Here is a 55,806-nt window from a genome sequence, read left to right as displayed (position 1 = left end):
ACCTTCCTGCGCGTGACCTTGCCCCTTGCGATGCCCGGCGTTCTGGCGGCTGTGCTGATCGTGTTCATCCCAACGGTTGGTGACTACGTGACACCACGCCTTGTGGGCGGGTCGGGGGGCACGATGATTGCCAATATGATCTATGTGCAGATCTTCGACCTATCGAACCGCCCCATGGGGGCCACTTTAGCGGTCTTTGCGATGGCTTGCGTGACGATCACGCTGGCTTGGGGGATTTTGCATGTCCGGTTTTGGGTCCACCTCTCGGACAGCATCGGAGGCGGGCTACGGGGCACTTGTTTGACGTTGGCTGCCGCCGTGGCTGAAATCGCGGCCCTTTGGTGGATCTTACTAAATGGCGACGCCTTCTTGGGGCCGGCGGGAACCTTGGGGCTGATGGCCGCAATCATGGCAGGCGGCGCGGTTGCCATTGCCGTTCTCTTGCCCAAGGGGAGGTGGGGGATATGAGAGTTTCTGCCCTTGGCATCTTCGCCGTCCTTTATCTGATCTTCCTTTATGCGCCGATCATTTTGCTACCGGTGTTTGCCTTCAACGACGGCACGATCATTGCCTTTCCATTACAAGGCTTTACCTGGGGATGGTTTGCCGAGCTACGCACCATCCCGGCGCTGCACGAGGCCACGGTGAACTCACTCATCATTGCGGTGTCGGTGGCGATTTTATCGACGACCCTTGGGCTATTTGCTGCGCGCGCGGCCACGCGCCATGACTTTCCCCTCAAGGCGGGGATCATGGGGTTCATCATGCTGCCCCTTGTGTTGCCCGAAGTGATCGTCGCGATTTCGCTGTTGGTGGTGTTGATGCAATTGGGGCTGAACACCTCTGTTTATACGATCATCGGCGGGCATACGTTGCTGTGCATGCCATTTGCGATCGCGATCTTGCAGGGTAGTTTCTCGGGTCTTGATAACAGTCTGGAGGAAGCGGCGATTGATCTGGGCGAGACGCGCCTGGGGGCGTTTAGGTTGGTGATTTTGCCTTTGGTGACGCCGGGTATTGTTGCGTCGCTGCTGATTTGTTTCATTATCAGCCTCGATGAATTCATCATCGCGTTCTTCCTGTCCGGCAATGAGCCGACCTTGCCGGTTTACCTTTGGGGCCAGTTGCGTTTTCCGGCACGGCTTCCGGTGGTCATGGCGCTTGGCACCATCCTTGTGGCCTTGTCGATCGTGCTGTTGATCGTGGCCGATATCTTCCGCCGCCGGGGTCTGCGCCGGGCGGGTCAATCTGATGCGGGAGGGTTCTTGTGACCGACGCACTTATCTCTTTGCAGAACGTGAACAAATACTACGGCGATTATCATGCGCTGCGCGATATCTCGGCCCAGATTAGCAAGGGGGAGTTCTTCTCGCTTCTGGGGCCGTCGGGCTGCGGGAAGACGACGCTTCTGCGGGCAATTGCTGGGTTTGAGGAAATCTCTTCCGGCGCGATTACTCTGTCGGGCAGGGATATGGCCGGGGTGCCACCGAACTTGCGCCCCACGAATATGGTGTTTCAGAGCTACGCGATCTTCCCGCATTTGACGGTAGAGCAGAACGTAGGTTTCGGCCTGCGCCGAGCTGCGATGAGTGCCGCGGAAAAGACCCGCGCTATTGGGCAGGCGTTGGAGATGGTCGGGCTGGGGCATTTGGGCCGCCGCGCGGCCCACGCCCTGTCGGGTGGACAACGCCAGCGCGTCGCCTTGGCGCGCGCGCTGATCCTGAAACCAAAGGTTTTGTTGCTGGATGAGCCCTTGTCGGCGCTCGACCGCAAGATGCGCGAAGAAATGCAGGTGGAGTTGATGAAGCTCCAGCGCGAAGTGGGGATTACCTTTGTTCTCGTGACCCATGACCAGGAGGAAGCCTTGGTCATGTCCGACCGCATCGCCGTAATGTTTGAGGGAGAAATCGCGCAGCTGGATGATCCAGAGGTGCTGTACCGGCGCCCCGCCAGCAAACGGGTGGCGGATTTCATCGGGGTGATGAACTTCCTGCCCGCCCATGCGACGGCGGATGGTGTTGAAGTGGCAGGACTTGGCACGGTGGCGTTGGAGCCTGCGCAGATGCCGGGGGGCGCTGTGGTGGGTGAATGCTCGGTCGGGTTGCGGCCGGAGACCTTGTCGATCCTCTATGAGGGGGACGCGACACGCGCGAGGGAGACCGAGGGTCGGGTCGAGGAAGTCGTCTATTACGGGGACATGACCTATTACGACGTGACTTTGGACGGCGCGGCGGGGCCGGTGCGGATTTCGATGCGCAATGTTGTCGGGCGCGAGGTGTTGGAGGTCGGCGCACGGACCCGCGTGGCGTGGGACCCAAAGGCGATCGTGGCCTTCGGCGCGTGAAGGGACGCGGGCGGCAGGCTATTTGGCAGGCGGCGGATTGAGTTGTATTTGCCAAGATGAAGCAGGAGCGCGGCGCTTGATCTTGAACGTTTAGGCGCGTTTTTGGACGGTGTAGGCGGTGGTGTTTTCGCCGATCTCAGTTGCTGAGAGGAAGCGGTGGCCCTGCTCGGTGCAGAAGTGGGGCACGTCGATGAGAGCGGCGGGATCGGTGGCGAGCAGACGCAGTGTGGTCCCTGGGGCCGAGGCCTCCAGCGCTTTGCGCAGGCGCAGGACGGGCAGGGGGCAAAGCAGGTCGCGGGCGTCGATATCGGTCATGCTTTCGTGGATAGGGCCGCGAACGGGCGGCGTCCACGGGAATGTGACCACGCATCCCCGTGACGGCGGCGGGCAGGCGGCATAAGGGTGGGGCATGTTTGGAATTGATCTTTTTGACGCCGCGATTCTGCCGGCCATGTTGGTGGCGCTGACCGCAGGGGTGCTGAGTTTCCTGAGCCCCTGCGTGTTGCCGATAGTGCCGCCCTATCTTGCCTATATGGGCGGGATCTCCATGAGCGACATCCAGAACGAGGCACGGGCGTCACGGCGCAAAGCCTTACTGGCGGCGGTGTTTTTTGTGATGGGGCTGTCGACGGTTTTCATCTTTTTGGGCTTCACAGCATCCCTGTTGGGGCAATTCTTCTTGCAAAACCAGATCCTTCTGGCGCGTATCTCGGGCGTTGTGGTGATCATTTTCGGTCTGCATTTTCTGGGCGTTTTCCGCATCCCCTTGCTGGACCGTGAAGCGCGGCTGGACGCGGGCGACAAAGGCGGATCGACCCTGGGGGCCTATGTGTTGGGCTTGGCCTTCGCCTTTGGTTGGACGCCCTGTATCGGCCCGCAATTGGGGGCAATCCTGTCGATCGCAGCGCAAGAGAGCAGCGTTCAGCGGGGTACCATGTTGCTTGGCGTCTATGCGGTTGGGTTGGGCCTCCCGTTCCTTTTGGCGGCCGCTTTCATTGACCGGGCGCAGGGGCTGATGACGCGGCTGAAGCGCCACATGAGGCTGATCGAGCGGATCATGGGCGGGCTTTTGATCATCGTCGGCTTGGCCCTGCTGACCGGGGCGTTTTCGGCCTTCTCTTTCTGGTTGTTGGAAACCTTCCCGGCATTGGGGCAATTGGGTTAATCGGCCCTAGCCCTGCCGTAATCCGGGGCTATGCTGCGGCTATGACGCAGGTTTTTAGACGCCACGTTCTCTATATCCCCGGTTTCGACCCGGTGCCGCCACGTGCGTACCGGGAGAGGTATCGTCGCGAGGCGGCGTTGCAGGCCGACATCTCGGGTTACCGGATCGAGAATGGCACGGCGCCCAAGGGCGCTCGGTTTGGCTGGCACGTGAATGCGCAGATCGAAGGGGCAGAGGTTTCCACCGATCTGGAGGTGCTTTACTGGGCCGATATCGTGCGCAAGGGGATGAGTGCGGGCATCGCGGGAACCTACTGGCAATTGCTGCGGACGGCGTGGATCTACATCGGCTCGGGGGCGTTGTTTCGCCTGATGCGGCTGCGCAAAGGACCGGTAATCGCGGCGCTTTATCCGGTCGCGGTGCTTCTTGGGCAGGCGCTCCTCGCGGGGGTATTGTGGTTCGCCGTATTCTTGGCATTTATGTATGTCAGCGAAGAGGTCTTGGCGCTGATCGAGGGACGCGCGTGGCTATTGCAAAGCTACTTTGGCGAACGCGCGTGGTTCGCCATTTTGGTGCTTGGCCCGATTGCGGCATGGCTGTTCCTGCGGTGGTGTGCGCGAAGGGATCATTTGCTGGCATGGTATTTGATGAAAGACTACGCCTTTTCGGCGCAGGGGATGGGCGCGTATCCGACAGAGCAGGAAGAGCGGATGCAGGCCTTCACCGACCGGATTGCAGAGGCCTTGCAGAGCGACGTCGATGAAGTTCTGGTCGTTGGCCATTCATCGGGTGCCTATATCGCGGTGTCGGTTCTGTCGGATTTGATCCGGGAGGGGCGTGTGGCAAAAGACGGCCCAGAGCTGTCGTTGCTGACCCTTGGGCAAGTCGTGCCGATGGTCAGCTTCTTGCCAAAAGCGACCCGGTTGCGGGCTGATTTGGCCTTCATGGCCGCGCAGGATGTGGCTTGGGTGGATGTGACCGCGCCCGGCGATGGCTGTTCCTTCGCGCTGTGCGACCCGGTGGCCGTGTCGGGGGTGGCGCCAGTGGAAAAGAAGGGCCCTTTGGTGATCTCGGCGGCCTTTACGCAAACCTTGAGTGCTGAGCGGCAAAAGGCGTTGAAATGGCAGCTTTTCGAGCTGCATTTCCAGTATCTCAATGCCTTCGATAACTTGCCCGATAGGCCAGACGCATACGACTACTTCCGTGTCACCGCCGGGCCGCTTACGTTGGGGACGCGTTTTGCCAATCGTGCGCCCTCTGCCAGCCGAATTGAGACACCCGTGAACAAGTTTACCGACACATGAGCGATCTTCCCCCCAAGCCGCCAGCGCGTGCGGATCGCGTGTCACTTTGGCGCTACATGCGGCTGTTTCGCGAAGATATCCTGTCGGCGCAACCGGCGCGGCTTTACCACGCGTGGATGGCCGAGTTCCGCACGCCGTTTTTCCGGTCTTACATGGTGAACGAGCCCGCTTTGGTGGACGAAGTCCTGAAGGCGCGGCCGATGGACTTTCCGAAGTCGGACCGGGTGGGCGAGGGGTTGCGGCCGCTTTTGGGCAACAGTGTCTTCCTTACCAATGGGGAGACATGGAAACGCCAGCGCAGGATCATCGACCCGGCGTTTGAAGGCGGGCGACTGCGCGACACGTTCCCGGCGATGTGGGCGGCAGGCGAAGCGGCGGTGGCGCGGATGGGTGAGGGTCTGCACGAGCCCGCTACCCCCATTGAGATTGAAGAGGAAATGTCCCACGCGGCAGCCGACGTCATCTTCCGCACGTTGTTTTCGCTGCCTATAGAGGCCGATATTGCGGGCCGGGTGTTCCACGAATTTCGCGCCTATCAGCGCACCCAACCGATCCTGAACGCGGCCGCTTTTATCCGCCTCCCGCGCTGGTTCCCTCGCGGGCATCGTGCAGAGACACGAGATACCGCGAGAAGTATTCGCGCGTTGCTGACCAAGTTAATCGCGGCTCGCATGGTTGAGATTGAAGCGGGCAACGCCCCCGATGATTTGGCGACCAAGATCATGACGACCGCCGATCCTGAGACCGGAGAGAGGTTTACCACCCAAGAGATGGTCGATCAGGTCGCGATCTTCTTTCTGGCGGGCCATGAGACATCCGCCTCGGCCCTTGGGTGGGCGCTGTATCTGTTGGCACGCTACCCGGAGTGGCAGGATAGACTGGCAGAGGAGGCGTCGGGCCTGCCCGATGTCGCGGACTTTGCAGTTGTGTCAAAACTGAAACTGACCCGCGACGTGTTCCGTGAGGCGCTACGCCTTTATCCGCCGGTTCCCATGATGGTGCGCGAAACCACATGCCCCGAGACGTTTCGCAAGCGGCCTGTGAAGCGCGGCAGCCAGGTGGTGATCTCGCCTTGGCACCTGCATCGACAAGACCGTCTCTGGGATAACCCCGATGGCTTCGACCCGGGGCGCTGGCATACGGAAAACGGCAAGACCTGTATGCGCGAGGCGTTTATTCCGTTCTCTGCCGGGGCGAGGGTTTGCACCGGGGCTGGCTTTGCCATGGTGGAGGGGGTGTTGTTGCTGGCGATGCTTCTGCGCGCATTTCGATTTGAGCGGATCGAAGGGGATGATCCTGTGCCCGTCGCTTATCTGACAGTGCGGGCCAAGGATGGCATCCGGCTTCGCGTTAGCCGCCGGTAGTTGTTGCGGTGGTACCGGGGGGCGGCTTCCCACGACCGGGTCCGGAGGCCAGAATGGCTACAGGTAACGTATTGCAAAACACGACAATATTGCCGTCGTTTTCCAGCGCCCGAAACTTGCGCCGATCCAGTTCTTTTTTGAACCGATCCATCCCTGCACCCCGTCGCACCGCCTTGACCGAGATACGGAACATGCCGCCGCTATGTACGCCGGGGCAATCGAAGGTCTGTTCAATCCATGTTTCGGAAGGATCACGTGTGGGCGTACTTGCTGTCATGGAGCAAACGTTACTGGGCCGAGCTTAACAGTGACTTAAGGCAGCTCAGATTTTGCAGCCTTCAGCACATAGACACGAATGGCCGAGGCCAGACCCGCACTGACGCCGCGGGCCGCATCAATTTCAGCCACCAGCGCGTTGACCGATAGCCCCCGGTCCGTCGCAATCGCTTGCAATTCGATCCAGAAGGCATCCTCGAGCGACACCGACGTGCGATGCCCTTGCAGGGTGAGGGAACGTTTGCGGGGGCGGGCGTCAATCATCGTCGCGGACATGCCCCTCAAGCCGCTTTTCGGCCAAGGCCTTACGCGCGGCTTCCAGATCACGCTCGGCCCTTGTGCGGCCATGCTTCACGGCATTCTCGTCCGCGCTTCGCTTGGCCGCATCGCGTGCGCGATCCTTGCGCACGCGATTAAGGTTGATGGGCTTGTCCGCCATGGCTGCTTACTTCGGGCCGATCATCTGCTCGGGGCGGACGACCTTGTCGAAGGTTTCTTCATCCACGAAGCCCAAGGCGATGGCCTCTTGCTTGAGGGTGGTGCCGTTTTTGTGGGCGGTCTTGGCAACTGTGGTGGCGTTGTCGTAGCCGATGGTCGGTGCCAGCGCCGTCACCAGCATGAGCGACTCGTTCATGATCTTCTCGATCCGCACAACGTCTGCCTTGATCCCAGCGACGCAATTGTCGGTGAAGGCCACGCAGGCATCGCCCACAAGTTGCATGGATTGCAGGACGTTGTAGGCCATCATCGGCTTGTAGACGTTCAGCTCAAAATGGCCTTGCGATCCGGCGAAACCAACGGCCGCGTCGTTGCCGATGACATGGGCGCAGACCTGGGTCATGGCCTCGCACTGGGTGGGGTTCACTTTGCCGGGCATGATGGAGGAGCCGGGCTCATTTTCCGGCAACATCAATTCACCCAAGCCGCAGCGCGGGCCAGAGCCGAGCAGGCGGATGTCGTTGGCGATCTTGAAGAGCGCGGCGGCGGTGGTTTTCATCGCGCCCGACATGGCGACCATCGCGTCGTGGGCGGCGAGCGCCTCGAACTTGTTGGGGGCGGTGACAAACGGCAAACCGGTGATCCGCGCCATGTTGGCGGCAACTTCCTCACCCCATCCGACCGGAGTGTTGAGGCCGGTGCCTACGGCGGTGCCGCCTTGGGCCAGCTCGTAAATATCACCAAGGGCCGTTTCCACCCGTTCAATCGACTTGGCGACCTGATGGGCGTAGCCGCCGAATTCCTGCGCCAGCGTCAGGGGCGTGGCGTCCATCGTGTGGGTGCGCCCGATCTTGATGATGCCGTCAAACTCGGCCACTTTCTCTACCAGACAGGCATGCAGCTTGCGCAGGCCGGGCAGGGTCACGTCCCGCGCCGTCATAGCGGTCGCGATATGCATTGCGGTGGGGAAGGTGTCGTTGGAGGACTGCCCCATATTGCAGTGATCGTTGGGGTGAACGGGATCTTTCGATCCGATCACACCGCCCAGAATTTCAATCGCGCGGTTCGCGATCACTTCATTGGAGTTCATGTTGGATTGCGTGCCAGAGCCCGTCTGCCACACGACCAGCGGGAAGTTATCGTCCAGCTTGCCGTCGATCACCTCTTGCGCGGCCTCAAGCATCGCGTCGCCGATGCCGTCCAGTTTCCCACGGGCGATGTTCGCCTCAGCACAGGCGCGTTTGATCACGCCAAGGGCGCGGACAACGGCCACGGGCTGCTTTTCCCACCCAATCGGGAAGTTCATGATCGAACGCTGCGTTTGAGCGCCCCAATACTTGTCAGAGGGAACCTCTAACGGGCCAAAGCTGTCGGTCTCGGTGCGGGTGGTGGTCATGGGCATGTCTCCGGTATGCATTTGTATGCCGTTTAGCCGCGCCGCTGCGTCAGAGCAATGCGACAGCTTTACGTTTGAGAAAAACGATACACGCGCGCGGGGGGCATGTTCCACCAAATCTTGTGGCTCTTGCGCCATGTCAGGCCCAATTCATCGCGCACCGTTTTGGTGACGGGGGGCTTGGGGCCATAGGTGAACTGAACATAGTCGCCGCCCGGGGCGACCAGCGTGGTAAACCCGCTTAATATATCGCGTTGCAATTGCGTGGGCATCGACAACAGCGGCAGGCCTGACACGACCGCCTGCACACCACTCAGGGGCAGGGTGCCGCAATCGCCCGCGCTCATCTGATGGACGCTCAAGCCGGGAAACCGAGACCGGAGGCGGTCACAGAAGTCAGGGTTCATCTCAATCGAATGGCAGTCTTTGGGCGCGATCCCGGCATCCAGAATGGCCTTTGTGATATTGCCCGTGCCTGCGCCCAGTTCCACAACGGGGCCTTTGGCGGGGTCAAGCTCCCGCGCCATTTCTTCGCAGAGCCCGCGCGAGGAGGGGGCAAGGGCCACAATCTGGTGGGGCCGCCGCAGCAATTGCCCCATGAAGAGCGCGAAATCACTGGAGGCCATGGGGCGGTCATCCTTGAAAGCCGGAGGGCAAGGGGTGGTTTATTGATTGCGCCGGAAGGTATCGAGGCTGACAACCTCTGCTTCTTGCGCAGGGCTATCGGTGCCGTCGCCCGGCTCATCACCGGAATCGTCAGGGCCACCGAAGGGCGGTGTCGGATCATCGCCACCGTCTTCATCATCGGATTGCTCGAACCGCCAGCCAAATTCCACCGAGGGGTCAACGAAGGTCGCAATGGCATCGAAGGGGATCTCCAACCGCTCCGGCGCGTCACCAAAGTTGAGCGTGATGGCAAAACCGTCTTGCTCAACGACCAGATTATCGTACCAGTTCTGGATTACGATCATCATCTCTTCGGGGTATCTTTCGTGCAGCCAATCGGCCAGCTCCACATCGGGGTGGCGGGTGTCGAAGGTAATGAAAAAGTGGTGCTCTCCAGGCAGGCCATCGCTGGCAACGCGGTTCAAAACCTCTCGGATCACGCCGCAGACGGCCTCATGCATAAGGCGGCCATAGGGGATGGAAGGAGAGGTATCGGACATTACGTATTCGCCATATCGTTTGAGCAGACACTGGCATTGTAGAAGATTCGCCAGCGGATGTAAGGCGCGGTTTGGTGGACCGGTGCTACGGCCGTTTTAGGTGCCGAGCATCCCAAGCAATGGGGCAAAGGCCCGAAAACTGCCTGAGAATTACGCAAGAGCGGCTGCAAGGCCGCCCGCAAACGCAATCTTGATGCGAGATAAATTGCTTTCCCCTTTCTTAACAGATAATCAATATTTATCGTTTTAAAACAGTTACTTTTTCCATATCGGAAACAATCGCCACTGGGGGTGCGCTATGGTTTCTTCTACCGATACACAGACAGGGTCCGACTCCGGCACTATTAACGGGATCGACGTGGGCCTGACCGCGACGCTTCCTGCCTATGCCACCGACAGCTTTGAAGTGGGTGCAGACATCACGACAGGTGCTTCGACGCAAGACATCAACGTGGCTTTGGTGATTGATACGTCAGGCTCCACCGCGAACAGCTCTGGCTCTGACGTGGATGGTGACGGCGTAAACGACACCTTCCTAGAGGCCGAGAAACTGGCCGCCAAACAGGTGTTCCAATCGCTGATGGATGCGGGCTACGACCCCGAAAACGTGACCATCACGCTGATTGAATACAACAGCAACGGCAACACCCTTGGCAATTTCAACCTGAACGAGCAGGGCGCGTTTGACGCGGCCGTCGATAGCCTGACGGCGGGCGGCGGTACCAACTTTGAACAGGGGCTGGACGAGGTCGTGGACGAATGGCGGGCTACCACAACCGATGGCAACGCCGACGACAGCCCTGAAAGCGAAGTCACGGCGAACGACAACAACCTTGTGTTGTTCCTGTCTGACGGGCGCTCGAACTCGGGCAACCCCAACAGCGAAGTGAGTGAGCTGGAAAACGAGTTTGACGCCGATATCACCGCGATCGGCATCGGCTCGGGCGCGGTCCTGACGCAGTTGAATGCCCTCGACAACACGGGCGGGGCCGACAAGATCACCGACCTTACGCAGCTAGAGGCGCTGATTACCGCGCCGCCGCCGCTGCCGGAACTGGAGTATGTGGAAATCGTGGTAAATGGCGTGGTGCTGGAAACCATCCCCGCCGATGATCCGCGTATCGTCGAAACGCCCTTGGGCCTGCGCATCGACTGCGCTGAGGTGACGGGATATCCCTATAATGTGGGGGACTCGTTGGATGTTGAGGTCCGCGCGGTCTTCGAACCCACAGGCGAGGCGCTGAGCGTTAGCGGTTTTGCCGTGCCGCTGTTTGTTTGCTTCACCCGTGGCACCCAGATTCTGACCCCAGCCGGGCAACGGGCGGTTGAACAGCTGAGCGTGGGCGACCGGATCGTCACCCGTGACCACGGCGTTCAGGCGATCCGCTGGATTGGGGCGACGCATCTGCCCGCCGCCGCGCTGGCCGTGCGCCCAGATTTGCGCCCGATCCGCATCAAGGCGGGCGCTTTGGGCCCGGATACCCCGGTGCGTGACCTGTGCTTGTCGCGTCAGCATCGGGTCTTGGTCCGCGATTGGCGGGCCGATCTGTTGTTCGGCAGCCCCGAAGGCGTTCTGACGCCCGCGTTTACGTTGGTGAACGACCAAGACATCCGCGTCGATGACGGCGGGGCCGAGGGGGTGGAATATTTCCACATCGCCTTTGACACCCACGAGGTGATCTATTCCGAAGGGTTGGAGACCGAGAGCTTCCACCCGGCCTCGGATACTGTCTCGGTCCTGAGCGAGCCTCAGCGCGACGAGCTATATGCGATTTTCCCTGAACTGGAAGAAGGCATCGCGGATATGCCCGCCGCCCGTGTGGGCCTGAAAGGCCGTGACGGTCACGCGCTGAACACGCGCCGCATTCGGATGACTGCTGCTGAGTGAATGGCGCATTCCACCAGAACCACAAGCGCCCTGCCGGCAACGGTGGGGCGTTTTGTGTTTTAGGTGCGTGCAAATCAGAGCCCGCTATCAAAGCGCGAAAAGATGTCGGGGAAAGGAAGTGCAGGCTTCTGTTGCCAGGTGCCTGCGAACCCCGCCTAACACGGCTAGGTGTTAGGGCTTAAAGTCGGCGACTAAGACAGCTTACGCTGCGATAGCCATTGCCGGAGCACGGTTGTCATTTGCAACTGTACGATGTGAACCGATAACGGTGGTATCTCACCGGGACAAAGCTAACCCCTTTAGACGTTCGTCGATCCTATTTCGACCCCATAGCCAACCCGCAAATGACGGGGCCCCAAGATTGGGATTTGGTGGAGTCGCCGGGTACCGCCCCCGGGTCCGATCCGCTTATTACGAGCGCGTTTATGTCCATAGTCCCCGAAGGAACAGGTAACACATAGGCGGCTGCGCCTCTGCGATCAAGGGGCGGTTAGGGCAGTTGGGCTTCCAAAAGCGCGCGCACGGTGCCGATCCGGGTGGCGTTGGCCATCCGCTCCATCACTTCGGGCAGGCGGCTGTCTTTGCCGTCTGCCGATTGCGCCGCCTCGGCCATCCGCCAGCGGAATAAACGCCACAGGGCCGCTTTTAACGCCTCGGCCAGAATGTCACTTGTCATCTCTTGGCTAATCACCGTCAGGGACGTGGCACGGATCTTATAATTGGTTTCAAGATCAATGGCATCGGTGTTGCTGACTTGGCGCTCCAGCGCGACGATATAGGCATTGGCTTCAACCGACAGCGGCTTGTCGCCTTCAATCTCAGCACCCACACGCAGCAGTGAAAAGGCAAGCTCGATGTCGAGGTCGCGGCGCGTTTCATCCAGCGGAGACACCACCGTGCCCACGCCCGAGCGTACTTCGACCAAGCGTTCATAGGCGAGACGCTGCAACGCCTGCCGCACGGGAGTGCGAGAGACGCTGAATTCCTCGGCAAGGGCTTGCTCGTGCAACACCGGACTAGCGGTGGGCGGCTCAAGGCAAATGCGCTTGCGCAGGGCATCAGCGATGGACGCGGCGTTATGTTTTGACAATTTTGCCATCCTTCGTGCGATTGCGTTGCGGCTGCATTCGGATAGGCGTATCTGTATACAGGTTCAAGAGAAAGCACCGAAAAATGTCAGATACCCAACCGTCGTCGCGTGCAGCGTCGGCTTCGAACGCGCCCCTGCAAGGTAGAATGCGGGCTGTGATCCCGCATCCTTTCGGAGGCAAAGTCGCCATGACGGGCTTTCCTGGCCTGGAAACAGGCTTTGACGGATCGGCGCTTTTCACCCCCGAGCAGTGCCGTGAAACGCTGATGGGGCTTTATGCCCAAGGCGCGCGAGACTTGTTTGTTATGGTGGAAAAAGACGAGCTGGACGAGGTCGGATTCCATCTTCTGGAAACCATCGCGTCAGAGGTGGGCATGTCGATCATCTATAACCCCATCCCCGATTATTCCGTGCCCTCTGACGCGTTGGCCGCGGCGTGGGCGGCACGACGCCCCGAGCGCGAGGCCCTTCTGCGCAGCGGCGGCACCATGGCCTTTAGCTGCCAATATGGGGCAGGGCGCAGTGGTTTAATGGCGTGCTGGACCTTGATGGAGGCGGGCCTTTCCGCTGAGCAGGCGATCGCCTTGGTGCGTAGCCATTTCTCGGAAGCGGTGGAAAGTGAGGCGCAAGAAGCTTGGCTGAACGCCCTAGTCACCGGCTAAACGCAAGATGTCGGGCCCAATGTAAAAGTTTACACGCGTAAATTTGCTGTTGTCATACACATCTACTCATGTATACATGTTCAAGAGAGGACGCGATGTGATGGAAGCGTGCCTGGAGAGATCCAGAATTCGCATCGCGCTCCGGCCCCTACAGTTGCTGCCAACTACCCGTGTCATGGTCGTAGCTGTAGGGGACACTCAATAAGTATCGAGTTTCAGTACTAGTGATTTAGGTTCCCGTGCTTTGCAGTTTACGAGTGAAGGTCTTGGGTTTTGATGCTGTTGGGGCGAAGCGACTAGGTTGCTCTCAAAACCGGCAATGACCTCAAACTAAAGGCGCCCCGTTCATTCCGGGGCGCCTTTTTTCGTTTTCGCTTGTTAGGGGTAAGGGGGCTTTAGAAGCCCGCCTTGATCCGCTCAAATGCTTCGGCTTGACGCTCGCGCTGTTCATTGGAAATCGGCAATTGCGCCAGAACCGGCACTGTCACTTCGCCCAGGCCTGCGGCTTCCATTGCTTCGGCACCCAAGGCTTGCAGCGCGGCGTCATTGGCCGAGCCAAACCCGTTCTCCAGCAATGGACCAGCAGAGCCGTCGGAGAGAAGGGCGTTCACATAATCATATGCCAAGCTCTCATCAGCGGTGCCTTCGACCATGTTCACATATCCGCAAAGCCATACAGAGGAGCCTTCCGTCGTGTTGCGCGAAAAGCCGACGTTGAAGCCTTCCTCGGCCATTGCCACTGGCACTTCGTTCCAGACCCAGGCGGCCAGAACTTCACCGGAGCCAACCAGCTGGCTGATCTCGGCGGGGTCCGTCCAATAGGTGCGCAGGTTGCCATGAATGCCACGAAGCCAAGCGGTGGCGGCGTCAAACTCGGCGTCGGTCACGTCGGACCAATCGGTGACGCCAGTGGCCAGATAGGCCAGCGCATAGGCGTCATCCACATTGTCGGGGATCGACAGGCGGCCCGCATAGGCAGGGTTGTTGAAGATCTCTAGCGAGGTGACATCGTCCGCCGACAACTCATCTGCATTGTAAGCCACGGCGGTAGAGCCATAATCCGTTGGCAGGAAGAACAGCTCCTCCGAACCTGCCAGAACGTCTTGGCCCACAAGGTCCGCGTTCAGCGTGGCGAAGGCGGCGATCTGGTCCGTATCCCAAGCCTCGATAATGCCAGAGGCCTGCCAACGGGGCACAGAGCCCGCACAGATGTGGGTCACATCGGATTGGAACCCGGCCAGAAGCCGTTGGAACGCTTCATCTTCATCCCCAAAGAAGACAAATTCCGGCGCGCCATGGGCGTCGATGAAAGGCTGGTGGAAAGACGGGTCTTCAAAGCCTGAATAGTCGAAGACTGTCAGGTCTTGGGCCATTGCAGGCAACGCAACCGCCAACGCGATTGCAGAGGTGAGAAGGGTGGTTTTTTTCATTTGGTAGACATCCCTGTTGAGACCTTGAGTGTAAGGTTGCCGTAAAGATTAGGGCCGAGGGCAGGCAACCTCAAGCGTTTGAACGCATCGCGCCGCACGATTTCAGGGAATAATCAGCATAACGCAGGGACGCGCGGGGGGCTTACTTGGCAGCGGTCTGGGCACGGGCGGCAAAGACCGATTGCGCAAGGGTTTTGGTGTAGCTTTCCAGCTTCGCCAAGGCCTCTGATACCGCAGTGCCATCGCGTGCTTCGGCCGCGTCGGCGATGCAGGTATGCAAGCGCACGATCTCCTCGCGGTTGCGAGCGGTAAAGGTGATCATATTCATCAACGGCTGCATCGCCTCTACCGCGCCAGCCAATTGGTAGGACATCACCGGGTTGTCGGCCCCGTCCACCAGGGCCCGGTGAAACGCCACGTCAGACGCGCAAAACGCCTCATCGCTCAGGCCCGGTTGCCCTTGGCGCAGGGTCTCCACCCGCATCGTGGCCAGATGATCGGCCGTGCGCCGTTTGGCGGAAAGATCGGCACAGGCCCGCTCCAACGCGAAACGCGCCTCGCATGCGGTGTCAAAAGCCACTTCGTTCATCCCCAACAACAGGGTCGATGTGGTGATATGTTGGCCATAGGCGTCCTCATAGGACAGGCGATTCACGAAAGCTCCGCCAAAGGCACCGCGCTGCGTTCGAATCAGCGATTGCGCCGCAAGCCGCTTCAGCGCCTCGCGCACCGTCGATCGAGATACCTCAAAGGTTTCAGACAGTTCCGCTTCGGATGGCAAACGTTCGTCCACGATCAACGCGCCCGAGATGATCGCATCCCGGATCGCCGTGGCAATCTGCGCCGATAGATCGGCTTTGCTGTTTGGATCGATTTTCATTTGTCAGACATTTAATTGTCTGACATCACATTGGGCAAGTAGATTCGCCGTGCTGCACCCAAATGCGTGTAAAGCGGCAACGAAGAAGCGGGAGAGTCTTCGCATGAGCCACACGATCAAATCAGCCCTCTGGCTTGGATTTTTCACGGTCATTTTGGTGTCTTGGGTCGTTTTGTACCAGATGAGCACGGGAATGGGCCTCGACCTGATCGGTCGCCCCGCGATGGATATGCCGATGACAGAGCCCGCCGCCGAGGACATGGGCGGCATGGATATGCCGGGCATGGAGGAGGGGGCCCCGCCCGCCGCAGGCGCACAAGAGGCACCCGCCGCAGGCGATATGGCGATGCCCATGCCGATGGAAGGCATGGATATGGCCGCTATGGACATGGGCAACATGGATATGTCGGCCATGACCCGCTTCGGCCCCTTGTTTGGCATGTGGTCGATCATGATGGCCGCGATGATGTTGCCCACCCTCGTGCCGACCCTGACAAACTATGACCGCCTGATCGCCTCTGCTGATGGCACGCGGGCCGGATGGCTTGGGGTGCTTGCTGGCTATTCCATCATTTGGATCGGGGTCGCCGCGCTGTTCGCTGTCACGCAGATTCTGCTGCTGCGTGCGGGGCTGATTGATATGATGGGCATCGCCTCCAACACATGGATCGCGGGCGGCCTGCTGATCGCCGTAGGCGCGTTTCAGTTCACCCGCGCGAAAGAGGTCTGCCACGGTGTTTGCCACGCCCCTATGACCTACTTCCTCGGCCATTGGAAAACCGGCTTCCGGGGCGGCATCCGCATGGGCATGGGCCTTGGCGTGTTCTGCGCAGGCTGCTGCTGGGGCTTTATGGCCTTGGGATTTGTCGGCGGCATGATGAGCCTTCTTTGGATGGGCCTCGCCACGCTTTTCATGGTCCTCGAGAAACTGCCCCAAATCGGGCATTATGTGACCAAGCCCCTTGGAGGGGCACTGATTATCGGCGGATTGGGCGTGCTCGTCTATCCGTTCATCGCTGGATAGGGAGACCACCATGAGCCTCAAGAAACGACCCGACGCCGACCGTCTTGCCGTCAGCCAACGCATAGATCAGCGGATGGATAACCCCAAACGCCGCAAGATCACGCCGCGCGATTGGGCCATCAAGGGCGAGTTGATCCTGAACTGCTCGTGCACCGTGTTCTGCCCCTGTGTGGTGTCGTTGGGCAAACACGAACCGACTGAGGGTGACTGCAAGGCATGGATGGGCATTGCCATTGATGAGGGCCATTTTGAGGGCGAAGACCTGTCCGGCCTCAACGTCGGTCTGATGGTCTATATCCCGGGCCGCATGGCGGACGGCGGCTGGCAGGTAGCGGCCTATGTGGATGATCGCGCCTCGGGCAAGGCTTACCAAGGGCTACTGGAGATTTTCTCGGGCGCGGCGGGTGGCACCACGGGGCTGTTCACGCTTCTGGTGTCCGACATCGTGAATGCGGAACGCGAGAAGGTGGAGATCACCCGGGATGGCAACAAACGCGGGCTGTTTGTGGGCAAGAAGATCCAGGGCGAAGTCGAGATGCTGGACGGCGCAAGCCCAGATCATCCGGTGATGATTACCAACTCCAAATACTGGATGGGCCCCGATATTATCGCCGCCAAGGGCCTCAAATCTCGTGTGCGTGACTTCGGCAAGATGTGGGATTTCTCTGGCAAATCCGCCGAGATTTGCCCGATTGACTGGTCCGGCTCTGCGGGCGGCAAGCGGTGATTACCCCCGACTACGCCCGCTATATGGCCCGATACAACGCTTGGCAAAACCAGTGGATGTATCAGGCTGCCGATGGCCTGACCGATGCGCAGCGCGAGCAGGACCAAGGCGGGTTTTGGGGCGGCATCCGCACGACCCTGTCGCATCTGATGTGGGGCGACACCCTTTGGATTTCGCGCTTTGATGGCGGGCCGGGGCCCGCCATGGGGCTGAATACCTCGCGCGCCTATGATTGGCCGACGCTAATGGCGCAGCGCCCGTTGCTCGATGCCCGTATTGCGGCATGGGCCTGGTCTACGGACGATGGCGATTTTGCGGGCGATTTCAGCTGGTTCTCGGACGCCATGCAGCGCGATTTCACCATGCCCAAAGCGGTTTGCGTCATGCAGTTATTCAACCATCAAACCCATCACCGAGGCCAGGTGCATCAGATGCTTACCAGCCTCGGCGTGAAAACCACGGACACCGACCTGCCGTTCATGCCGGATGAGGTGCCGGAATGGCTTTAGCGGGTCTGTGCCATGGCCGCGTAATCGCTGCGGCCGATGTAGTTGATATCCTCGAAGCCCCAGCTTGTGTCCTCGGGGCTATCAAGGGTCAGCACGATCGCCATGTAGCGCCCGTCCACGCCCGACCCAAGCGCAGCGGGGCCGTTCGCGCCCTCGATGGCGAAGGGCACGATGGCTTGGCCGCGCGCGTTGTAGCGGACCGGCAGGATCATCCCGTCCCAACCCAAGCCTGCGGCCCCTCGGGTGCCCTCAAACAGCTCTGCCTCGCTCTCAACACCATTGGCGATGGCATTGAAGAAATCGGCGTTGGTCTCGTTCGAAAACGGCGCGATGGCCTGCACATCTTGCTGCACAAAGCCATGCAAAATGGCCGAGGCGACGCGGTCCGCCCCGATGTCCTGGGCCGTGGCAATGGTGGTCGTAGCCAGCACCGCCAGCGCCGCGAATGTAAATCGTTTCATGGAAAAATCCTTTTGGTTGCTTCAGGCAACCCTAAGGCCACTTTCCCCCACACGCCAAGGTAAGGAGACCCTCACATGGCCCTGATCTCTCCGTCACGCCGTCTGCGTCGCACCCCGTTTTCTGATGGGGTCGAGGCCAGCGGCTGTAAAGCCTACACCGTCTATAACCGTATGCTCCTGCCCACGGTGTTCCGCTCGGTGGAAGAGGATTACCACCACCTGAAATCTGCCGTGCAGCTGTGGGACGTATCGGTTGAACGTCAGGTCGAAGTCCGCGGACCCGATGCGGGCCGCCTGATGCAAATGCTAACCCCGCGCGACTTGCGCGGGATGCTACCGGGGCAGTGCTACTACATGCCCGTGGTGGACGAGACAGGGGGGATGCTGAACGATCCGGTCCTGTTGAAGCTGGCTGAAGATCGCTGGTGGATCTCCATCGCGGACAGTGACCTTCTGTATTGGGTCAAGGGCGTGGCGCAGGGCTACCGTTTGGATGTTCTGGTGGATGAACCCGATGTTTCTCCGCTTGCGGTGCAGGGCCCTCAGGCGGATGCTCTGATGGCCCGTGTCTTTGGCGATTCCGTGCGGGATATCCGATTTTTCCGCTTTGGTTGGTTCGAGTTTCAGGGCCACGACATGGTTGTCGCGCGGTCGGGCTACTCCAAGCAGGGCGGGTTCGAGATTTACGTTGAGGGCTGGGATATCGGGATGCCCCTATGGAACGCGCTGATGGAGGCGGGGCGTGATCTGGATGTTCACGCCGGATGCCCCAACGGGATTGAGCGGGTCGAAGGGGGCTTGCTTAGCTTCGGCAACGACATGACCGATGACAACACCCCCCACGAATGCGGCCTCGGCAAGTTTTGCAACACCGCTACTGCGGTGGGCTGTGTCGGCCGCGACGCGTTGTTACGTGTGGCGAAAGAGGGGCCGGTGCAGCAAATCCGCCCCATCGCCATTGATACCGATGCCCTCCCATCTTGTGACCGGGTTTGGCCGCTGATGGCTGGAAAGAAGCGCGTGGGGCAGGTGACCTCTGCCGCCTATAGCCCGGATTTTCAGGAAGGCGTGGCGATTGGCATGGTTCGGATGACCCATTGGGACGCAGGGACGCAGTTACATGTTCAGACCCCAGAGGGCTTGATGTCAGCCGAAGTGCGCGACGGTTTTTGGATTTGATTGCAAGCACCTAGCGGGTGAACTTAAAGTGATACATAAGGGAGTGACGCAATGACGTTCAACGCTTTGATCGTAGAAAAGAATGATGAGGGCAAGACGAGCGCCTCGGTCCAAGCCATCACGGAAGATCGGCTGCCCGAAGGCAATGTGACGGTTGCGGTGGAGTATTCCACCCTCAACTACAAGGACGGCCTTTGTGTGGGCCCCGGTGGCGGTCTCGTGCGCAATTACCCCCACGTGCCGGGCATCGACTTAAGCGGCACCGTGGAAGCCTCTGACGACGCGCGTTATTCTGTCGGCGACAAGGTCGTGCTGACCGGTTGGCGCGTGGGCGAGATGCACTGGGGCGGCTACGCCCAAAAGGCCCGCGTGAATGCCGATTGGCTCGTGCCCCTGCCGGATGGCCTGACGACCCGTCAGGCAATGGCGGTGGGGACCGCCGGTTTCACCGCGATGCTGGCCGTGATGGCACTTGAAGATCACGGCCTAAGCACTGGAAATGGTGAAGTTTTGGTGACGGGTGCTGCCGGTGGGGTGGGCTCTGTCGCCACAGCGATCCTTGCGGCCCGCGGACACGAGGTTGCGGCGGTCACCGGGCGGCCCGAGACGGGGGAATACCTGAAATCCCTTGGTGCCACCCGCATCGTTGCCCGAGAGGAGCTGAACGAGACCACCAAACGCCCACTGGAGGCCGAAACATGGGCCGGTTGCGTGGATGCCGTGGGGGGCGACATGCTGGCGCGGCTCCTGGGGCAGATGAAATATGGTGCCTCGGTTTCTGCCGTGGGTCTGGCGGGCGGCGCGGGGCTTCCGGCGACGGTGATCCCGTTCCTTCTGCGCGGTGTGAACCTTCTGGGCATCGACTCGGTCATGCAGCCCTATGAAAACCGTGTTCGCGCGTGGGAAGCGATCGCCAAAGACCTGCCGATGGACAAGCTGGAAGCGATGGTGGAACCCGCAACGCTGGCCGACCTGCCAGAGCTTGGCCGCGCCATCCTGAAAGGCGGCGTTCGCGGCCGTGTGGTGGTGGACGTAAATGCGTGAGCGGCAGGGTTACAGGGGGAGGGCGCTGCCCTCCTTCAACTCTTCCATCACGAAGCTGGCCGAGACATCTCCCATTTCAACGCGCGCGATAAGACGTTGATATAAATTGTCATAATCGGCCATGTCCGCAACGCGCGCGCGAATAAGATAGTCCAAATCCCCGGTCATGCGGTAGACGCCCAAGATCTCGGGCATGGCGCGTACGGCGCGGCGGAATTGATCCAGCCAATCAGCAGAATGATGCGCTGCGCGGACCTGAATAAACACCATCAGCCCAAGGCCCACAGCGGCAGGGTCCACCACGGCGACGCGGCCCGTCAGAACGCCCCGATCCTCCAGCGCCTTCACCCGCCGCCACACAGCGTTGCGCGACAGGCCGACGTGCTGGCCGAGCTCCTCTAGCGGTTCATCGCAGCGCTGTTGCAAACGGGCGAGGATCTTCGCGTCCATTGGGTCAAGATTTGTCATATCTCCAATATAGTGGGAACTATTCCACAAGTCACCGACAACTTGCCGGATATTTGGGAGCTATGCACGCGGGCCCTGAGGCATTCTGCTAAAAACACTCACCAACAGGAGCAGACCATGATCCGCCGCGTATTCCTCGACCATCCCGCAGACGTTGACGAAAGCTATCTTGAGCATATGGCTTTCGCCGGAAAGTTCAGCGTTAAACTATTTGCCGCCGCCGGTGCTGCCGCGGTCCACGCGCTGATCCCTTGCCTGTTTGAAAAGACCGCCAGCAAGTTGATTGCCGAAATGTACGCCAAAACTCACAACCGGGGCGCGTGAATGTGTCGTTGGGCCGCCTATCTGGGCGAAGCGATCTATCTTGAAGAATTGTTAAGCAGTCCCGGTCATTCTCTGATTGATCAAAGCCGCGCCGCGACGGAATGCAAAACGGCGATCAATGCCGATGGGTTTGGCGTGGCGTGGTATGGGGACCGGGCGGAGCCGGGGCTTTACCGGGATGTTTTTCCGGCCTGGTCGGACCCGAACCTTGCATCCTTGGCGCATACGGTCAAAAGCGGCGCGTTTCTGGCCCATGTGCGGGCCTCTACTGGGGCGGCGACCAGCCGCAACAACTGCCACCCCTTTACCCATGGCCGGTGGAGCTTCATGCACAACGGCCAGATCGGCGGCTTCGACCGTTTCCGCAGGCACGCGGATATGGGCGTTTCAGATCGGCTGTATGCGCAGCGGAAAGGGGCCACGGACAGCGAGTTGCTGTTCCTCTATGCGCTGGAGGGCGGGTTGGACACGGACCCTATGGGCGCGATGCTTGCCGCGCACCGCACCCTGGAGGAGATGTCGCTGGCCCAAGGCACCACACCGCACCTGCGCAGTTCTGCCGCGTGGAGCGATGGGGAAAGGCTGTTCGCCCTGCGCTTGTCGTCCGACCACATCGCGCCCTCGGTCTATTACCGCTGGAGCAAGAGCCGCAACGGGTGGGCTGTGGTGTCGGAGCCGCTGGAAGTCGGGCAGGGCGGATGGACCGAACTGCCCTCCGGACACGGCGCGGTGTTTGAGGGGGCATCGGTAGACATTCAGCCGCTGGAGATCCGTCAAGCGGCTTAGATAGAGCCCGCCTCGACCATGTAGTTATGGGCCGAACACATGGCCGCGTCGTCAGAGGCCAGGAACAAGGCCATGCGCACCACATAGACCGGGTCTATCGGGTCCGGCAGGCATTGGCGGTTGAGTTGCGATTGAAGCGCTTCTTCCGTCACCCACAGCTCTTTCTGGCGCTCGGTCATGATCCAGCCGGGAACGATGGTGTTCACCCTGATGCGGTGCCGCCCCAGATCGCGGGCCATGGTGCGGGTCAACCCATGGGCCGCGGATTTGGCCGTGGCATAGGCGGGGAAACCGCCGCCAGCCTCCCACCACGAATTGGACCCCATGTTGATGATCGAGCCTTTGCCCGCCGCGACCATCGCAGGGGCCACGGCTTGGATAGCGAAGAACTGGTGGCGCAGGTTGGTGGCTTGGCGGTCGTCCCAATACTCGGGCGTGACCTCGTCCCATTTGTGGCGGTCGTCGCGGGCAGCGTTGTTGACCAGAACTTCCGCCGGGCCGTTTACCTCTACCAGTTTGGCGAAGGCGGCCCGCAAGGCATCAATGTCGCGCAGATCGCACGCCGCAAAGGTCGCGCCTGTCTCTGCCGCAATGGCCGCGCCTGCGGCTTCGTCCAGATCCACAAACCCTACCTTCGCGCCCTGTTCCGCAAAGGCGCGGACCATGCCCGCGCCAATGCCCGACGCGCCGCCCGTGATAATGACAGAGGCGCCGTTGAGGCTGGGGTAGGTGGCGAATTGAGGTGAGGTCATGGAAGGCTCCGGATTAGGCTGAGGGTGGGCGTGCGTCGTAGCTCACTTGGATCGTCACACCGCCGCTGTTGTCGCGATAGCTGTCGTTGATGAAGAACGTCAAGATGCGCCATCGGTCCAGTTCAAAACAAACGGACGCGGGGTTTTGCACCGCTTGTTCCGGCGTCGGCCATTGGGCCGAGTGCGCTTGCAAGACGGTCGATGAGGTGTCCGAGAAACCGTCGCTCATCACCGAAATACCGGTCTGCCATGTGCCTTTGTGCCCCGGTGTCCACGCCATGTAGTCGTCTGTGCCGCCTCTGACGGCGGTCAGCTCGTATAATCCGGCGGGGGCGCGCATCGTCACGAAGGGCGGATGGGTTGCGGTCGGGCTGGGGGACAAAATGACGTCGTAGGTTTGCACGGGAAATCCTTCAAGAAAATGAGGCCCCACTTGACCCGTACTACCGTCGCCCTGTCAAATCCTTCCACACATGCGAAGACCGCCGGGTTTGGCGGTCTTCGGGGTCGTGTTCGCTTGATTAACCCGCGAGGGCCTTGTTCAGGTTTTCGTCAATCTTCTCAAGGAAGCCCATGGTTGTCAGCCAGCTTTGGTCCGGCCCCACCAGCAGCGCAAGGTCTTTGGTCATGTGCCCGGCCTCTACCGTCTCCACGATTACCCGCTCCAACGTTTCGGCGAATTCCAGCAGCTTGGCGTTGTCGTCCAGCTTGGCGCGGTGCTTCAGCCCGCCGGTCCACGCGTAAATCGAGGCGATCGAGTTCGTAGACGTGGCCTTGCCTTCCTGATGGTTGCGGAAGTGGCGCGTGACGGTGCCGTGGGCAGCCTCGGACTCCACGATCTTGCCATCGGGTGTCATCAACTGCGACGCCATCATGCCGAGCGATCCGAAGCCCTGCGCCACCACGTCGGACTGCACATCGCCGTCATAGTTCTTGCAGGCCCACACGAAACCGCCGTTCCACTTGATCGCGCAAGCAACCATATCGTCGATCAGGCGGTGTTCGTACCAGATGCCTTTTTCTTCGAACGCCTCTTTGAATTCATTATCAAAGACCTCTTGGAAGATCTCCAGGAAGCGGCCATCGTATTGTTTCAAAATGGTATTTTTGGTGGACAGATACACGGGCCAGCCAAGGTTAAGGCCGTAGTTCAGGGACGCCCGCGCGAAATCGTAAATGGATTTATCGACGTTATACATCGACATGAAGACGCCCGCGCTGTCGGCCTTATAGACCTCATGTTCAATCTCGGTGCCGTCTTCGCCGACGAATTTCATCGTCAACGTACCGGCGCCGGGGAACTTCATATCCGTGGCTTTATATTGGTCACCAAAGGCATGGCGGCCCACCACAATCGGCTTCGTCCAGCCGGGCACAAGGCGGGGGACGTTTTTGCAGATGATCGGCTGGCGGAAAATCACACCGCCCAGAATGTTGCGGATCGTCCCGTTGGGCGAGCGCCACATTTTCTTCAGACCGAATTCTTCGACCCGAGCTTCATCTGGCGTGATCGTGGCGCATTTGACCGCAACGCCGACTTCTTTGGTCTTTTCGGCGGCATCAATGGTGATTTGGTCATCGGTGGCATCGCGGTTCTCGATGCTAAGATCGTAATAGAGCAGATCAATGTCGAGGTAGGGCAGGATCAGCTTGTCCTTGATGAACTGCCAGATGATGCGGGTCATTTCATCGCCGTCCATCTCAACGATGGGATTATCAACTTTGATCTTGGTCATGGAGCCATGTCCTTCGGAGGAGGGTCTGTTGAGATGCTTAGAACAACCGAGCCGCGCGGAATCAAGGCCGCAGGCTACTGCGTCGCATCTTGGGCACAGGAGAAGGCGTGTCCGCCCTATTCAGGCGCATCTTTGGCGGCAAAGTCTTGCCAAATGCTTAAAGCGGCATCGCCGAGCATAGGCCCGGCGATGCGCGTTGGTGCGTTTAGTCGATGATCGCGTTCAGCGTCGCAGAGGGACGCATGACAGCGGCCAGTTTGACCGGGTCATTCAGGTAGTAGCCGCCGGTATCGGCCTCGGCCCCTTCGGTTGCGTCCAGTTCCGCGATGATCGCGGCTTCACCATCGGCCAATGCCTTGGCGATGGGTGCGAATTCTGCGGCCATCTCGGCGTCGGTGGTTTGGGCGGCCAGCGCCTCGGCCCAGTAGCGGGCGAACCAATAGTGGCTGTCGCGGTTGTCGGGCTGGCCGACCTTGCGACCGGGAGAGCGGTTGTCATCCAAGATACCTTGGGTCGCCGCATCAACGGCGTCGCCCAGAACCCGCGCTTTGGCGTTGCCCTTGGCGTCGGCAAGGAAGTTGAAAGACTCTCCCAGGGCGCAGAACTCACCCAAGCTGTCCCACCGCAGGTGGCCTTCGCCGTGGAGCTGCTGGACGTGCTTAGGCGCAGAGCCGCCCGCGCCGGTTTCAAACAAACCGCCGCCCTGCATCAGCTTCACGATCGACAGCATCTTGGCAGATGTCGCCAGCTCGAGGATCGGGAACAGGTCGGTCAGGTAATCGCGCAACACGTTGCCGGTGATGGCGATGGTGTTTTCACCTTTGGTGATGGTTTCCAGCGAGGCGCGCGTGGCTTCGCGTGGGGCCATGATCTCAAATTTATCAGCTACACCAGCGGCTTCCAGCAGGGGCTTCACGTATTGGATCAACTGCGCGTCATGGGCGCGGTTGGCATCCAGCCAGAAGATGGAACGGAACCCGGTGGCTTTCTGACGGGCAATCGCCAACGCAACCCAGTCTTCAATGGGAGCTTTGCGCGCCGAGGCAGAGCGCCAAATATCGCCCGCCTGAACGTCGTGGGAATGCAGCACCGTGCCGTCACCGGCGATCATCTTCACCGTGCCGGCCTCAGCAATTTCAAACGTGGTGGGGTGAGAGCCGTATTCCTCGGCTTTTTGCGCCATCAGGCCAAGGTTTTGCACTGTGCCCGCAGTCGCCGGGTTCAGCGCGCCGCTTTCTTTGAAGAAAGCGATGCTCTCGTCATAGACGGGGGCGTAGGAATTGTCGGGAATGACGCAAACGGCGTCGTCCTCTTGCCCGTCTGGGCCCCAACCCTTGCCGCCAGCGCGGATCAGCGCAGGCATGGAGGCGTCGATGATCACGTCAGAGGAGACGTGAAGGTTGGTGATACCCTTGTCGCTATCGACCATATACATCGGCGGACGGTCGGCCATGCAGGCGTCAATCGCGGCCATGATCGCGGCGTCGTCTTTTACACGCGCCAGCAGGTCACCGAGGCCTTGGTTCGGGTTCACACCCAGTTCGGTCATCTTGTCACCGTGGGCCTCAAAAACCGGTGCCAGAAATGCGCGGACCGCGTGGCCGAAGATGATCGGGTCCGAGACCTTCATCATCGTCGCCTTCATGTGCAGCGAGAACAACACACCCTCGGCCTTGGTCTTTTCGATCTCGTCGGCCAGGAAGGCATCAAGCGCGCTCGCGCTCATGTAGGTTGCGTCCAGCACGGTGCCCGCAGGGTAGGACAGGCCATCCTTCAGCACGGTTTCGCCATTGGCGGTTTCCAGAACGATCTTGGCGGTCGTGTCAGCCTTCAACGTCACTGACGTCTCGTTAGAGAAGAAGTCACCGCCCGACATGGAAGCCACGCGGGTCTTGCTGTCGGCGCTCCAGTCGCCCATGCGGTGGGGGTTGTTCTGGGCGTAGTTCTTGACAGCGGTCGCGGCGCGACGGTCCGAGTTGCCTTCGCGCAAAACCGGGTTCACGGCGGAACCTTTAATCCCGTCATAACGGGCGCGGATCTCTTTTTCTGCATCCGTTTCAGGGGCTTCTGGGTAGTCGGGGATGTTAAATCCCTTTCCCTGAAGCTCGGTCACGGCGGCCACAAGCTGCGGCACAGAGGCCGAGATGTTGGGCAGCTTCACGACGTTGGCCGAAGCGGTTTTCACCAATTCACCCAAGGCGGCCAGATCATCAGGGATGCGCTGATCGTCGGTCAGGTTTTCAGGGAAGGTCGCAAGAATGCGGCCCGCAAGGCTGATATCCTTGGTGCCAACGGTGATATCCGCCGCTTTGGCGAAACGCTGAATGATTGGAAGCAGCGAGGCCGAGGCCAGCTCCGGCGCTTCGTCAACTTTGGTGTAGATGATGTCAGGAGTTGTCATGGAACGGCCCTCTGCGCGTGTTTGTGTGTTGGGGTCCGTGTAGCGGAACAACGCGCAATGGGGAAGGGCGTATACCGTGGTATACTGGCGACGCGGTGTCGCGGGAGAGGCGTGATATCACGAAATGGAATGACGGCAACGGCGGGTGGGCGGCGCCACATTAAGGAAATCGAAAGGTGGCCGCGCGCCGCGGGTTTGCAACTTTGCAAAGCGGAGACAGGGCTTGATATTCGTAGGAAAAGGGGCGGACGCCCCAGCGGCGGGCGCTACTGGCCCGAAAGCGCGGCCTCGGCCGCCGTGATCTTCGCCTCAAGAATTTTGCGGGCCCGGGCCTCGGCTTGGATCACGCGCACGGCGGTGCGGTAGAGTTCTTCGGTGGTAGGAGACGACGCGCCAACGACCTGCGCGATGGTTTCCGGCAGCGTTTCATCATCCAAGGCAATCGCCGCCGCGCAGGCGTCGATTGCAAGTTTCTCGGCAAGGTCGTTGGCAAGGCCCATAGAATTACCGTGTGTTTTCCGTCAGGCGGCGACGCACGTAGGTTTGCACGCTTTCGATCATCGGATCCATGTAGGGATCTTCAAAGAAGTGGCCCGCGCCTTCCATTTCCTCGTGGGTAATGGTGATGCCCTTCTGTTCGTGCAGCTTGTCCACAAGGATGCGGGTATCTTGCGGTTTCGCAACGCGGTCCGCCGTGCCGTTAATCATCAGGCCCGAGGCCGGGCAGGGAGCAAGGAACGAGAAGTCGTACATGTTGGCGGGCGGAGATACCGAGATAAAGCCGGTGATCTCGGGGCGGCGCATCAGCAGTTGCATCCCGATCCATGCGCCAAAGGAAAAGCCCGCAACCCAGCAGTGCTTGGAGTTGGGGTTCATGGATTGCAGATAATCCAGCGCCGAGGCGGCATCGGACAACTCGCCAATGCCCTGATCATATTCGCCTTGGGACCGGCCAACGCCACGGAAGTTGAAGCGCAGAACCGTGAAGCCCATCTGATGATAGGCATAATGTAGGTTATACACGACACGGTTATTCATCGTGCCACCGAACTGCGGGTGCGGGTGCAGGATGATCGCAATGGGCGCGTCTTTTGCCTTTTGCGGGTGGTAGCGACCTTCTAGCCGGCCTTCTGGTCCGGGGAAAATTACCTCGGGCATCCACGTCTCCTACTCGTATCGTGTGCTCGTGGGGGGAATTGCGCGGTTTTCTTGACGGGCCGCGCGGGCCTCCCTAGAACGATTCCAATGTGAGCGCGGCGGCTTAGCCGCGCAAAGGTTGCATCGCAGTTAAGGGCGGGGCGCGAAAAGGTCAATCATTCAAGCACGTTTGCGTGCCGATTGCGGGGCCAGTGGCAGGAGCGATGGAATGAAACTGAGTACAAAGGGCCGCTACGCGATGGTGGCAATGGCCGATCTGGCGTTGCAAGAGGGCGATCAGCTCACATCGTTGTCGGAGTTGTCGAAGCGCCAAGGTGTGAGCCTGCCGTATCTGGAGCAATTGTTCGTAAAGCTGCGCCGGGCCGATCTGGTCGTATCAGTGCGCGGACCCGGCGGCGGCTATCGCTTGGCACGGGCGGCATCGGACATCCGCGTGGTCGAGATTTTTGAGGCCGTCGATGAAACGGTGAGTGCCATGCACCAAGGGGCGGGCGCATCGAGCAAGGCATCGGGGAGCCGGGCCCAGAGCCTGACGAACCGGTTGTGGGAGGGCTTTTCCGCCCATGTCTACGTATTCCTGCATCAAACACGGTTGTCGGACGTGGTGAAAAACGAATTGTCGCCCTGTCCGGCCGTGCCGAACCTGTTTGAATTGGTGGATGAGTAAGCCATTGCGCTGAAACATTGGCCGCGTTGTGTGCGGCTTGTGTTGGAGTGAGTTGTATTGGCCAAGATGAAGCCAGGCAGATTTCTGACCGGAGAGTGACATGAGAGTGCGCAGTTACCTTGATTGGAACGCCACGGCACCGCTGCGCCCGGAAGCGCGCGCGGCGATGGGGGCGGCGATGGATTTGGTCGGAAACCCTTCGTCTGTGCATAGCGAGGGGCGGGCGGCGAAGGCCATGTTGGAGCGCGCAAGGGCGCAGGTGGCGGAGGCCTTGGGGGCGCTGGCCGCGGATGTGGTGTTCGTGTCGGGCGCCACGGAGGCGGCCGCCCTGGCAATGGCCGGGCGCGGGTTGGCTTGCGCGGAGGTGGAGCATGATGCGGTACGCGCTTGGGGCGAGCGGGTGTTGGACGTTGGCGCCGACGGGCGCGTTGCGATTGCGCAACCATCACAATGCAGTGTGCAGATCGCCAATTCCGAGACCGGGATTTTGCAGGAGTTGCCCGAGGGCTTGGCCGTCAGCGACTGGACGCAGGGCTTTGGCAAGGTACCTTTGGCCTTTGATTGGGCGGGCATCGATATGGTGTTTGTTTCGTCACACAAGGTCGGCGGGCCCAAGGGGGTAGGGGCTTTGGTGATGCGGCGCGGTCTGGATGTACAGGCGCAGATCCGCGGAGGCGGGCAAGAAAGTGGGCGCCGGCATGGGACCGAGAACCTGATCGGGATCGCCGGATTTGGGGCCGCCGCAGAGGCCGCCGCGCGCGATTTGGCCGATGGGCTATGGGAGCCGGTGGACAAACTTAGAATATTTCTAGAAAAGACTCTGGAAGACGCGGCGCAATCGACTATTTTAGTCGGGAAAGCCGCGGCACGCTTGCCCAACACCTCGATGTTTATCACCGAGGGGTGGAAGGGCGAGACGCAAGTGATGGCGATGGATTTGGCGGGGTTTGCGGTTTCTGCGGGCTCTGCGTGTTCCAGCGGCAAGGTTAAGATGTCGGGCGTGTTACGCGCGATGGGATATTCCGAGGCTGAAGCGGGAAGCGCGTTGCGCGTGTCGCTGGGGCCCGAAGTGACAGAGGGGCAGGTTGCGGCATTTTGCGATGCTTGGCTGGCTGCTCGGGACAAGAAATTCGCCCGTTGAGGCAGGCGTTGGAGGTGCAGGATGAGCGCGTTGGATATGGATAAAGTTCAGGTCAAAGACGGTGTCGATCAGGAAACGGTCGATGCGGTCAAAGGTCTTGGCGGGGCGTATAAATACGGCTGGGACACTGAGATTGAGATGGACTACGCGCCCATCGGCGTGAACGAAGACATCGTGCGCCTGATTTCGGAAAAAAATGAAGAGCCTGAGTGGATGCTCGACTGGCGTCTGCAAGCGTTCAAGCGCTGGAAGCAGATGAAAGAGCCAGAGTGGGCGATGGTGGACTACCCCGCCATCGATTATCAGGGCCAGTACTATTACGCGCGCCCTAAAAGCATGGAGACCAAGCCCAAGTCCTTGGATGAGGTCGATCCTAAGCTGCTGGAAACGTACAAGAAGCTTGGCATTCCGTTGAAGGAGCAGATGATCCTTGCCGGCGTCGAAGGTGCGGAAGATGCACCAGCGGAAGGCCGTAAGGTTGCGGTGGATGCGGTCTTTGACTCGGTCTCTGTGGGGACGACGTTTCAGGCAGAGCTGAAGGCCAAAGGCGTGATCTTCTGCTCCATCTCCGAGGCGATCAAGGAACATCCAGAGCTGGTGAAAAAGTACCTCGGATCTGTCGTGCCGATCACCGACAACTTCTTTGCGACGCTCAATAGCGCGGTCTTTAGCGACGGCTCTTTCGTCTACATCCCTCCGGGCGTGCGCTGCCCGATGGAGCTGAGCACCTACTTCCGCATTAACGCCGAAAACACCGGGCAGTTTGAGCGCACGCTGATCATCGCCGACAAGGAAAGCTACGTCTCCTATCTTGAGGGCTGCACCGCGCCAATGCGCGACACGCACCAATTGCACGCCGCCGTGGTGGAGCTGGTCTTGCTGGAAGACGCCGAGATCAAATATTCGACGGTGCAGAATTGGTATCCGGGCGATGAGAACGGCAAGGGCGGCATTTACAACTTCGTCACCAAGCGCGCCGATTGCCGGGGTGATCGGTCGAAGGTGATGTGGACGCAGGTGGAAACCGGGTCTGCGGTGACGTGGAAATACCCAAGCTGCATCCTGCGTGGCGACGATAGCCAAGGGGAGTTCTACTCCATCGCCATCGCCAACAACATGCAGCAGGCCGATACCGGTACCAAGATGGTCCATCTGGGCAAACGCACGAAATCGCGCATCGTCTCCAAGGGGATCAGCGCGGGGCGGGCGCAGAACACCTATCGGGGGCTGGTCTCCATGCACCCGAAGGCGAAGGACAGCCGCAATTACACCCAGTGCGATAGCCTTCTGATCGGCGATAAATGCGGGGCGCACACGGTGCCGTATATCGAAGTGAAGAATAACAGCAGCCGGGTCGAACACGAGGCAACCACGTCAAAAGTGGACGACGACCAGATGTTCTACTGCCAGTCGCGCGGCATGGACGAGGAAGAGGCCGTGGCCCTGATCGTCAACGGATTCGCCAAGGAAGTGCTGCAAGCCCTGCCGATGGAATTCGCCATGGAAGCGCAGCAATTGGTGGCGATTTCTCTGGAAGGGTCGGTGGGCTAAGGCTTGCGCCTGGCCCGACCATCACCACGATTGAGGTAGAGTAGTGAGCGTTCCTTTTGATGCAGATCGCGCCCGCGCGATGATCGAGATCTTGTCGCCCGAACGGCGCACAAGAGTTGTCGACATCGGGGCTAATCCGCTCGACGAGACGCCCTATCAAGGTCTGCTCTCGATCGGCGCATGCGATGTCTGGGGATTTGAACCACAGCGTGCGGCCTTCGACCAGCTGATGGAGTCGAAAGGCCCGCGCGAAAACTACCTTTGCGCGGCGGTGGGTGATGGCAACCGGGCAGAGCTGAAAGTCTGTGCCGATAGTGGCTTCACCTCGCTGTTGGAGCCCAACATTGCGTTGACGCAAGCAACCGGTCAGTTCCGGGACCGCGTCGAGGTGATCGAGCGGATCGAGATGGACACGACCCGTTTGGATGATCTGAAAGAGCTACCTCAGTTCGATCTGCTGAAAATCGATATTCAAGGCGGCGAGCGGATGGTTTTCCGCAACGGTCCCAAAGCCTTATCGAAGGCGTTGGCTGTGATTACCGAGGTTGCTGCCTTGCCGATCTACGAGGGGCAACCGCTGCTCCATGACCAGCTGAACGAATTGGCGCAGCATGGTTTCTATCTGCACAAGTTCTTTTTCCTAAAGACCATCGGGTTCCGAAATTCCCTTAGCGCTCGACTGGCACGTGGCCATTATCGCAGTCAGTTCAGTGATGGCGACGCGGTTTTGGTGCGTGGGATGATCGACCTGGCGTCGCTGGAGGTAGAGGAACTCAAACATCTCGCCATCCTTGCCGATAGTGTCCTGCTGACACAGGATCTTGCTGTCGTGGCCATGACGGATTTGGTGAAGCGCGACGTGCTGACCGAAGATGCCGTCCATGACTACATTGATTTGCTGCCAAAAACACGCCCACACACACGCGATTCTGTAGGGGGCGCGAACTGATGCATAGCATGTTGGCACAAGCACGCGCCATTTGTGACGCGGACCCGGTTCTGGCAAATCTTGTGCCTGACGAACCCGATGCGATCCAGATCACAGAATGTGAGATTGACGGCAAAGAAATGTGGTTCGCCACCAACATGGAGCGCGATCCGATCCAGCGAAGCCATCGTAACAAGCGCTTCTTCGAGCCGGAAGAATTGACCTTGATACACTCGTACTTGCCCAAGGGCGGGACGTTTCTGGACATCGGGGCCAATGTCGGCAACCACAGCCTCTATGCCGGCCTTTTCTGCGATGCCGGGCGGATCATTCCGTTTGAACCGAACCCTTTGGCCTACCGCCTTTTAGTTCTGAACCTTGTAATGAACGGCCTGAACGACCGCACGACGTTTGACTATGTGGGCTTCGGCGCCTCGGACGTGGACGGCGAAGGCTTCTCTATGACCGAACGGCGCAAAAATCTGGGTGCGGCCCGGATGGTGCCCGGAGAGGGTGAGATTGCGACCCTGCGCCCCGATGATTTCCTGACCGACGAGACGCCCGATTTCATCAAGATCGACGTCGAAGGCATGGAAATGTCAGTTCTGCGCGGCTTGCAGAAAACCATCCGGCGCACACGTCCTGTGTTACTGGTCGAGGTGGACCGCAACAACATCCATGACTTTGCCGATTGGCGCTTGGCCAATGGGTTCGCGCTTCCCGCCTCGATCAAGCACTACAAAGATAACCGCAACTTCCTTTGTGTCCCGGAAGAGCGCGCCGACGACATTGCTGTACCCGACGCCCGCGCGCGTGAAGCGGCGGCTAAGCTGTTGGCGGGCCGAAAAGCTGTTGCACCTCGGAAAGAGGGGCAGGGATGACCGACCCGATCCGCCTCTACTACTGGCCCGCGCCGAACTTTGGCGACGCGCTGTCGCACCTGATCGTGGAATATGTCTCAGGCCGGGAGGTCGTGAACGTGCGCCCGAAACAGGCAGAGCTGTTCGCGCTCGGCTCGCTCATGCATGTGATCTCCAAGCACTGGACCGATCACGCGCGTGGGGAAGGGCCGATTTTATGGGGAACGGGGCTACTGAACCCGTTCTATCGCAAGGATTTCTTGGAGAACGTCCGGGTGCGGCTTCTGCGTGGCCCGATCTCTGCCGCGTTTCTGCGCCTGAAAATGACCGAATTTGGCGATCCGGGTTTGCTGGCGGATGAGGCCCTTGGCCCCGTCACAGAACGCCATGACCGTGTGGCGATCGTGCCCCATCACAGCCAGATGGAAGACCCTCGGTTCGTTGATATGGTCGAGGCCGACCCGGCCCTGCATTTGATCGATGTGCGCCTTGATCCCGAAACCGTATGCCGTGAAATCGCGTCTTCCGCCCATGTCTTCAGCGCCTCGCTGCACGGGCTGATCGTCGCCGATGCCTACGGCGTTGCGAACACATGGATGGACCCTGACACACAGGGCCGTCTGAAGTACCACGACTATGCGGCCTCTATCGGGCGCGATTTGATCGCCCCGGTCGAGATTGACGATGTCCCCAAAGCGGCCCGCGCCGCCAAGGATGGGCCGCTTCCCTATACCGAAGGTATCGCGCGTTGCCGCGAGAGCCTTCACCGACATTTTCCGGCCGAACTGCGTGCCGGAACAACATCTTGAAGAGGATAGAACATGCTGAATATCAAAGGCTTGGCCGTACAACTTGAAGAAGAAGACAAGCAGATCCTCAAAGGGGTGGATCTGGAAGTAGGCGCGGGCGAAGTGCACGCGATCATGGGGCCGAACGGCTCGGGTAAGTCTACCTTGTCCTACGTGTTGTCCGGCAAGGGCGGCTATGAGGTCACCGCCGGCTCTGCCACATTGGATGGCGAAGACGTGCTGGACATGGACCCGGAAGAACGCGCCGCCGCTGGCCTGTTTCTGGCGTTCCAGTACCCTGTTGAAATCCCCGGCGTGGGCAACATGACCTTCCTGCGGACCGCCGTGAACGCGCAACGCAAACAGCGCGGCGAAGAGGAAATGTCAGCAGGCGAGTTCCTGAAAGTGATCCGCGCCAAGGCAAAAGACCTGAAGATCGACGCCGAGATGCTAAAGCGCCCCGTCAACGTTGGCTTCTCGGGTGGTGAGAAGAAGCGCAACGAGATCCTGCAAATGGCGATGCTGGAACCCAAGATGTGCATCTTGGACGAGACGGACTCGGGCCTTGACGTAGATGCGATGAAACTGGTGTCCGAGGGCGTGAACGCCCTGCGTAGCGAAGGCCGTGGTTTCCTTGTCATCACCCACTACCAGCGCCTTTTGGACCACATCAAACCCGACGTTGTGCACATCATGGCCAACGGTCGTATCGTGAAAACCGGCGGCCCCGAGCTGGCCCTTGAGGTCGAGCAAAACGGCTACGCCGACATTCTGGCGGAGGTGGCGTAAATGGCCCAACCGGCTGCAAAACTCGATCTGACCGAGGCGCGGATTGCCGCGCTGACGATGCCAGACAACGCGCCCGATGCCCGTGGCGCGGCTCTTGCGCGGGTGCGCGAAATGGGGCTGCCTACGCGCCGAGATGAATATTGGCGCTACACCGATCCCGCCTCGCTGACGCAGGCCAACACACCGCGCGCCGCCGTCTTCCACGATCCTGACGAGACGCCCTTGTTCGCGGATATCGACCGCCTGAAAGTGGTCTTTGTGGATGGCGTGTTTGATGCCGACAAATCCGATGATCTCGCCATGGCGGGGCTGGAGATCGAGCGTTTGGAGGACGTCTTGGCCAAGGATATCCATTGGGCCAAAGACTTCTACGGCACCCGGGAAATTGCCGGCCAAGATCCGGTGGCGCGTCCCTTGGCGGCGCTCAACACCGCCTTTGCCACGGATGGCATCGTGATCCGCGCCACGGCCAAGGCTGAAAAGCCCGTGGCGCTGATCTACCTGCACCGCGATGAACGCTCGGACGCGATGCTGCACCATCTGGTGCGGGTCGAAACCGGCGCCGAGCTGACCTTGCTAGAGGTTGGCCCCGCCGCCGCGCGTTTCAACAAGTGCATGGAGATCGACGTGGCCGATGGCGGCGCGTTCCATCACATCCGAGCCCAAGGCCGCGACCATGAACGCCGTGCCGCGACCCATATCTTTGCCCGTGTGGGCGCGGGTTCGCTTTACAAGTCGTTCACCACAACGGCCAACGGCGTGACCACCCGCAACGAGCATGTCATTGAAATCGTGGGCGATAATGCCACGGCCCACGTGGCAGGCGCGGCCTTGGGCGACGGCAAGACAGCGCCATTCCACCACGATGATACGGTGTTCATCACCCATGACGCCGTGGATTGCGAAAGCCGCCAGGTCTTCAAGAAAGTGCTCCGCAACGGGGCCGAGGGCGTGTTCCAGGGCAAGATCCTTGTGAAGGCGGGTGCGCAGAAAACCGATGGCTACCAAATCAGCCAATCGCTTTTGCTTGACGAGGACAGCAGCTTCCAAGCCAAGCCCGAGCTGGAAATCTACGCCGACGATGTGATTTGTTCCCACGGCTCTACCACCGGTGCGATTGATGAAGAGGCGATGTTCTACCTGCAATCGCGCGGCGTGCCCGTGGATCAGGCGACAGACCTTCTGGTTCTTGCGTTCTTGGCCGAAGCCATCGAGGAAATCGCCGATGAGGCGATCCGCGATGATGTCACCGCGCGGCTCGAAGAATGGCTGGTGCGCAGGCGGGTCGGTTGATCCATGAGCGTTAGCCAAGATATGGTCGCGACGTGGCGCAGGCCGCGTGCGGTGATGCGCAAGCTACTGGCGATGGGCGTCCGAGAGGATCGGGCGCTGGCGCTGCTGTTCGCGGCCTGTCTGATGATCTTCGTCGGCCAGCTGCCGCGCTTGCAACGGGCCAATACGTTGGAGCAGCAGGAATGGTTGGCGATGGCCACCAAAGCCTCGGACCAGGTGGCGACGTTCCAGGCAGAAATTGCGATCACCGGCTTTGCCTGGTTGCTGGTCTGGCCGCTGATGTTCTACCTCATCGGCGGGCTGACCCATATCATCGCGCGGCTATTCGGCGGCAAGGGTAGCTTCTATTCGGCCCGCCTCGCGCTGTTTTGGGCACTTCTGGCGTCCAGCCCCGCGTGGCTGTTTCACGGCCTTGTCTCGGGCTTCATCGGCCCCGGTCCGGCGCAGCAAATCGCGGGCGTGATTGTCATCGGCTCTTTCCTTGGTTTCTGGAGCATCTGCCTGCGAGAGGCGGAAACAAACCCCGAAGGGGCCGCACCGTGAGCCTTTCTTACCACCACCGGACGGCCCCCAAAGCCGCACCCCAAGATACGGGCGGTCTTTCCCATGACCTATGATGTAGAGGCGATCCGCGCCGATTTCCCGATCCTCTCGCGAGAGGTCAACGGCAAGCCCTTGGTCTACCTTGATAACGGCGCCTCGGCCCAGAAACCGAAGGTGGTGATAGATGCAATTACACAGGCCTATTCGCAGGAATATGCGAATGTTCACAGGGGCTTGCACTACCTAAGCAATCTTGCGACCGAGAAGTATGAAGGCACCCGTGCCACCATTGCGCGGTTCCTTGGCGCGGCGGATGAGGAAGAAATCGTCTTCACCACGGGCACCACGGAAGCGATCAATCTGGTGGCCTATTCCTGGGCCATGCCGCGCATGGAAGCGGGCGATGAGATCATCGTGACCGTTGCGGAACACCACGCCAATATCGTGCCATGGCACTTTCTGCGCGAACGCCAAGGGGTGAAATTGGTCTGGGTCGATGTGGACGCCAACGGCGACCTTGATCCGCAAGCGGTGATTGACGCCATGACCCCGCGCACCAAGCTGGTCGCTATGACCCATATGTCCAATGTCTTGGGCAGCGTCTTCGACGTGAAAACCGTTGTCGATGCCGCCCACGCACGCGGCGTTGCGGTGCTGGTCGATGGCTCTCAATCCTCGGTCCATATGCCGGTGAATGTGGATGCCATTGGGGCCGATTTCTACGCGATCACCGGCCACAAACTTTACGGCCCAAGCGGCTCGGGCGCGATCCATATCAAGCGTGCTCGCATGGATGAGATGCGCCCCTTCATGGGCGGTGGCGACATGATCCGGGAAGTGAGCCGCGAGGTTATCACCTGGAACGACCCGCCGATGAAGTTTGAGGCCGGTACGCCGGGCATCGTCCAGCAGATCGGCCTTGGTGTCGCGTTGGAATACATGATGAGCATCGGTATGGAGAACATCGCCGCCCACGAGGCCGATATAGCGGCTTACGCGACCTCTCGTCTGCAGGGGCTCAACTGGTTGAACGTGCAGGGTAATTCCGCCACCAAAGGCGCGATCTTCAGCTTCACCTTGGATGGCGCGGCCCATGCCCATGACATCTCGACCGTGCTGGATAAAAAAGGCGTGGCGGTACGGGCAGGGCACCATTGTGCGCAACCCTTGATGGAGCATATGGGCGTAAACGCCACGGCGCGCGCGTCCTTCGGGATGTATAACACGCGGGGCGAAGTCGATACGCTGATCGAGGCACTGGAGCTGTGCCACGAGCTTTTCGCCTGACGCCAAACACGGCGTCACCGCGTTAAGGATATCGTAAGACGCATCTGCAACGAAAGAGGCCTACCAGAAAGGTCTCATACATGCCGAAAGATGCCGCCGTTGGGGTGCCGCCCAGAAACGCGAACCGGGAAACGCCTTTTCACCCCGAAGAGCTGTTCTTTTCGCGGGCTGATAGGCGGGGCATCATACGCGGCGGGAATGGCGTGTTTTGCCGGGTCAGCGGCTACCAGTGGGAGGAACTAATTGGCTCACCCCACAAAATGGTACGCCATGATGATATGCCCAAGGCGGTGTTCTGGCTGATGTGGAAAGCCATCTTGGCAGGCGAACCCTTGGGCGCCTATGTCAAAAACCGGGCCAAAGATGGAGGGTATTATTGGGTCTATGCAATTGTAATTGCCCAAGACGACGAATTCGTTTCAGTCCGCCTAAAGCCCACGAGCCCAATGTTGGACACGGCCAAATCACTCTACGCTGACATCCGTGCCTTGGAAAAGACGGGCGAGGTGACGCCGGAAGAAAGCGCACAGGCACTATTGGCGCGGCTGGCGGACCTCGGCTTTGCCGATTACGCCAGCTTCATGTCGGCCGCGCTGTCGCAAGAAATCCGCGCTCGTGACGCGCTGATTGCCCGTGACCCCAACAACCGGATGGAGCGTTTTGCCGAAATGCTCACGTTCCTCGAGACGATCCGAACCGAGGGGCAAACCATCATTGACGGCTTCAAAGCCATTGAAGATTCACCCAAAAACATGCGTGTCCACGCCACCCGATTGGGCGAATGCGCAGCGCCCTTGGGGGTGATATCGTCGAATTTTAATGAGATCGCGACCAATATCAAATCGGGGATCAAGCCGTTTTTGGATGGGTTGGATCATGTGGCGGCGTGTCTGGGCCGTGGCCTGTTCGTGAACTGCGCCGTCAGTATGTTGAGCGAGATTATTGTGCAGTTCGGGGCCGAACCGGACCGCCAATTCGCCGCCTTCACCTATGATGAAATGGACCGTCTGAAGGCGCAACACCCGCATCAGACCGAACAGGGGCAGGAGGTGTTGGAGGACGTTTTGCGCAAACTGGCGGCGTTTGAAGGGGCCTGTCTGACATTGAAGCGGACGCTCTCAGGGCTCAACATCATGCGCGTGATGAGTGAGATTGAAACCGCCCGCATCGGCGATCCCACCGGCAGTATGGGAGAGATCATTATGCAACTGCACCGCTTCCAAACCCTCACGCATTCGAGCCTCAGCAACATTGAAACCCACAGCGGCCGCATCCAACGCATTCTGCGCAATGAGATATCCGCAGAAAGTCGGCTAGGCGTCAGGGTCGATCAACCCCAAGCCGCGCAGGTAAATGCCAATGCCCGCCTCTAGCAAATCTTCGGGCGGGAAGGGCGCATTGGCCCCGGGACGACCGCGGGCAAAAAGCTCTACCACACCGTGGGACATGGCCCAGATATGGGCGGAAAACATGGAAGGCGGCGGGCGTTTTTCCGGCGGGATATGCTCGGACAATGCCTCTGCCGCGTGTTCCAGAACGGCGCTGGATTTGTTCGCGGCCGCAGCCAGTTCCGGCGTCGCATTAACCGACGTGCCGGATTCAAACATCGCCATATAGTGGCCGGGAAATTTGCGGGCGAATGCCAGATAGGCGCGGCCCGTCGCCTCGAATGCCGCAAGGGCAGAGGGCTGGCCATCGTTGAATGCGTGGGCGATCAAATCGGCGAATATCTCATGGCCTTGGCGCGCACATTCCGCGATCAGTTCTTCGCGCCCATCAAAGTGGCGATAGACCGCCGCCGGGGTCACGCCCGCCGTCTTCGCCGCCTCCGATAGGGTGAAGCCTGTCGGCCCTTTCGCCTCGATCAAATGCAAGGCCGCATCGACCAGGGCCTGCTTGAGGTTGCCGTGATGATAGCCGCGTTTGGACATTAGTTGGCCGCACCGGGATCAACCCACATGTCAGGCCCGCCGGTGATTGCCGGGTCAGGCGCGCCCACCAGTTCTTCGTTCTTGCCGTCGTAGTCCAGCCCCTGCAACACCGCGCGGATCACCGCCAGCCGTGCCCGCCGCTTATCATCCGATCGGATCACCGTCCAAGGCGCCGCCGCCGTGTGAGAGCGTTCCAGCGTTTCCGCAATAGCATCGCTATAGGCGTCCCATTTCTTCAGGCCCTCCACATCAATCCAGCTAAGTTTCCAATGCTTTAGCGCATCATCTTCACGGTCCATGAAGCGGCGCAACTGCTCGGCCCGGCCCACGTTCAACCAGATCTTTGTCAGGTGAATTCCATCTGTCGCAATTGTGCTTTCAATGCCCGGAAGTTGCGCGAAAAACGCTTCTCGCTGCTCGTCCGTGCAAAAGCCAAAGACTTTTTCCACCACGCCGCGATTGTACCAGCTGCGGTCAAACAGGCGGATTTCTCCGGCGCTTGGCAGGTGTTGGATGTAGCGTTGGAAATACCATTGCCCGGCCTCACGTTCCGTCGGTTTCGACAGAGCCACCACGCCAGCCGCCCGGGGGTTCAGGTTCTCGCGGATACGTTTGATCGCGCCGCCTTTCCCTGCCGCGTCACGCCCCTCGAACACCACGGCGACCCGTGCACCACTATCGCGCACCCAGGCCAGCATCTTGACCAGCTCAATCTGGAGAGCGGCGAGGTCCGCCTCGTAGGCGTCTTTGTCCATCCGCTTCTCGTAGGGGTACGAGGGGTCCAGCACGCGGTTCTTCTTCGCGCTTTCAATCTGCTCGCGCACCCAATCGGGGGCGTCGTCGTTGAAATAGGCGCTGATGGCGCCGTCAAAGGGTTTGCTCATGGCTCGGGCCTGCTCTCGCAATATGTTATTATCTATTACATTAAGGGCCCGAATCCGGTTTCGCAATGAAACAGCGCGGTATCAGCGCAGGCCCGCCCGTAAGGTAATGCGGCCAATCGCCTCGACAATAGCCCCCGGATCGGCGTGTTGCGGCATATGGCCGACGTCTTCCAGCACCGTGAGGGCCGCGTCGGGGATTTGCTGACTGAGGGGTATGGCGTGAATGTGCAGGCCAACGGTCGCGTCGGCGTCACCGTGGATGATCTCGACCGGTGCCGCAATGTTACTGTAGCGCGGCACCATCGCCTCAATCTGCGGCAGCAAAGCCACCCGTTGCAGCGCGTTTTCCCGCAAAGACGCGCGGCGCAGGGTCAGGCCGGGGGCGAAATGTGTGCCGTAGCCATCGGGCGCCGATTGCGGAGTGAAGACCGCGTTCACCTGCTCTGTTACGATGCGCTCCGGCACCCATGCGGCTAGGAGGTTCGCCAAGATCGGGCCGCCGATGGGGTGGGCCAAGGTGCGATAATAGGGGCTGATCCCGGTGTCCCACGGGTTTGTCGCGCCTGCCAATACCACAAGGCCCGCCATCACATCGGGCCGTTCCACTGCCCAAGCCGTCGCCACCGATCCGCCGAAGGAATGGCCGACCACAATGGGGTTTTCAGCGCCCAAGGCAAGGCTCGCCTCGGCCAAAAGCCGCGCTTGATCGGCGATGGAAACGCCAGCGTCGGGCACTTCCGTATAGCCGTGACCGGGGCGATCAAACGCAATGACGCGGTAACGGTCGCGGAGCCGAGCGACCATGTCGAAGGTCCAATCGTTCAGGTTCCCGCCCGACCCGTGCAGCAGCACGACGACGGGGCCTTCGCCCTCATCTATGTAGTGAACGCGGGCGTCACCGACCTGCACAAAGGCCCCCGCAGGGGGATTTGCGGACTCTGCCGCGGCCTCATTGCGCCCCGCTCGCCAGATCGTGACCAATGCGAGGAGGCATGTGGCGCAAGCCAAAATGCCGAGGAGGGCCAGCACCAGTTTCATCGCCGCAAATCCGTAGAGGCAAAGCCGATTTGGTCCATGTCGAAGGGCGTTGTCAGGTACAATTCGCTGACCCAATTCCCATAAAGCAGATGGGCGTGGGACCGCCAGCGGTTCATCGGTGTGCGGGTCGGGTCGTCGTCGGGATAGTAGTTCACCGGTACGTTGATCGGCGCGCCGGCCTCTGCGTCGCGGTCGTATTCCTGCTTCAAGGTCTCGCTGTCGTATTCAAAGTGGTTGAACACATATAGCGCCCGGTGGCTTGCGTCTTCCACCAGTGCGGGGCCCACCTCATCCGAGCCGATCAGCGTCGTCAGGCCCGCCTGCGCCACCTCGTCGGCACGCACTTCCGTCCAACGCGACACGGGCATCAGCACATCATCCGAGAACCCCCGCAGGTAAGGTGACGCCGGGGCTTGGTTCACATGACGGAAACACCCAAAGGCTTTCGCGTCCAGCATATGCTTCTTGATCCCGTGGAAGTGGTAGGCCATCGCCATGCCGCCCCAGCAGATGCCGAAGGTCGAATGCACGTGGGTCTGGGTCCAGTCCATCACCGTTTTCAGCTCTTCCCAATAGGTGACTTCTTCAAACGGCATATGCTCGATCGGGGCGCCGGTAATTAGCAGACCGTCAAACTTCTCTCCGCTGGCCTGCACTTCCGAGAAGGGTCGGTAGAACTCATCCATATGCTCGGACGAGGTGTTCTTGGAGGCATGGTCAGACATGCGGATCAGCGACAGCTCGATCTGCAAGGGCGATGCCCCGATCAGCCGCGCAAACTGCGTTTCCGTCTGAATCTTTTTGGGCATCAGGTTCAGCAGCCCGATACGCAGGGGACGGATGTCCTGCTGCGAGGCCGCGTCCTCGGGCATCACCATCACGCCTTCACGCGACAGGATGTTATAGGCGGGCAGGGTATCGGGCAATTTGATGGGCATGGGTCTATTCTCTTGCTGCGTCGGCAGAATTTAGGCGGAGGCGGTGCGATGTGCCAGTGGCCTCACATAGAGTTGCGCGCCAGCGCATGCGCGATCATCTCCTCGGCGTCGCGCGCGTCGCGCACGGCTTCCACCTCTGCCGCTGTGACGCTAACGCCCCAGTTCTTCGCCATCGCCCCGTAAAGAGGGGCACGGTTCTGGATCACCCGCGAAAAGGCGTGGACCGCGAAGTCATCGGGGTCCACCTGCGCCTCGGTCACCCCATGTTGGGCAAGGTAGTCGTGCCAGAGCGTCTCTAGCAAGGCGGGCTGATAATAGATCGGCTTGGGGTTCAGCTTGAACCGGCGGATCAACTCGGCATCATGGCCTTCGGGGGATTCAATCCAGATCATCAGGGTGTTGGACGCCAGCGTCTGCAACACCTCATCCTTGGGATCATCGGGGGACACCACTTCACAGATGGAGCCGCCGGTATCGCAGATGAAATGACCGTACCCGTACAAGGCAGCCGCCCGGTGGATGAACGGCACCGTGTCAAGAAGCGCGTTCACCTCGGCTCTCCGATGCAGCGCTTGGCGACGTTGGTACTCGGCAAACGGCAAGCCACCCTTGGAGGGATCACCCGGCTTGCCCAGATAGGTGGACAGCGGCGCGAGGTTATCGAAGGTGATGTTGGACCCGATATAGATACTGTCCGAGCGCAAAAGTTCGGCCAATAGCGGCACTTGCATCGCCTGTGCCTTCAGGTTGTCGGCAATATGCTCGCCCATGTAGGCGGTGCCGATCCGGTAATCGACGCTGTAGTGAAACCAATCCCCGCTATCGCGCAGCTTGTTGGACAGCACCGTTTTGCCAAGACCAGACATGCCAAAGACGGCCACTCGTTTGGCGGGAGCATCAAGGAAGGCTTGCGGGCTGTCGTAGATCAATTCCATCGCCGATGCTTGCCACGGGCAAACGCCTCAAGGCAAGCGGGCGAATGCGTTTAGCGATACCAGATGCCCTGGTTTGCCAAGTATCCCTCGACTTGCAAGCGGTGGTGCTGGTGCAATCGGTAGCCTTGAGACAGGTAATTCTGGTTCGTTTGGGCGAATTGGGCGTCCGACATGCCGTGGTGCGTGGCCCAATCGCGCAGGCCTGCCGGCGCTGGCGCAAAATGGGCGTTGAACTGCAAATGCCCATAGACAAGCCCGGCCTCTACGTGGACGGGAATGAGGGGGGAATAATACGCCTCATCAAAGAAATACTGGTAATCGGCGCTGGACATCCAGCCCGTGGTGCTCTGCTGCGCCTGGCTGCTCGGCGTGCTGAGTGTGAAAATACAAAGTGCCGTCAAAGCGGATGCGATTAGGTGTTTCATGGTCAAATTCCATTGCAAGTCGTGGGCGAAATATGCCCGCAATGAAGGTGACGTTAGGGCAACGCACGCCCACCGGTCAAATGTTTCGACCCACGCCCCCGCGCCTTAGGACCCGCAAAATACGCCCGTCTAAAATCAGCAACCCCACCGCCAATAGCGCGAATCCCAAGAAGGCTTGGGGCGCAAGACGCTCCTCTAACACCACAGCGCCCAAAATGATCGCCACGGGCGGGATCAGCAGCGTCACCAACATGGCGTTGCCCGTGCCCACCATCGCCAGAACCCGGTAGTAAAGTAGATAGGCAAAGGCTGTGCCGAACACGGCGAAGTAGCCCACGGCGAGGTATGTCTGGGGCAGGGTGGGCCAAGTGGGGGCGCCGTCCATCACCAGAGCGGCCGGCAGCAGGATCAGGCTTGCGCCCGTCAACATCCCCGCCGCCGCCACCGCAGGGGTTAACCCCATTAACCTTTTGCGGGCCCAAGCGCTGGCCAAGGCATAGGAGAACGTCCCCGCAATCACCGCCAATTGCGCGAGGCTCCGGATATCGAACTGCCGCAAGCTGTCCAAACCAATCGCCACAGCGACCCCGGTAAATGCCGCCGCCACGCCGATGGATTTGCGTAGGGTCAGTCGTTCATCGGCAAAGCACAGGGCCGCCACCAGGACGCCAAAAATGGCCGTGCCTGCGTTGAAGATCGAGGTCAACCCGGTCTCGATGAACTGCTGCCCCCAAGCCATCAGGGCGAAGGGGATCACGTTGTTCAGCATCCCCATCACCACGAATGCCCCCCAAATACGCAGATCACCGGGCACGGGCAGGCGGCGGACCAGCACATAGATCCACAAGATCAAGCAGGCCCAGATCACCCGATGCGCCACGAGGGTCAGGAAGGGGATCTCCTCCAACCCCAATTTGATCGACAGGAATGACGCGCCCCAGATCAGGGCCAAAAGGCCCATCTCGGCCCACGCGCGGGTGCTCACAGAGGTTTGTGTCATGGCAACGGTCTAAGCCTGCTAGAGCCGCCCCGCGACCCGGAACTTGCGACAAGGCCAAAGAAAAACCCCGCCAGCGCAGGACGCGGCGGGGTTTTCGAGAAGGGATGTGGTTTGCTTAGAACGAATAGCCGAGGCGGAAGCCAACACCGAATGCGGAGTTATCGTTGAAAGTGGAGTTCAGACCTTCACTGGTGGCGTCACCAAGGAAGGTATAGTTGATGCCACCCGTCAAAGTAATCTGATCGGAGATGTCATAAACCCCAGCGAGCGAAAGACCAACGCGACCGTCGCTAGGTGCGAGGTTCGACGCCGCGTCCCCCGACGATGCTTCATAGGTAACACGTCCAACAAGCGCAAAGTCGTCGGAAAGACGACGAGCGCCGCCAATCATCCACGAGAAAACGTCATCATTAGAGATTGTTCCGAGCGCAGAGAAGGTTGGAATATCGGCCTCGGACCAATCAGTCCAGCGAACCGAAGCCATCACAAGCGTGCCTTCTGCAACACCAGATTGAACCGCAACTTCCAACGATTGAGGCAACGAATAAGACGTTGACGTCGCATAGGGACCAACAGCTGACGGCGCAGTCGAAGACATGATGGTATGTTCATGTTCGGTCGCCGACTGGTAAGTTACCGTAGCCCGGAAAGCGATGTCGGGAATTTCGTACGATGCCCCGAGAGTGTAGCCCCAAGCGCCATCGGACTCGTAGGTCAAAGTTTGGTCTGCCGCAATCGGTGTAGGCCCGGGGGCCAGCACCCACCCCCCTCCGATGAAGTTGATTTCGGCATCCATCACGACGTAACGCAGTCCGCCGTAAACACTAATACGGTCATCGATTTCGTAGCGCAGTAACGCCGCTGCGGATACGCCGCTGAGCGTCGCGTTGAAATTGTTTAACGGATAGCCGCCTCCGCCCGGTCCACCTGGATCGGAATTTTCATAGGAAATATCGGCCCCAAATGCGTCGTCATAAACAAAGGCAAGTGACAATCGCTCAGTCAGATCCGTGCGGTATGCAAACCCAAAAGCCGAAAAATCCTCAGCCATATTCCCGGAAGAAGCACCATTGGTCGGCCAGTTGCCCGAAACCTCCGGCCGCACGTAGCTGTAGCTAAACTCAGCATAGTCACCCTCTTCGAACAATGGGCTTATGTTGAAACCATTGCGATCAATTCCGCCCGCATGGGCGATGGTGGTGGTGGCCAGAAGTGCCGCGAGGGCGGTGGTTGTTGTTGTAAAGCGGGTCATATGAGTGCCTCCCCGTCGATGTGTCCCTAAACGTGTCCTGTGCTCTCCCACACAGGGCTTGACGTTATTAAGGGCGAGAAAGCTCCGCTTGGGTCAAATATTCCCCTGCGTCACATTCCGGTTATCGGCAGATCAACGCGCCAATGTGTCTCAAAAGTTACACTTCTGTTACACGTCTGCGCCCGCGGCGATGTTCTGCTAATATATTCATGTAGTTCGCGCCGAAAATCAGGACCGCGCCAAGTAGCACCGCCCATTGCAACGGCTCCTCAAAGAACAACATGCCCACTACCGCGATCAGGGGCAGGCGGGCGAAATCAATCGGCATCACGACCGAGGCCGGTGCCAGTGCGAAGGCTGATGTCATGCAGAAATGCGCCACAAGCCCGCATATGCCAATCAGGACCACCCAAGGCACAAGGGCCAGCGACGGCAGGGCTATGGTGCCGTCGTAAAGACAGAACAGGAGGCCAAAGATGAGCTGGATCACCGTGAGCCAGAACAAGATGCAGGTGATCGTCTGGTCGCCCGTCAGGCGTTTGGTGAAAATCGCCGTCGCCGCAAAGAAGACTGCCGCCGAAAGCGACGCCCCCATGCCGAGGGAAAACGGCGCGGCACCCGGCTGCACGACGATCAATATTCCAATGAAACCAATCACTCCCGAGGCGGCCCTCACCCAAGTCAACCGCTCACCCAGAAACAGCGCCGCAAAAATGATGACCCAAAGAGGCGCGGTGAATTCCAGCGCGAAGACCTGTGCCAAGGGGATCGCACTGACCGCGAAGAACCACAGGTTCTGGCCGGCGAAATGGCAGGCGTTGCGGATGATGTGAAGCGGCAGGCGGTTTGCCCGGATCTCTCGTAAATGTCCGCTTAGCCCGCCGATAAGCAGGACCAATAGAATCCCCACGGCGGAGCGGTAAGTCATCAGCTCGAAGGTATCCAACTCTTCTGTCACGCGCCGCCCCGCGACGGCCATGGCCGAGAACGACACGATTGCGCCGATCATGAAGGCGGCGGCCTTGGGGACGTTGGAGGGGGCGGCTTCGCTCATAACCCTTTGGCCTTCGCTTCATCCCAAAGCGCGTCCATCTCTTCCAGGGTGCTTGAGGCAGGGCTTGAAGAACGCCCCGCAAGAGATTGTTCAATATAGGAAAATCTGCGCACGAACTTGGCATTCGCGCCGCGCAGGGCCGTTTCCGGGTCCACCTTCAGGTGACGCGCCAGATTGGCCATCACGAACAACAGGTCTCCCATTTCCTCGGCGATTTTCTCTTGTGGAAGCGTGTCTTTCGCTTCGGCCAGCTCTTGGGCTTCTTCAGCGATCTTGTCGATGACATGGCCAATCTCGGGCCAGTCAAACCCCACACGCGCCGCGCGTTTTTGCAGCTTTTCGGCCCGCATCAAGGCGGGCAACCCCATCGCCACGTCATCCAATACGCCGCCTGCATCCTTGGCGGCACGCTCTGCGGCTTTGACCGCTTCCCAATCCGCCACCTGTTGCTCGGCGGATTTGGCGTTGCTCTCGTCGCCGAACACATGGGGGTGGCGGGCGATCATCTTGTCGCCAATGGCGCGCGCCACATCGTCGAAATCGAAGTGCCCACCATCCTCGGCCATCTGCGCGTGGAAGACGGACTGGAACAGCAGATCCCCCAACTCTCCGCGCAATTCCTCCATACTGCCCCGCTCGATCGCGTCGGCCACTTCATAGGCTTCCTCGATCGTGTAAGGCGCGATGGTGGCAAAGGTCTGCTCCACATCCCAAGGGCAGCCATGAACGGGATCGCGCAGCCGCGCCATGATGGCGCGCAGGCGGTGCATCGGGTCGGAGGGGAGCGTTTTCATGGTGCAAGGGATGGGCCAACATTCACGCTAGGGCAAGCCCTCAGTTAGGTTCTTGCATCTTCGCGCCCGCAGGCTCAACACTGCGCAAATACCCCCCGATATTGGAGAGCGCTATGCCCATCATCAACTCCATCGCTGCCATGGCCGACGACATGAAAACCTGGCGCAGGCATCTTCATATGCACCCAGAATTGCAGTTCGAATGTCACCAAACGGCGGCCTTCGTGGTGGAGAAGCTGAAGGAGTTCGGCATCAGCGATATTCACGAAGGGATCGCGACTTCAGGCGTTGTGGCGATTATCGACAGCGGCGTGCCGGGCGATACCATCGGTCTGCGCGCCGATATGGATGCGCTACCCATCGAAGAGGCGACGGGGGTCGATCATGCCTCGACCATCGCGGGGAGGATGCACGCTTGTGGTCATGACGGGCATACAACGATGCTATTGGGGGCGGCGAAGTATCTGACCGATACCCGCAATTTCACCGGCCGTGTCGCGCTGATTTTCCAACCTGCGGAAGAAGGCGGCGGCGGCGCGGGGGTGATGGTGGAAGAGGGCATCATGGACACCTTCAATATCGCCAAGGTCTTCGCGCTCCATAACGTCCCCGGCAAGGATTTGGGCAGCGTCTTCACCAACCCCGGCGCGATCATGGCGGCAGCCGATACCTTTCACGTGAACATCAAGGGCAAGGGGGGGCACGGCGCCTATCCCCATGAAACACTGGACCCGGTCCCGGCGGCTTTGGCCGTGGCGCAGGGCTTTGGCACCATCGTTTCGCGCAACAACCGGGCATTGGATGATCTGGTGGTGTCGGTCACGCAGATTCACGCGGGTACTGCCGATAATGTCATTCCTGAAACCGCCTACCTCAACGGCACTGTGCGCACCTTCGATGCCGATGTGCGCGACATGGTGGAGCGCCGTATGGGCGAAATCGCCCAAGGCCAAGCCGCAAGCTACGGGGTTGAAATCGACTTTGTGTATGAGCGCGGCTACCCGCCCACAATCAATGACGCCGCGGCGGCAGCCTTTGCCATCGACGTTGCCCGCGATGTGGCCGGCGCCGACCGGGTCGATGCCGACGCCCCCAAAGAGATGGGGGCCGAGGATTTCGCCTACATGCTAGAGGCCCGCCCCGGTGCCTACCTATTCGTCGGCGCAGGCGAAGGCGCGGGGCTGCACCACCCCGAATTCGACTTCAATGATGAGATTTCTCCCATCGGTGCCAGCCTTCTGGCGCGTTTCGTGGAGCGTGCAAACCCCGCCTAAAGTGGCGCTGGCATAACGTGGAAAAAATATGCGGGGCGGCCATTGTTCAATGGCCCCGTCGCGCTACCCTCCAGCCATGATTAGTAAATGGCTCTGGACCCTGCGCAGTTTGTTGCGCGAACTTTGGCTGCGTGTGGCGGCTTTTGCCGTTTTGGCGATTGTTGTGGCGGCGATCGCGCCTCTGCTGTCACCACTCATGCCCGATGAATGGGCCGAGGCATTGGGCGGCGATGCCGTGGATGACGTTTTGCAGATCCTTGCGTCGTCGATGTTGGCAGTCACGACCTTCTCACTCTCTATTGCGGTGAACGCTTTCACGGCTGCGGCCAGTGCGGCCACCCCGCGATCCACTGCGCTTTTGCAGCAAGACACCACGACCCAAACAACACTGGCCACCTTTTTGGGGGCCTTTGTCTACTCCATCGTGGCAATCATCGGCCTGAACGCGGGCTATTACGACGCCGGGGCAAGGTTGGTGTTATTTGTCGCCACGATCCTTGTGGTGATTATCGTGGTGCTGACCCTTCTGCGGTGGATGGGCTACCTGCCGGAATTTGGGCGCATGAACAACACGCTCGACCGGGTCGAGGAAGCCGCCCGTGATGCGCTGAACACGCGGCTGGAAATGCCCTGGATGGGGGCGCGCCCGATGAAAGGCGCACCACCGGAGGGGGCGAAACCCCTAACCGGCGATGAAACCGGCTACATCCAACACATTGACATCGAAGCGCTGAACGATTGTGCCGAGGCGGCGGGCTGTCAGTTCTACCTTGCCGCGTTGCCCGGCGATTTCATCTACCCCGGCGCCCCCCTGTTGTATGTATTGGGCGGGTGCGATGCCGCCAAACAGGTGCGCCAAGCGTTTAGCGTGGATCGGTTCCGCAGTTTTGACCAAGACCCGCGCTACGGCATGGTGGTACTGGCCGAAATCGGATCGCGGGCGCTCTCGCCTGCCGTGAACGATCCCGGCACCGCCATTGCGGTGGTTGGCAGACAGCTTTCGGTTCTGGCGCAATGGGAGGTCCGCGAAGCCCCCGATGTGCGCTTTGCCCGCGTTCACGTCCCCTCAACCGATCCCGTGGATCTGGTCGAGGCCGCATTCCGCCCGCTGATCCGGGATGGGGCGCAAAATGCGCAGGTGCAACTGCATCTGATAGACGCCCTTGATGCGCTCAACACGATCTCTGCCGAGGTGTTCGGCAATTCGGTCAGCACCTTGCTGGATGAGATCGAGGACAGGATTGGCGACGCCAAGGGCCTGTCTCAGCGGGATCGAGATGATCTGGCCAAGCGTCTGTCCTCGATTGATGCCTAGTCGCGCTTAGTGGTTCTCGGCCCGGAGGTAGCGGCGCATCCCATAGAGCAGCGGCTTGCCTTCCTCGGCCACACGCACGGCCTCGACTGCGCCGATACAGATGTGGTGCGAGCCGATCTTCTCAGCCGATACAAGCCGGCAATCAAACCCCACCAGCGCCGATGTCAGAAACGGCGCGCCGGTTTCCAGCGCCATATGATCCACGGCGTTGAACTTGTCGCCCCCCGGCGCGGGGATACGCGACGAGAAAATGTCGGAAATATCAGTCTGGCCGATCCCAAGAACGTTGATGCAAAAGCAGCCGTTTTCCAACACTAACGGCAGGGAGCTGGCGCTGGCATTTAAGCAAGTCAGCATAGTGGGCTGATCGCCGTCCGCCGAGATCGACGTCATGGCCGACACAGTCACCCCGCCGCGTCCTGCGGGGCCATCGGTTGTCACCACACAGACCGAGGCGGCCGCGCGGCTCATGCCTTCCAGAAACATCGCTTTCAGATCGCTCATCTTTATCCCTTTGTCGCAGGCCCTTCCGGCCCGCTTACATTAAAGGGAATCATCGCGCACCCCGGTTCCCGGCACAAGATGGATCAATTCAGGGCTTCGCCAAGGCCCAATCCGGGTATAGCAAGGGCGAATGTAACGCGAAGGGCATATCATGGCGCTGGAAGATGCAAAGAACGAGGTCGATGGGGCCTTTACCCGGGACGGTCTGAAAGGGCTGGCTTACGAGAACGCCTTCTCCGGCGCGCCCTCGTTCTTGCGACGCAAATACACCAAGGATTTGACAGGTGTGGATGTTGCGATTTCCGGTATCCCGTTTGATCAATCCGTCACCAACCGGCCCGGTACGCGCTTGGGGCCGCGGGCGATCCGCGCAGCCTCGGCGCTTCAGCCCTTCGATCCGCCCTATGGGTGGGACGGCTATTCCCCGCTGGAGGCCTTAGCCATCGCCGACTATGGCGACATGCCGTTTGACTACGCCCATACCCCCGATGTCCCCGCCCGGATCGAGGCGCATATCACGGCCATCCTTGGGGCAGGGGCCGCAGCCATTACTCTTGGCGGCGATCATTCGATCACCCTGCCAATTCTGCGCGCCCATGCGGCTGTTCACGGGCCCCTGGCGCTGATCCAGGTAGATGCCCACACCGACACCTGGCCCGATGATGACGCGGCGCGGATCGACCACGGGACGTTTTGTTACACGGCGGTGAAGGAGGGGCTGATTGACGTGGCTCGATCCTCTCACATCGGGATACGGACCGTGGTGGAAGATAACCTTGGCATCCACATCCATGACGCCCGAGAGATGCAAGAGGTAGGGGCCAGCGCCGTTGCCGCTGCTGTCAAGGCGCGGGCGGGCGACGGGCCGGTCTATCTGTCCTTTGACATCGACGCCTTGGACCCCGCCTTTGCGCCCGGCACCGGAACGCCCGTGTGGGGCGGCATGTCTAGCGCTCAGGCGGCGATCTTACTGCGTGATCTGGCCGGGATAAACCTTGTGGGAGGCGATGTGGTAGAGGTCTCTCCGCCGTTCGACGTGTCGGAAATCACCGCCGTTGCGGGCGCCCATGTGGCGATGGAACTCCTGTGCCTTTGGGGATGGACCCGGCGAGGATAGCGCAAGCCTTGGCCAAACATCACTAGACCCACACAGAACCACTGACTAAGTGTTTTGCACACGCTTCTGACGAGGTCATCCGATGCCCATACGTCGCCGTTCTGATCGCAAGGCGCTGCTCACGTCCGAAAGGGCTGTCGCGCAGGAGATTTCTTATGCCAACTCCGCCGCTACCAAGGGGGGGCGGGCGCTGATCCGTGCGATGGAGAATTCTACCGGGCGTCTGCGACTGATTAGAACCGCTAAGGGTTACGATGAAGACGTGCGCCAAGGCCGCGACTTCTGGGATGTGATGGTACAACGCTACAAGTTGGAGCTTGAGGTGGTGGGCGGATCGCTGGACAATATCCCCCAAAACGGCCCGCTGGTGATGATCGCCAACCACCCCTACGGCATTCTGGACGGGCTGATGTTGGGCCATATTCTGGCGCAGACCCGGGGCGATTTCCGCATTCTGGCGCACCAGGTGTTTCAAAGAGCGGAAGACATCAACAAGGTGATCTTGCCCGTATCCTTTGAAGAAACGAAAGAGGCACTGGCCCGGAACATCGCCACCCGCAAAACCGCGCTGTCATATCTGGCCGAAGGCGGCGCGATCGGCGTCTTTCCCGGCGGCACTGTCAGTACGGCGGCAAAACCCTTTGGGCGGCCCATGGACCCGAAATGGCGCAGTTTCACAGCGCGGATGATCGCCAAATCCGAGGCGACCGTGGTGCCGATCTACTTCGAGGGTCATAACTCCCGGCTGTTCCAATTGGCCAGCCACTTGCACTCCACCCTGCGCATGGGCCTGCTGATCAAAGAGTTCCGTGCGCGCACCAACTCGAAGGTCAAAATCGTCGTGGGCGCGCCGATCCCACGGGCCGAGCTGGACGCGCGGGCAGGGGACGCGGTTGCGTTGATGGAGTTCCTGCGCCAAACCACCTATGCCTTGTCGCCACGCCCCCTTGACCCCGAGGCGCGTGGGTTTGAATTTGAGGATAAACATCGCAGGCCAGACGAAAAGAAGCCCGCGAAACGAAAAAAGATAAAGGAGCGGTACTGATGGCAGTAGGAATTTTCGACAGCGGCCTAGGCGGGCTGACGGTGCTGGATGCGGTGTCCAAGGCGCTGCCCGATGTGCCGCTGATCTATTTGGGCGACAACGCTCACGCCCCTTACGGGGTGCGCGACGCCGATGACATCTACAACCTGACGACCGCCGGGGTTCAGCAGTTGTTTGACCGGGGCTGTGATCTGGTGATCTTGGCGTGCAACACGGCCTCTGCCGCGGCGCTTCGGCGGATGCAGGAAGGCTGGGTGCCAGAAGGCAAGCGGGTGCTTGGCGTCTTCGTGCCGCTGATTGAGGCGCTGACAGAACGCAACTGGGGCGATAACTCTCCGCCGCGCGAAGTGGGCGTGAAAGAGGTGGCGCTGTTTGCCACGCCCGCCACCGTCAGTAGCCGCGCGTTTCAGCGGGAATTGGCGTTCCGGGCCATCGGCGTAGACGTAGAGGCGCAACCCTGTGGCGGTGTCGTGGATGCCATTGAAGAGGGCGACATGATCCTGGCGGAAGCGCTGGTGCGATCCCACGTGGATGCGTTGAAACGCCGGATGCCAGAGCCGCAAGCCGCAATCCTCGGCTGCACACATTACCCGCTGGTGGAAGAGGTGTTCCGCGCGGCCCTCGGCGACGGCGTTGCCGTCTACTCGCAGCCGTCCCTGGTGGCCGCCAGCCTTGGAGATTATCTGGAGCGTCGCCCGGAAATGTTTGGCACGGGAGAGCCCGCATTTCTGACCACGGGCGACCCGAAATCTGTGGAAGCACAAGCCACGCTGTTCCTGCGACGAGAGATCAAGTTTCAGGCAGTCTAGCCCCAGCAACCCTGCATAATCCACAGGCCGTGATGGCCCCATAACGAACCGTGATTTGTATCGGCGGCGGCTTTGGATTAAGCCCCATCAGACGCATCAGAAGGCAAGCCCCATGACCAAGAAAATCGCAATCCTCGGCGCTTCCGGCTACACCGGGGCCGAGCTGTGTCGCCTGATCCATGGCCATCCCGATATGGAGATCGTGGCCCTGACCGGAGACCGCAAAGCCGGGCAATCCATGGCCTCGGTCTATCCCTTCCTGCGCAGCGCCGGTCTGCCTGATTTGACGCGGATCGAAGATGTGGATTTCTCTGGGGTTGATCTGGCTTTTTGCGCATTGCCCCACGCCACATCTCAGCGCGTTATCAAAGACTTGCCTGCCGACCTTAAAGTTGTGGACCTTTCCGCCGACTTCCGCCTGCGCGATGTGGCTGAATATGCCAAATGGTATGGCAAAGCCCACGACGCGCCCGAGCTTCAGGCCGAGGCCGTCTATGGCTTGACCGAGTTCTACCGCGACGACATCGCCTCGGCCCGGCTGGTGGCGGGCACGGGCTGCAACGCGGCCACGGGCCAATTCGCCCTGCGGCCCCTGATTGCGGCGGGTGTGATTGACCTCGATGACATCATCCTCGACCTGATCTGCGGCGTCTCTGGCGCAGGTCGGTCGTTGAAAGAGAACCTTTTGCACGCGGAATTGTCCGAGGGCACAAACGCCTACGCCCTGGGCAGCACCCACCGCCATCTGGGGGAATTTGACCAGGAATTCAGCCTGATCGCGGGTCGTAAGGTCGAGATCCAGTTCACACCTCATCTGGCGCCGTTCAACCGGGGCATTCTGGCGACGGGCTATGTGAAAGGTGACGCGGAGGCGATCCATCAAACGCTGGTTGACGCATATCAAAGTGAACCTTTCATCGAGGTGCTACCGATGGGCACAGCACCCTCGACCCATGACGTGCGGGGCACCAACTATTGCCACATCGGCGTGGCGGCGGATCGGCGCAGTGGGCGGGCTCAGGTCATCGCGGCGTTGGATAATTTGTGCAAAGGCTCCAGCGGGCAGGCGATCCAGAACGCCAATCTGATGTTGGGGCTACATGAAACTGCGGGCCTGATGGGCATGGGCGTTTTCCCTTAAGGGATTGCGTGATCGCAGGGCAGGAAAAGAGGCGGCAAGATGCGTGGACTAAAGAAGCAGCGGCGTATTCAGATTATCCTGCTGGCTTTCGTTTTCATGACGGCAGCCGTCGCTCTGATCGTCTATGGCTCCCAAGACGCCTTCAACTTCTTCCGGGCGCCCGCAGAGGTAGCCTCGGACCCGCCGCCGCCCCATGAAGTGTTCCGTATCGGCGGCTTGGTGGAGGAGGGCTCTTTGGTGCGCGGGCAGGGCGAGACGATTACATTTGCGGTGACCGACGGCGCGGCCTCGATCCCGGTGAGCTACACGGGGATTTTGCCTGATCTATTTGGCGAAGGCGAAGGCATGGTTGGCACCGGACGGCTTGTGAATGGCACGTTTGAAGCGACAGAAATCCTCGCCCGCCACGACGAGACTTACATGCCCGCCGAGGTGATCGAAGCGTTACAGGAACAGGGCGTCTACGTGGACCCCAACGAAAGCTGACGACGCGCCACTCCTCGGCCAAAGGCCTCCTCGCAGGCTTACGTT

62 protein-coding genes and 1 other RNA gene (1 of these 63 cut by a window edge) are annotated in these 55,806 nt (G+C 60.1%); 33 read left to right on the top strand and 30 right to left on the bottom strand.

Annotated features, from left to right (window positions below; all coding sequences use genetic code 11):
• The 3 genes in view from K3728_10045 to K3728_10035 are tightly spaced (each overlapping or abutting the next) and all read left to right on the top strand, a layout consistent with a single transcriptional unit that may run on beyond the window.
• Positions 1–468, top strand: partial view of an ABC transporter permease gene (locus tag K3728_10045; protein ID UWQ94086.1) — the final stretch only. It extends 597 nt beyond the left edge of the window; only the last 468 of its 1,065 coding nucleotides appear in the window; its start codon lies beyond the left edge, outside the window; the stop codon is at positions 466–468.
• Entirely contained in the window at positions 465–1,271 is an 807-nt protein-coding gene (locus K3728_10040; GenBank protein ID UWQ94085.1) for an ABC transporter permease, read from the top strand. Before K3728_10045 ends, K3728_10040 begins: the two co-directional genes overlap by 4 nt.
• Entirely contained in the window at positions 1,268–2,344 is a 1,077-nt protein-coding gene (locus tag K3728_10035) for an ABC transporter ATP-binding protein (GenBank protein ID UWQ94084.1), read from the top strand. The genes K3728_10040 and K3728_10035 overlap by 4 nt, the downstream gene beginning before the upstream one ends.
• A 90-nt stretch (positions 2,345–2,434) precedes the next feature.
• On the opposite strand, the gene K3728_10030 is transcribed toward K3728_10035, so the two are convergent.
• Positions 2,435–2,659, bottom strand: coding sequence for a sulfurtransferase TusA family protein (locus tag K3728_10030; protein ID UWQ94083.1), 225 nt, complete (start codon positions 2,657–2,659; stop codon positions 2,435–2,437).
• 94 nt (positions 2,660–2,753) lie between these two features.
• On the opposite strand from K3728_10030, the gene K3728_10025 reads away from it, so the two are divergent.
• From K3728_10025 to K3728_10015, 3 genes are read left to right on the top strand one after another with little or no spacing between them, the layout of a single operon-like run.
• Positions 2,754–3,509, top strand: coding sequence for a cytochrome c biogenesis protein CcdA (locus K3728_10025; protein UWQ94082.1), 756 nt, complete (start codon positions 2,754–2,756; stop codon positions 3,507–3,509).
• 41 nt (positions 3,510–3,550) lie between these two features.
• Positions 3,551–4,813: a hypothetical protein gene (locus K3728_10020; GenBank protein UWQ94081.1), complete on the top strand. Its 1,263-nt coding sequence runs from the start codon at positions 3,551–3,553 to the stop codon at positions 4,811–4,813.
• Positions 4,810–6,177 (top strand): cytochrome P450, encoded by a 1,368-nt coding sequence (locus tag K3728_10015; GenBank protein UWQ94080.1) that lies wholly within the window; start codon positions 4,810–4,812, stop codon positions 6,175–6,177. Before K3728_10020 ends, K3728_10015 begins: the two co-directional genes overlap by 4 nt.
• On the opposite strand, the gene K3728_10010 is transcribed toward K3728_10015, so the two are convergent.
• The 6 genes from K3728_10010 to K3728_09985 form a co-directional block, all read right to left on the bottom strand.
• Positions 6,164–6,454, bottom strand: a complete 291-nt coding sequence (locus K3728_10010) for a hypothetical protein (protein ID UWQ94079.1) — start codon at positions 6,452–6,454, stop codon at positions 6,164–6,166. The two genes, K3728_10015 and K3728_10010, sit on opposite strands and share 14 nt — an antisense overlap.
• 35 nt (positions 6,455–6,489) lie before the next feature.
• The gene (locus K3728_10005) at positions 6,490–6,717 is read right to left on the bottom strand and encodes a ribbon-helix-helix domain-containing protein (protein UWQ94078.1); all 228 of its coding nucleotides are present in this window, start codon (positions 6,715–6,717) and stop codon (positions 6,490–6,492) included.
• Positions 6,710–6,892 (bottom strand): DUF4169 family protein, encoded by a 183-nt coding sequence (locus K3728_10000; GenBank protein ID UWQ94077.1) that lies wholly within the window; start codon positions 6,890–6,892, stop codon positions 6,710–6,712. Before K3728_10000 ends, K3728_10005 begins: the two co-directional genes overlap by 8 nt.
• Before the next feature lie 6 nt (positions 6,893–6,898).
• Entirely contained in the window at positions 6,899–8,287 is a 1,389-nt protein-coding gene (gene fumC / locus K3728_09995) for a class II fumarate hydratase (GenBank protein ID UWQ94076.1), read from the bottom strand.
• A gap of 68 nt (positions 8,288–8,355) precedes the next feature.
• Entirely contained in the window at positions 8,356–8,913 is a 558-nt protein-coding gene (locus K3728_09990) for a methyltransferase domain-containing protein (protein ID UWQ94075.1), read from the bottom strand.
• 39 nt (positions 8,914–8,952) lie between these two features.
• Positions 8,953–9,453 carry a hypothetical protein gene (locus K3728_09985; GenBank protein UWQ94074.1) on the bottom strand — a complete coding sequence of 167 codons (501 nt, stop codon included), beginning with the start codon at positions 9,451–9,453 and terminating at the stop codon, positions 8,953–8,955.
• A 298-nt stretch (positions 9,454–9,751) separates the two neighbouring features.
• Here K3728_09985 and K3728_09980 point away from each other — a divergent pair, with 298 nt between their 5' ends.
• Positions 9,752–11,341: a Hint domain-containing protein gene (locus tag K3728_09980; protein UWQ94073.1), complete on the top strand. Its 1,590-nt coding sequence runs from the start codon at positions 9,752–9,754 to the stop codon at positions 11,339–11,341.
• A 117-nt stretch (positions 11,342–11,458) separates the two neighbouring features.
• Here K3728_09980 and ssrA read toward each other — a convergent pair.
• Together ssrA and K3728_09970 are read right to left on the bottom strand one after the other, a co-directional pair.
• Positions 11,459–11,828: a transfer-messenger RNA gene (gene ssrA, locus K3728_09975) on the bottom strand.
• 3 nt (positions 11,829–11,831) lie between these two features.
• Positions 11,832–12,431 (bottom strand): GntR family transcriptional regulator, encoded by a 600-nt coding sequence (locus K3728_09970; protein ID UWQ94072.1) that lies wholly within the window; start codon positions 12,429–12,431, stop codon positions 11,832–11,834.
• A 188-nt stretch (positions 12,432–12,619) separates the two neighbouring features.
• Between K3728_09970 and K3728_09965 the strand changes: the two genes are divergently transcribed.
• Positions 12,620–13,093, top strand: a complete 474-nt coding sequence (locus K3728_09965; protein UWQ94071.1) for a hypothetical protein — start codon at positions 12,620–12,622, stop codon at positions 13,091–13,093.
• Positions 13,094–13,488: 395 nt separating this feature from the next.
• Here K3728_09965 and K3728_09960 read toward each other — a convergent pair whose 3' ends face one another.
• Both K3728_09960 and K3728_09955 read right to left on the bottom strand, forming a co-directional pair.
• Entirely contained in the window at positions 13,489–14,523 is a 1,035-nt protein-coding gene (locus tag K3728_09960; GenBank protein ID UWQ94070.1) for an extracellular solute-binding protein, read from the bottom strand.
• Between the two features lie 142 nt (positions 14,524–14,665).
• Positions 14,666–15,403: a GntR family transcriptional regulator gene (locus tag K3728_09955; protein UWQ94069.1), complete on the bottom strand. Its 738-nt coding sequence runs from the start codon at positions 15,401–15,403 to the stop codon at positions 14,666–14,668.
• A gap of 259 nt (positions 15,404–15,662) precedes the next feature.
• Here K3728_09955 and K3728_09950 point away from each other — a divergent pair, with 259 nt between their 5' ends.
• The 3 genes from K3728_09950 to K3728_09940 are packed head-to-tail and all read left to right on the top strand — an operon-like array spanning position 15,663 to position 17,663.
• A complete protein-coding gene (locus tag K3728_09950; protein ID UWQ97510.1) occupies positions 15,663–16,427 on the top strand; it encodes a DUF2182 domain-containing protein in 765 nt (254 codons plus the stop codon).
• A gap of 10 nt (positions 16,428–16,437) precedes the next feature.
• Positions 16,438–17,154 (top strand): DUF1326 domain-containing protein, encoded by a 717-nt coding sequence (locus K3728_09945; protein ID UWQ94068.1) that lies wholly within the window; start codon positions 16,438–16,440, stop codon positions 17,152–17,154.
• A 23-nt stretch (positions 17,155–17,177) separates the two neighbouring features.
• Positions 17,178–17,663, top strand: coding sequence for a damage-inducible protein DinB (locus K3728_09940; GenBank protein ID UWQ97509.1), 486 nt, complete (start codon positions 17,178–17,180; stop codon positions 17,661–17,663).
• Here K3728_09940 and K3728_09935 read toward each other — a convergent pair.
• A complete protein-coding gene (locus K3728_09935) occupies positions 17,660–18,124 on the bottom strand; it encodes a hypothetical protein (protein UWQ94067.1) in 465 nt (154 codons plus the stop codon). The two genes, K3728_09940 and K3728_09935, sit on opposite strands and share 4 nt — an antisense overlap.
• 75 nt (positions 18,125–18,199) lie before the next feature.
• Here K3728_09935 and K3728_09930 point away from each other — a divergent pair, with 75 nt between their 5' ends.
• Together K3728_09930 and acuI are read left to right on the top strand one after the other, a co-directional pair.
• The gene (locus K3728_09930; protein UWQ94066.1) at positions 18,200–19,303 is read left to right on the top strand and encodes a dimethylsulfoniopropionate demethylase; all 1,104 of its coding nucleotides are present in this window, start codon (positions 18,200–18,202) and stop codon (positions 19,301–19,303) included.
• A gap of 51 nt (positions 19,304–19,354) precedes the next feature.
• A complete protein-coding gene (gene acuI, locus K3728_09925; protein ID UWQ94065.1) occupies positions 19,355–20,347 on the top strand; it encodes an acryloyl-CoA reductase in 993 nt (330 codons plus the stop codon).
• Positions 20,348–20,356: 9 nt separating this feature from the next.
• On the opposite strand, the gene K3728_09920 is transcribed toward acuI, so the two are convergent.
• Positions 20,357–20,815 carry an Lrp/AsnC family transcriptional regulator gene (locus K3728_09920; GenBank protein UWQ94064.1) on the bottom strand — a complete coding sequence of 153 codons (459 nt, stop codon included), beginning with the start codon at positions 20,813–20,815 and terminating at the stop codon, positions 20,357–20,359.
• Positions 20,816–20,932: 117 nt separating this feature from the next.
• Between K3728_09920 and K3728_09915 the strand changes: the two genes are divergently transcribed.
• Positions 20,933–21,139, top strand: a complete 207-nt coding sequence (locus K3728_09915; protein ID UWQ94063.1) for a hypothetical protein — start codon at positions 20,933–20,935, stop codon at positions 21,137–21,139.
• Entirely contained in the window at positions 21,140–21,925 is a 786-nt protein-coding gene (locus K3728_09910; protein ID UWQ94062.1) for a class II glutamine amidotransferase, read from the top strand.
• Here the strand turns inward: K3728_09910 and K3728_09905 are convergent.
• The 6 genes from K3728_09905 to K3728_09880 form a co-directional block, all read right to left on the bottom strand.
• Positions 21,922–22,677 carry an SDR family oxidoreductase gene (locus K3728_09905; GenBank protein UWQ94061.1) on the bottom strand — a complete coding sequence of 252 codons (756 nt, stop codon included), beginning with the start codon at positions 22,675–22,677 and terminating at the stop codon, positions 21,922–21,924. The two genes, K3728_09910 and K3728_09905, sit on opposite strands and share 4 nt — an antisense overlap.
• A gap of 13 nt (positions 22,678–22,690) precedes the next feature.
• Positions 22,691–23,080, bottom strand: coding sequence for a hypothetical protein (locus K3728_09900; GenBank protein UWQ94060.1), 390 nt, complete (start codon positions 23,078–23,080; stop codon positions 22,691–22,693).
• Positions 23,081–23,198: 118 nt separating this feature from the next.
• Positions 23,199–24,413 (bottom strand): NADP-dependent isocitrate dehydrogenase, encoded by a 1,215-nt coding sequence (locus K3728_09895; protein UWQ94059.1) that lies wholly within the window; start codon positions 24,411–24,413, stop codon positions 23,199–23,201.
• 205 nt (positions 24,414–24,618) lie between these two features.
• Complete coding sequence (locus K3728_09890; protein ID UWQ94058.1) at positions 24,619–26,814, bottom strand: NADP-dependent isocitrate dehydrogenase; 2,196 nt, start codon at positions 26,812–26,814, stop codon at positions 24,619–24,621.
• 266 nt (positions 26,815–27,080) lie between these two features.
• Entirely contained in the window at positions 27,081–27,314 is a 234-nt protein-coding gene (locus tag K3728_09885; GenBank protein UWQ94057.1) for a hypothetical protein, read from the bottom strand.
• Positions 27,315–27,318: 4 nt separating this feature from the next.
• Positions 27,319–27,972: an alpha/beta hydrolase gene (locus K3728_09880; GenBank protein UWQ94056.1), complete on the bottom strand. Its 654-nt coding sequence runs from the start codon at positions 27,970–27,972 to the stop codon at positions 27,319–27,321.
• 208 nt (positions 27,973–28,180) lie between these two features.
• Between K3728_09880 and K3728_09875 the strand changes: the two genes are divergently transcribed.
• From K3728_09875 to K3728_09825, 11 genes are all read left to right on the top strand, one after another.
• Positions 28,181–28,639, top strand: a complete 459-nt coding sequence (locus tag K3728_09875) for an Rrf2 family transcriptional regulator (protein ID UWQ94055.1) — start codon at positions 28,181–28,183, stop codon at positions 28,637–28,639.
• Between the two features lie 100 nt (positions 28,640–28,739).
• On the top strand, positions 28,740–29,780 hold the full coding sequence (locus K3728_09870; GenBank protein UWQ94054.1) for an aminotransferase class V-fold PLP-dependent enzyme: 1,041 nt from the start codon (positions 28,740–28,742) through the stop codon (positions 29,778–29,780).
• Between the two features lie 21 nt (positions 29,781–29,801).
• Complete coding sequence (gene sufB, locus K3728_09865; GenBank protein UWQ94053.1) at positions 29,802–31,331, top strand: Fe-S cluster assembly protein SufB; 1,530 nt, start codon at positions 29,802–29,804, stop codon at positions 31,329–31,331.
• Positions 31,332–31,374: 43 nt separating this feature from the next.
• Positions 31,375–32,280, top strand: a complete 906-nt coding sequence (locus tag K3728_09860) for an FkbM family methyltransferase (protein ID UWQ94052.1) — start codon at positions 31,375–31,377, stop codon at positions 32,278–32,280.
• Positions 32,281–32,288: 8 nt separating this feature from the next.
• Positions 32,289–33,140 (top strand): FkbM family methyltransferase, encoded by an 852-nt coding sequence (locus tag K3728_09855; GenBank protein UWQ94051.1) that lies wholly within the window; start codon positions 32,289–32,291, stop codon positions 33,138–33,140.
• On the top strand, positions 33,137–33,928 hold the full coding sequence (locus K3728_09850; GenBank protein UWQ94050.1) for a polysaccharide pyruvyl transferase family protein: 792 nt from the start codon (positions 33,137–33,139) through the stop codon (positions 33,926–33,928). Before K3728_09855 ends, K3728_09850 begins: the two co-directional genes overlap by 4 nt.
• A gap of 12 nt (positions 33,929–33,940) precedes the next feature.
• Complete coding sequence (sufC, locus tag K3728_09845) at positions 33,941–34,696, top strand: Fe-S cluster assembly ATPase SufC (GenBank protein UWQ94049.1); 756 nt, start codon at positions 33,941–33,943, stop codon at positions 34,694–34,696.
• A complete protein-coding gene (locus K3728_09840) occupies positions 34,697–35,989 on the top strand; it encodes a SufD family Fe-S cluster assembly protein (protein ID UWQ94048.1) in 1,293 nt (430 codons plus the stop codon).
• Between the two features lie 3 nt (positions 35,990–35,992).
• A complete protein-coding gene (locus tag K3728_09835; protein UWQ94047.1) occupies positions 35,993–36,532 on the top strand; it encodes a YIP1 family protein in 540 nt (179 codons plus the stop codon).
• 63 nt (positions 36,533–36,595) lie between these two features.
• Positions 36,596–37,819 carry a cysteine desulfurase gene (locus tag K3728_09830; GenBank protein ID UWQ94046.1) on the top strand — a complete coding sequence of 408 codons (1,224 nt, stop codon included), beginning with the start codon at positions 36,596–36,598 and terminating at the stop codon, positions 37,817–37,819.
• 80 nt (positions 37,820–37,899) lie between these two features.
• Positions 37,900–39,192 carry a PAS domain-containing protein gene (locus tag K3728_09825; protein ID UWQ94045.1) on the top strand — a complete coding sequence of 431 codons (1,293 nt, stop codon included), beginning with the start codon at positions 37,900–37,902 and terminating at the stop codon, positions 39,190–39,192.
• Here the strand turns inward: K3728_09825 and K3728_09820 are convergent.
• From K3728_09820 to mazG, 10 genes are all read right to left on the bottom strand, one after another.
• Complete coding sequence (locus K3728_09820; GenBank protein UWQ94044.1) at positions 39,133–39,750, bottom strand: TetR/AcrR family transcriptional regulator; 618 nt, start codon at positions 39,748–39,750, stop codon at positions 39,133–39,135. The genes K3728_09825 and K3728_09820 overlap by 60 nt on opposite strands.
• Positions 39,750–40,634, bottom strand: coding sequence for a polyphosphate kinase 2 (gene ppk2, locus K3728_09815; protein ID UWQ94043.1), 885 nt, complete (start codon positions 40,632–40,634; stop codon positions 39,750–39,752). The genes K3728_09820 and ppk2 overlap by 1 nt, the downstream gene beginning before the upstream one ends.
• 81 nt (positions 40,635–40,715) lie before the next feature.
• On the bottom strand, positions 40,716–41,672 hold the full coding sequence (locus tag K3728_09810; GenBank protein UWQ94042.1) for an alpha/beta hydrolase: 957 nt from the start codon (positions 41,670–41,672) through the stop codon (positions 40,716–40,718).
• Positions 41,669–42,610 carry a homoserine O-succinyltransferase gene (gene metA, locus K3728_09805; GenBank protein ID UWQ94041.1) on the bottom strand — a complete coding sequence of 314 codons (942 nt, stop codon included), beginning with the start codon at positions 42,608–42,610 and terminating at the stop codon, positions 41,669–41,671. The genes K3728_09810 and metA overlap by 4 nt, the downstream gene beginning before the upstream one ends.
• 62 nt (positions 42,611–42,672) lie before the next feature.
• A complete protein-coding gene (locus K3728_09800) occupies positions 42,673–43,545 on the bottom strand; it encodes an ATPase (GenBank protein UWQ94040.1) in 873 nt (290 codons plus the stop codon).
• 50 nt (positions 43,546–43,595) lie between these two features.
• Positions 43,596–43,970, bottom strand: coding sequence for a hypothetical protein (locus tag K3728_09795; protein UWQ94039.1), 375 nt, complete (start codon positions 43,968–43,970; stop codon positions 43,596–43,598).
• 76 nt (positions 43,971–44,046) lie between these two features.
• A complete protein-coding gene (locus tag K3728_09790) occupies positions 44,047–44,970 on the bottom strand; it encodes a DMT family transporter (protein UWQ94038.1) in 924 nt (307 codons plus the stop codon).
• Positions 44,971–45,085: 115 nt separating this feature from the next.
• Positions 45,086–46,222 carry an outer membrane protein transport protein gene (locus tag K3728_09785; protein UWQ94037.1) on the bottom strand — a complete coding sequence of 379 codons (1,137 nt, stop codon included), beginning with the start codon at positions 46,220–46,222 and terminating at the stop codon, positions 45,086–45,088.
• A 157-nt stretch (positions 46,223–46,379) separates the two neighbouring features.
• Complete coding sequence (locus K3728_09780) at positions 46,380–47,276, bottom strand: DMT family transporter (GenBank protein UWQ94036.1); 897 nt, start codon at positions 47,274–47,276, stop codon at positions 46,380–46,382.
• Positions 47,273–48,070, bottom strand: coding sequence for a nucleoside triphosphate pyrophosphohydrolase (gene mazG / locus K3728_09775; protein ID UWQ94035.1), 798 nt, complete (start codon positions 48,068–48,070; stop codon positions 47,273–47,275). The genes K3728_09780 and mazG overlap by 4 nt, the downstream gene beginning before the upstream one ends.
• Before the next feature lie 113 nt (positions 48,071–48,183).
• Here mazG and K3728_09770 point away from each other — a divergent pair, with 113 nt between their 5' ends.
• A complete protein-coding gene (locus tag K3728_09770; GenBank protein ID UWQ94034.1) occupies positions 48,184–49,344 on the top strand; it encodes an amidohydrolase in 1,161 nt (386 codons plus the stop codon).
• 76 nt (positions 49,345–49,420) lie between these two features.
• On the top strand, positions 49,421–50,659 hold the full coding sequence (locus tag K3728_09765) for a DUF2254 domain-containing protein (protein UWQ94033.1): 1,239 nt from the start codon (positions 49,421–49,423) through the stop codon (positions 50,657–50,659).
• A gap of 6 nt (positions 50,660–50,665) precedes the next feature.
• On the opposite strand, the gene K3728_09760 is transcribed toward K3728_09765, so the two are convergent.
• Positions 50,666–51,163, bottom strand: a complete 498-nt coding sequence (locus K3728_09760; protein UWQ94032.1) for a flavin reductase family protein — start codon at positions 51,161–51,163, stop codon at positions 50,666–50,668.
• Between the two features lie 151 nt (positions 51,164–51,314).
• Here K3728_09760 and speB point away from each other — a divergent pair, with 151 nt between their 5' ends.
• The 5 genes from speB (at position 51,315) to ccmE (ending at position 55,761) form a co-directional block, all read left to right on the top strand.
• A complete protein-coding gene (gene speB / locus K3728_09755; GenBank protein ID UWQ94031.1) occupies positions 51,315–52,280 on the top strand; it encodes an agmatinase in 966 nt (321 codons plus the stop codon).
• Positions 52,281–52,362: 82 nt separating this feature from the next.
• Positions 52,363–53,325 (top strand): lysophospholipid acyltransferase family protein, encoded by a 963-nt coding sequence (locus K3728_09750; protein ID UWQ94030.1) that lies wholly within the window; start codon positions 52,363–52,365, stop codon positions 53,323–53,325.
• Positions 53,325–54,134 (top strand): aspartate/glutamate racemase family protein, encoded by an 810-nt coding sequence (locus K3728_09745; protein ID UWQ94029.1) that lies wholly within the window; start codon positions 53,325–53,327, stop codon positions 54,132–54,134. Before K3728_09750 ends, K3728_09745 begins: the two co-directional genes overlap by 1 nt.
• 112 nt (positions 54,135–54,246) lie before the next feature.
• Positions 54,247–55,275: an N-acetyl-gamma-glutamyl-phosphate reductase gene (gene argC, locus K3728_09740; GenBank protein UWQ94028.1), complete on the top strand. Its 1,029-nt coding sequence runs from the start codon at positions 54,247–54,249 to the stop codon at positions 55,273–55,275.
• Between the two features lie 39 nt (positions 55,276–55,314).
• Complete coding sequence (gene ccmE / locus K3728_09735; protein UWQ94027.1) at positions 55,315–55,761, top strand: cytochrome c maturation protein CcmE; 447 nt, start codon at positions 55,315–55,317, stop codon at positions 55,759–55,761.
• Positions 55,762–55,806 lie beyond the last annotated feature (45 nt).

The organism is Rhodobacteraceae bacterium M385, from assembly GCA_025141835.1.
Classification (GTDB): Bacteria; Pseudomonadota; Alphaproteobacteria; order Rhodobacterales; family Rhodobacteraceae; genus Gymnodinialimonas.
Note: the sequence above shows the minus strand (reverse complement) of the source record. Positions and strands in the feature narration are given on the sequence as shown.

Coding starts and splice junctions, on each gene's coding strand:
- K3728_10040 (UWQ94085.1), top strand. CDS start 465: ATGAGAGTTTCTGCCCTTGGCATCTTCGCCGTCCTTTATCTGATCTTC.
- K3728_10030 (UWQ94083.1), bottom strand. CDS start 2,659: ATGACCGATATCGACGCCCGCGACCTGCTTTGCCCCCTGCCCGTCCTG.
- K3728_10025 (UWQ94082.1), top strand. CDS start 2,754: ATGTTTGGAATTGATCTTTTTGACGCCGCGATTCTGCCGGCCATGTTG.
- K3728_10020 (UWQ94081.1), top strand. CDS start 3,551: ATGACGCAGGTTTTTAGACGCCACGTTCTCTATATCCCCGGTTTCGAC.
- K3728_10015 (UWQ94080.1), top strand. CDS start 4,810: ATGAGCGATCTTCCCCCCAAGCCGCCAGCGCGTGCGGATCGCGTGTCA.
- K3728_10010 (UWQ94079.1), bottom strand. CDS start 6,454: ATGACAGCAAGTACGCCCACACGTGATCCTTCCGAAACATGGATTGAA.
- K3728_10005 (UWQ94078.1), bottom strand. CDS start 6,717: ATGATTGACGCCCGCCCCCGCAAACGTTCCCTCACCCTGCAAGGGCAT.
- K3728_10000 (UWQ94077.1), bottom strand. CDS start 6,892: ATGGCGGACAAGCCCATCAACCTTAATCGCGTGCGCAAGGATCGCGCA.
- fumC (UWQ94076.1), bottom strand. CDS start 8,287: ATGACCACCACCCGCACCGAGACCGACAGCTTTGGCCCGTTAGAGGTT.
- K3728_09990 (UWQ94075.1), bottom strand. CDS start 8,913: ATGGCCTCCAGTGATTTCGCGCTCTTCATGGGGCAATTGCTGCGGCGG.
- K3728_09985 (UWQ94074.1), bottom strand. CDS start 9,453: ATGTCCGATACCTCTCCTTCCATCCCCTATGGCCGCCTTATGCATGAG.
- K3728_09980 (UWQ94073.1), top strand. CDS start 9,752: ATGGTTTCTTCTACCGATACACAGACAGGGTCCGACTCCGGCACTATT.
- K3728_09965 (UWQ94071.1), top strand. CDS start 12,620: ATGACGGGCTTTCCTGGCCTGGAAACAGGCTTTGACGGATCGGCGCTT.
- K3728_09960 (UWQ94070.1), bottom strand. CDS start 14,523: ATGAAAAAAACCACCCTTCTCACCTCTGCAATCGCGTTGGCGGTTGCG.
- K3728_09955 (UWQ94069.1), bottom strand. CDS start 15,403: ATGAAAATCGATCCAAACAGCAAAGCCGATCTATCGGCGCAGATTGCC.
- K3728_09950 (UWQ97510.1), top strand. CDS start 15,663: ATGGGCGGCATGGATATGCCGGGCATGGAGGAGGGGGCCCCGCCCGCC.
- K3728_09945 (UWQ94068.1), top strand. CDS start 16,438: ATGAGCCTCAAGAAACGACCCGACGCCGACCGTCTTGCCGTCAGCCAA.
- K3728_09940 (UWQ97509.1), top strand. CDS start 17,178: ATGGCCCGATACAACGCTTGGCAAAACCAGTGGATGTATCAGGCTGCC.
- K3728_09935 (UWQ94067.1), bottom strand. CDS start 18,124: ATGAAACGATTTACATTCGCGGCGCTGGCGGTGCTGGCTACGACCACC.
- K3728_09930 (UWQ94066.1), top strand. CDS start 18,200: ATGGCCCTGATCTCTCCGTCACGCCGTCTGCGTCGCACCCCGTTTTCT.
- acuI (UWQ94065.1), top strand. CDS start 19,355: ATGACGTTCAACGCTTTGATCGTAGAAAAGAATGATGAGGGCAAGACG.
- K3728_09920 (UWQ94064.1), bottom strand. CDS start 20,815: ATGACAAATCTTGACCCAATGGACGCGAAGATCCTCGCCCGTTTGCAA.
- K3728_09915 (UWQ94063.1), top strand. CDS start 20,933: ATGATCCGCCGCGTATTCCTCGACCATCCCGCAGACGTTGACGAAAGC.
- K3728_09910 (UWQ94062.1), top strand. CDS start 21,140: ATGTGTCGTTGGGCCGCCTATCTGGGCGAAGCGATCTATCTTGAAGAA.
- K3728_09905 (UWQ94061.1), bottom strand. CDS start 22,677: ATGACCTCACCTCAATTCGCCACCTACCCCAGCCTCAACGGCGCCTCT.
- K3728_09895 (UWQ94059.1), bottom strand. CDS start 24,413: ATGACCAAGATCAAAGTTGATAATCCCATCGTTGAGATGGACGGCGAT.
- K3728_09890 (UWQ94058.1), bottom strand. CDS start 26,814: ATGACAACTCCTGACATCATCTACACCAAAGTTGACGAAGCGCCGGAG.
- K3728_09885 (UWQ94057.1), bottom strand. CDS start 27,314: ATGGGCCTTGCCAACGACCTTGCCGAGAAACTTGCAATCGACGCCTGC.
- K3728_09880 (UWQ94056.1), bottom strand. CDS start 27,972: ATGCCCGAGGTAATTTTCCCCGGACCAGAAGGCCGGCTAGAAGGTCGC.
- K3728_09875 (UWQ94055.1), top strand. CDS start 28,181: ATGAAACTGAGTACAAAGGGCCGCTACGCGATGGTGGCAATGGCCGAT.
- K3728_09870 (UWQ94054.1), top strand. CDS start 28,740: ATGAGAGTGCGCAGTTACCTTGATTGGAACGCCACGGCACCGCTGCGC.
- sufB (UWQ94053.1), top strand. CDS start 29,802: ATGAGCGCGTTGGATATGGATAAAGTTCAGGTCAAAGACGGTGTCGAT.
- K3728_09855 (UWQ94051.1), top strand. CDS start 32,289: ATGTTGGCACAAGCACGCGCCATTTGTGACGCGGACCCGGTTCTGGCA.
- K3728_09850 (UWQ94050.1), top strand. CDS start 33,137: ATGACCGACCCGATCCGCCTCTACTACTGGCCCGCGCCGAACTTTGGC.
- sufC (UWQ94049.1), top strand. CDS start 33,941: ATGCTGAATATCAAAGGCTTGGCCGTACAACTTGAAGAAGAAGACAAG.
- K3728_09840 (UWQ94048.1), top strand. CDS start 34,697: ATGGCCCAACCGGCTGCAAAACTCGATCTGACCGAGGCGCGGATTGCC.
- K3728_09835 (UWQ94047.1), top strand. CDS start 35,993: ATGAGCGTTAGCCAAGATATGGTCGCGACGTGGCGCAGGCCGCGTGCG.
- K3728_09830 (UWQ94046.1), top strand. CDS start 36,596: ATGACCTATGATGTAGAGGCGATCCGCGCCGATTTCCCGATCCTCTCG.
- K3728_09825 (UWQ94045.1), top strand. CDS start 37,900: ATGCCGAAAGATGCCGCCGTTGGGGTGCCGCCCAGAAACGCGAACCGG.
- K3728_09820 (UWQ94044.1), bottom strand. CDS start 39,750: ATGTCCAAACGCGGCTATCATCACGGCAACCTCAAGCAGGCCCTGGTC.
- ppk2 (UWQ94043.1), bottom strand. CDS start 40,634: ATGAGCAAACCCTTTGACGGCGCCATCAGCGCCTATTTCAACGACGAC.
- K3728_09810 (UWQ94042.1), bottom strand. CDS start 41,672: ATGAAACTGGTGCTGGCCCTCCTCGGCATTTTGGCTTGCGCCACATGC.
- metA (UWQ94041.1), bottom strand. CDS start 42,610: ATGCCCATCAAATTGCCCGATACCCTGCCCGCCTATAACATCCTGTCG.
- K3728_09800 (UWQ94040.1), bottom strand. CDS start 43,545: ATGGAATTGATCTACGACAGCCCGCAAGCCTTCCTTGATGCTCCCGCC.
- K3728_09795 (UWQ94039.1), bottom strand. CDS start 43,970: ATGAAACACCTAATCGCATCCGCTTTGACGGCACTTTGTATTTTCACA.
- K3728_09790 (UWQ94038.1), bottom strand. CDS start 44,970: ATGACACAAACCTCTGTGAGCACCCGCGCGTGGGCCGAGATGGGCCTT.
- K3728_09785 (UWQ94037.1), bottom strand. CDS start 46,222: ATGACCCGCTTTACAACAACAACCACCGCCCTCGCGGCACTTCTGGCC.
- K3728_09780 (UWQ94036.1), bottom strand. CDS start 47,276: ATGAGCGAAGCCGCCCCCTCCAACGTCCCCAAGGCCGCCGCCTTCATG.
- mazG (UWQ94035.1), bottom strand. CDS start 48,070: ATGAAAACGCTCCCCTCCGACCCGATGCACCGCCTGCGCGCCATCATG.
- K3728_09770 (UWQ94034.1), top strand. CDS start 48,184: ATGCCCATCATCAACTCCATCGCTGCCATGGCCGACGACATGAAAACC.
- K3728_09765 (UWQ94033.1), top strand. CDS start 49,421: ATGATTAGTAAATGGCTCTGGACCCTGCGCAGTTTGTTGCGCGAACTT.
- K3728_09760 (UWQ94032.1), bottom strand. CDS start 51,163: ATGAGCGATCTGAAAGCGATGTTTCTGGAAGGCATGAGCCGCGCGGCC.
- speB (UWQ94031.1), top strand. CDS start 51,315: ATGGCGCTGGAAGATGCAAAGAACGAGGTCGATGGGGCCTTTACCCGG.
- K3728_09750 (UWQ94030.1), top strand. CDS start 52,363: ATGCCCATACGTCGCCGTTCTGATCGCAAGGCGCTGCTCACGTCCGAA.
- K3728_09745 (UWQ94029.1), top strand. CDS start 53,325: ATGGCAGTAGGAATTTTCGACAGCGGCCTAGGCGGGCTGACGGTGCTG.
- argC (UWQ94028.1), top strand. CDS start 54,247: ATGACCAAGAAAATCGCAATCCTCGGCGCTTCCGGCTACACCGGGGCC.
- ccmE (UWQ94027.1), top strand. CDS start 55,315: ATGCGTGGACTAAAGAAGCAGCGGCGTATTCAGATTATCCTGCTGGCT.